This window comes from Thermodesulfobacteriota bacterium (assembly GCA_034189135.1).
GTDB lineage: Bacteria > Desulfobacterota > Desulfobacteria > Desulfobacterales > JAUWMJ01 > JAUWMJ01.
The window spans coordinates 1-51,435 of the sequence record JAXHVO010000031.1; the positions used below are offsets into that span (position 1 = coordinate 1).

Annotated in this window: 50 protein-coding genes and 1 tRNA gene; 22 read left to right on the plus strand and 29 right to left on the minus strand. The window is 45.3% G+C overall.

Going from position 1 to position 51,435, the window contains the following annotated elements; translation table 11 throughout:
* Positions 1 to 172 precede the first annotated feature (172 nt).
* The 19 genes from SWH54_04390 to SWH54_04480 form a co-directional block, all read right to left on the minus strand.
* The gene (locus SWH54_04390; GenBank protein MDY6790490.1) at positions 173 to 787 is read right to left on the minus strand and encodes a hypothetical protein; all 615 of its coding nucleotides are present in this window, start codon (positions 785 to 787) and stop codon (positions 173 to 175) included.
* A 372-nt stretch (positions 788 to 1,159) separates the two neighbouring features.
* The gene (locus tag SWH54_04395; protein MDY6790491.1) at positions 1,160 to 1,603 is read right to left on the minus strand and encodes a tetratricopeptide repeat protein; all 444 of its coding nucleotides are present in this window, start codon (positions 1,601 to 1,603) and stop codon (positions 1,160 to 1,162) included.
* Between the two features lie 13 nt (positions 1,604 to 1,616).
* On the minus strand, positions 1,617 to 2,714 hold the full coding sequence (locus tag SWH54_04400; GenBank protein ID MDY6790492.1) for a CpaF family protein: 1,098 nt from the start codon (positions 2,712 to 2,714) through the stop codon (positions 1,617 to 1,619).
* A gap of 361 nt (positions 2,715 to 3,075) precedes the next feature.
* Positions 3,076 to 4,683 carry an FHA domain-containing protein gene (locus tag SWH54_04405; protein MDY6790493.1) on the minus strand — a complete coding sequence of 536 codons (1,608 nt, stop codon included), beginning with the start codon at positions 4,681 to 4,683 and terminating at the stop codon, positions 3,076 to 3,078.
* A gap of 64 nt (positions 4,684 to 4,747) precedes the next feature.
* Positions 4,748 to 6,010 (minus strand): FHA domain-containing protein, encoded by a 1,263-nt coding sequence (locus SWH54_04410; GenBank protein ID MDY6790494.1) that lies wholly within the window; start codon positions 6,008 to 6,010, stop codon positions 4,748 to 4,750.
* Between the two features lie 160 nt (positions 6,011 to 6,170).
* The gene (locus SWH54_04415; protein ID MDY6790495.1) at positions 6,171 to 6,542 is read right to left on the minus strand and encodes a DUF192 domain-containing protein; all 372 of its coding nucleotides are present in this window, start codon (positions 6,540 to 6,542) and stop codon (positions 6,171 to 6,173) included.
* Positions 6,542 to 7,408 (minus strand): type II secretion system F family protein, encoded by an 867-nt coding sequence (locus tag SWH54_04420; GenBank protein MDY6790496.1) that lies wholly within the window; start codon positions 7,406 to 7,408, stop codon positions 6,542 to 6,544. The genes SWH54_04415 and SWH54_04420 overlap by 1 nt, the downstream gene beginning before the upstream one ends.
* 3 nt (positions 7,409 to 7,411) lie before the next feature.
* Entirely contained in the window at positions 7,412 to 8,272 is an 861-nt protein-coding gene (locus tag SWH54_04425; GenBank protein MDY6790497.1) for a type II secretion system F family protein, read from the minus strand.
* 255 nt (positions 8,273 to 8,527) lie between these two features.
* Positions 8,528 to 10,165: an ATPase, T2SS/T4P/T4SS family gene (locus SWH54_04430; protein ID MDY6790498.1), complete on the minus strand. Its 1,638-nt coding sequence runs from the start codon at positions 10,163 to 10,165 to the stop codon at positions 8,528 to 8,530.
* A gap of 58 nt (positions 10,166 to 10,223) precedes the next feature.
* Positions 10,224 to 11,663, minus strand: a complete 1,440-nt coding sequence (locus tag SWH54_04435) for a pilus assembly protein N-terminal domain-containing protein (protein MDY6790499.1) — start codon at positions 11,661 to 11,663, stop codon at positions 10,224 to 10,226.
* 152 nt (positions 11,664 to 11,815) lie between these two features.
* Entirely contained in the window at positions 11,816 to 12,616 is an 801-nt protein-coding gene (gene cpaB, locus SWH54_04440; protein MDY6790500.1) for a Flp pilus assembly protein CpaB, read from the minus strand.
* An 18-nt stretch (positions 12,617 to 12,634) separates the two neighbouring features.
* Positions 12,635 to 13,627, minus strand: a complete 993-nt coding sequence (locus SWH54_04445; GenBank protein ID MDY6790501.1) for a hypothetical protein — start codon at positions 13,625 to 13,627, stop codon at positions 12,635 to 12,637.
* A 68-nt stretch (positions 13,628 to 13,695) separates the two neighbouring features.
* Positions 13,696 to 14,295, minus strand: coding sequence for a TadE family protein (locus SWH54_04450; GenBank protein ID MDY6790502.1), 600 nt, complete (start codon positions 14,293 to 14,295; stop codon positions 13,696 to 13,698).
* A 1-nt stretch (position 14,296) separates the two neighbouring features.
* A complete protein-coding gene (locus SWH54_04455) occupies positions 14,297 to 15,043 on the minus strand; it encodes a hypothetical protein (GenBank protein ID MDY6790503.1) in 747 nt (248 codons plus the stop codon).
* Positions 15,044 to 15,886, minus strand: coding sequence for a Tad domain-containing protein (locus tag SWH54_04460; GenBank protein MDY6790504.1), 843 nt, complete (start codon positions 15,884 to 15,886; stop codon positions 15,044 to 15,046).
* Between the two features lie 180 nt (positions 15,887 to 16,066).
* The gene (locus tag SWH54_04465) at positions 16,067 to 16,678 is read right to left on the minus strand and encodes a TadE/TadG family type IV pilus assembly protein (protein MDY6790505.1); all 612 of its coding nucleotides are present in this window, start codon (positions 16,676 to 16,678) and stop codon (positions 16,067 to 16,069) included.
* Positions 16,679 to 16,841: 163 nt separating this feature from the next.
* Positions 16,842 to 17,372, minus strand: a complete 531-nt coding sequence (locus SWH54_04470) for a prepilin peptidase (GenBank protein ID MDY6790506.1) — start codon at positions 17,370 to 17,372, stop codon at positions 16,842 to 16,844.
* A 31-nt stretch (positions 17,373 to 17,403) separates the two neighbouring features.
* The gene (locus SWH54_04475; protein MDY6790507.1) at positions 17,404 to 17,607 is read right to left on the minus strand and encodes a hypothetical protein; all 204 of its coding nucleotides are present in this window, start codon (positions 17,605 to 17,607) and stop codon (positions 17,404 to 17,406) included.
* A gap of 100 nt (positions 17,608 to 17,707) precedes the next feature.
* Positions 17,708 to 17,956 carry a hypothetical protein gene (locus SWH54_04480; GenBank protein MDY6790508.1) on the minus strand — a complete coding sequence of 83 codons (249 nt, stop codon included), beginning with the start codon at positions 17,954 to 17,956 and terminating at the stop codon, positions 17,708 to 17,710.
* Between the two features lie 450 nt (positions 17,957 to 18,406).
* Between SWH54_04480 and SWH54_04485 the strand changes: the two genes are divergently transcribed.
* Positions 18,407 to 18,847, plus strand: coding sequence for a hypothetical protein (locus tag SWH54_04485; protein ID MDY6790509.1), 441 nt, complete (start codon positions 18,407 to 18,409; stop codon positions 18,845 to 18,847).
* Here the strand turns inward: SWH54_04485 and SWH54_04490 are convergent.
* On the minus strand, positions 18,828 to 19,094 hold the full coding sequence (locus tag SWH54_04490) for a hypothetical protein (GenBank protein MDY6790510.1): 267 nt from the start codon (positions 19,092 to 19,094) through the stop codon (positions 18,828 to 18,830). The genes SWH54_04485 and SWH54_04490 overlap by 20 nt on opposite strands.
* Positions 19,095 to 19,224: 130 nt before the next feature.
* Between SWH54_04490 and SWH54_04495 the strand changes: the two genes are divergently transcribed.
* A complete protein-coding gene (locus tag SWH54_04495; GenBank protein MDY6790511.1) occupies positions 19,225 to 20,424 on the plus strand; it encodes a glycosyltransferase family 39 protein in 1,200 nt (399 codons plus the stop codon).
* Here the strand turns inward: SWH54_04495 and glyS are convergent.
* The 9 genes from glyS to mfd form a co-directional block, all read right to left on the minus strand.
* A complete protein-coding gene (gene glyS, locus SWH54_04500) occupies positions 20,315 to 22,426 on the minus strand; it encodes a glycine--tRNA ligase subunit beta (protein ID MDY6790512.1) in 2,112 nt (703 codons plus the stop codon). The genes SWH54_04495 and glyS overlap by 110 nt on opposite strands.
* Before the next feature lie 10 nt (positions 22,427 to 22,436).
* Positions 22,437 to 23,309, minus strand: coding sequence for a glycine--tRNA ligase subunit alpha (glyQ, locus tag SWH54_04505; protein MDY6790513.1), 873 nt, complete (start codon positions 23,307 to 23,309; stop codon positions 22,437 to 22,439).
* A 100-nt stretch (positions 23,310 to 23,409) separates the two neighbouring features.
* Entirely contained in the window at positions 23,410 to 24,546 is a 1,137-nt protein-coding gene (locus tag SWH54_04510) for a galactokinase (GenBank protein ID MDY6790514.1), read from the minus strand.
* Positions 24,547 to 24,707: 161 nt separating this feature from the next.
* The gene (recO, locus tag SWH54_04515; protein ID MDY6790515.1) at positions 24,708 to 25,472 is read right to left on the minus strand and encodes a DNA repair protein RecO; all 765 of its coding nucleotides are present in this window, start codon (positions 25,470 to 25,472) and stop codon (positions 24,708 to 24,710) included.
* 4 nt (positions 25,473 to 25,476) lie between these two features.
* Positions 25,477 to 26,829 (minus strand): magnesium transporter, encoded by a 1,353-nt coding sequence (gene mgtE / locus SWH54_04520; GenBank protein MDY6790516.1) that lies wholly within the window; start codon positions 26,827 to 26,829, stop codon positions 25,477 to 25,479.
* 157 nt (positions 26,830 to 26,986) lie between these two features.
* Complete coding sequence (locus tag SWH54_04525; GenBank protein MDY6790517.1) at positions 26,987 to 27,736, minus strand: DUF4115 domain-containing protein; 750 nt, start codon at positions 27,734 to 27,736, stop codon at positions 26,987 to 26,989.
* Between the two features lie 9 nt (positions 27,737 to 27,745).
* The gene (locus tag SWH54_04530; GenBank protein MDY6790518.1) at positions 27,746 to 28,735 is read right to left on the minus strand and encodes a SurA N-terminal domain-containing protein; all 990 of its coding nucleotides are present in this window, start codon (positions 28,733 to 28,735) and stop codon (positions 27,746 to 27,748) included.
* A gap of 41 nt (positions 28,736 to 28,776) precedes the next feature.
* Positions 28,777 to 29,466, minus strand: coding sequence for a SurA N-terminal domain-containing protein (locus SWH54_04535; protein MDY6790519.1), 690 nt, complete (start codon positions 29,464 to 29,466; stop codon positions 28,777 to 28,779).
* A gap of 35 nt (positions 29,467 to 29,501) precedes the next feature.
* On the minus strand, positions 29,502 to 33,017 hold the full coding sequence (mfd, locus tag SWH54_04540) for a transcription-repair coupling factor (GenBank protein ID MDY6790520.1): 3,516 nt from the start codon (positions 33,015 to 33,017) through the stop codon (positions 29,502 to 29,504).
* A gap of 53 nt (positions 33,018 to 33,070) precedes the next feature.
* On the opposite strand from mfd, the gene SWH54_04545 reads away from it, so the two are divergent.
* The 20 genes from SWH54_04545 to SWH54_04640 form a co-directional block, all read left to right on the plus strand.
* Positions 33,071 to 33,146 (plus strand) — tRNA-Thr (locus SWH54_04545).
* A 496-nt stretch (positions 33,147 to 33,642) separates the two neighbouring features.
* Positions 33,643 to 34,233, plus strand: a complete 591-nt coding sequence (locus SWH54_04550; protein ID MDY6790521.1) for a hypothetical protein — start codon at positions 33,643 to 33,645, stop codon at positions 34,231 to 34,233.
* A 137-nt stretch (positions 34,234 to 34,370) separates the two neighbouring features.
* Positions 34,371 to 34,715: a DUF2493 domain-containing protein gene (locus SWH54_04555; GenBank protein MDY6790522.1), complete on the plus strand. Its 345-nt coding sequence runs from the start codon at positions 34,371 to 34,373 to the stop codon at positions 34,713 to 34,715.
* A complete protein-coding gene (locus tag SWH54_04560) occupies positions 34,690 to 35,670 on the plus strand; it encodes a hypothetical protein (protein MDY6790523.1) in 981 nt (326 codons plus the stop codon). The genes SWH54_04555 and SWH54_04560 overlap by 26 nt, the downstream gene beginning before the upstream one ends.
* On the plus strand, positions 35,660 to 37,552 hold the full coding sequence (locus tag SWH54_04565) for a phage terminase large subunit family protein (GenBank protein ID MDY6790524.1): 1,893 nt from the start codon (positions 35,660 to 35,662) through the stop codon (positions 37,550 to 37,552). Before SWH54_04560 ends, SWH54_04565 begins: the two co-directional genes overlap by 11 nt.
* Before the next feature lies 1 nt (position 37,553).
* Positions 37,554 to 37,766: a hypothetical protein gene (locus tag SWH54_04570; GenBank protein ID MDY6790525.1), complete on the plus strand. Its 213-nt coding sequence runs from the start codon at positions 37,554 to 37,556 to the stop codon at positions 37,764 to 37,766.
* A gap of 295 nt (positions 37,767 to 38,061) precedes the next feature.
* On the plus strand, positions 38,062 to 38,916 hold the full coding sequence (locus tag SWH54_04575; GenBank protein ID MDY6790526.1) for a DUF2971 domain-containing protein: 855 nt from the start codon (positions 38,062 to 38,064) through the stop codon (positions 38,914 to 38,916).
* Between the two features lie 93 nt (positions 38,917 to 39,009).
* A complete protein-coding gene (locus tag SWH54_04580; protein ID MDY6790527.1) occupies positions 39,010 to 39,573 on the plus strand; it encodes a hypothetical protein in 564 nt (187 codons plus the stop codon).
* A 113-nt stretch (positions 39,574 to 39,686) separates the two neighbouring features.
* Complete coding sequence (locus SWH54_04585; protein MDY6790528.1) at positions 39,687 to 40,292, plus strand: hypothetical protein; 606 nt, start codon at positions 39,687 to 39,689, stop codon at positions 40,290 to 40,292.
* Positions 40,293 to 40,657: 365 nt separating this feature from the next.
* A complete protein-coding gene (locus SWH54_04590; GenBank protein MDY6790529.1) occupies positions 40,658 to 41,203 on the plus strand; it encodes a hypothetical protein in 546 nt (181 codons plus the stop codon).
* Positions 41,200 to 42,777 (plus strand): phage portal protein, encoded by a 1,578-nt coding sequence (locus tag SWH54_04595; GenBank protein MDY6790530.1) that lies wholly within the window; start codon positions 41,200 to 41,202, stop codon positions 42,775 to 42,777. The genes SWH54_04590 and SWH54_04595 overlap by 4 nt, the downstream gene beginning before the upstream one ends.
* Complete coding sequence (locus SWH54_04600; protein MDY6790531.1) at positions 42,740 to 44,695, plus strand: phage major capsid protein; 1,956 nt, start codon at positions 42,740 to 42,742, stop codon at positions 44,693 to 44,695. The genes SWH54_04595 and SWH54_04600 overlap by 38 nt, the downstream gene beginning before the upstream one ends.
* A gap of 100 nt (positions 44,696 to 44,795) precedes the next feature.
* The gene (locus tag SWH54_04605; GenBank protein ID MDY6790532.1) at positions 44,796 to 45,068 is read left to right on the plus strand and encodes a hypothetical protein; all 273 of its coding nucleotides are present in this window, start codon (positions 44,796 to 44,798) and stop codon (positions 45,066 to 45,068) included.
* Between the two features lie 86 nt (positions 45,069 to 45,154).
* The gene (locus SWH54_04610; protein MDY6790533.1) at positions 45,155 to 45,457 is read left to right on the plus strand and encodes a head-tail joining protein; all 303 of its coding nucleotides are present in this window, start codon (positions 45,155 to 45,157) and stop codon (positions 45,455 to 45,457) included.
* A 3-nt stretch (positions 45,458 to 45,460) separates the two neighbouring features.
* A complete protein-coding gene (locus tag SWH54_04615; protein ID MDY6790534.1) occupies positions 45,461 to 45,871 on the plus strand; it encodes a hypothetical protein in 411 nt (136 codons plus the stop codon).
* A 10-nt stretch (positions 45,872 to 45,881) separates the two neighbouring features.
* Complete coding sequence (locus tag SWH54_04620) at positions 45,882 to 46,274, plus strand: hypothetical protein (protein ID MDY6790535.1); 393 nt, start codon at positions 45,882 to 45,884, stop codon at positions 46,272 to 46,274.
* Positions 46,274 to 46,609 carry a hypothetical protein gene (locus SWH54_04625; protein MDY6790536.1) on the plus strand — a complete coding sequence of 112 codons (336 nt, stop codon included), beginning with the start codon at positions 46,274 to 46,276 and terminating at the stop codon, positions 46,607 to 46,609. The genes SWH54_04620 and SWH54_04625 overlap by 1 nt, the downstream gene beginning before the upstream one ends.
* A 139-nt stretch (positions 46,610 to 46,748) precedes the next feature.
* Entirely contained in the window at positions 46,749 to 47,972 is a 1,224-nt protein-coding gene (locus SWH54_04630; protein ID MDY6790537.1) for a phage tail length tape measure family protein, read from the plus strand.
* Complete coding sequence (locus tag SWH54_04635; GenBank protein MDY6790538.1) at positions 47,973 to 48,716, plus strand: hypothetical protein; 744 nt, start codon at positions 47,973 to 47,975, stop codon at positions 48,714 to 48,716.
* The coding region (locus SWH54_04640; GenBank protein MDY6790539.1) for a hypothetical protein at positions 48,713 to 51,435 on the plus strand (2,723 nt) is incomplete at its 3' end. The genes SWH54_04635 and SWH54_04640, both read left to right, overlap by 4 nt.

The following is a 51,435-nucleotide window of genomic DNA, read 5'->3' on the forward strand; positions in this document are numbered from 1 at the left end:
TTTTATCAATAATCCCTCATTCATTATCTTCATCTGATAATCGAGTGGAAACGCATAGGATAAACTTGTAACCTGAGATCCGTCTACGCCGGGACTATGGATAAAACTCTAAATAGATATCTGCAGAGCAATCTATTTAGTCAAAACCCCGCTTTGAAATTTGAAAATCTGATTAGTCTGATACATGAAATTCAGTTTCACCATGGGTTCTAATGAGTTTGCCAAAATATAGACAAAAGAGTTCATGACTGCCATCCAGATAAAGGCTTTCACGCTCATACTTTGAAAGACCTTTAAATTCTCGAATGTCAATATATGGGGGTAGAACAATTGCAATATTTTTTGTTAACTCAAAAACTTTACTTAGTAGGGTGTCTGCTGGGGGACGAGTGTTTGAATTTATGAACCGATATTCATGGTCAGGCCCACTTACCGCCCAATCCGGATCAATGAATGCAGCATCCACAGAAGGAAGATTGCCCAGTAAGCTTTGGTCTAAAATGTCCCCATGAATAAATGATACATGGTTTAAAAGTTCTGCTTTTTGCACATTATTCAGTGCTTGTTGCTGAATAGATTTATCTACTTCTACTGTAAATACATGCGTTGCAGTTTTTGCGAGAGACATCGTAGCAAAACCAGCTCCGGTACAGGTTTCTAAAACTTTGAGATCTTTAAAGCGTTCAGCAAAATGGGATGTGAAGCGCTGATCACTGCCCATGATGTAAGTGCGTTCGTCGGCTACGAAATCGCCACCAAATTTTCTGCGGATTGCATTCAGGTCCATTTATTTTTCAACCGATTGGCAACATTTGATGGAGAGTATCCATACATCTTACAAAATACAGATATCACAATTTACACTTGTCAAATCGAGTAAATCTTTATTTTGATTATTGTAAAAACAACTTTATCCAACGATACGTTAATATGAAAATTCACTACTGTCCCATTAAAATTGACGTAAAATGGCGCAAATGCAGCAATAACAAGGGTTTTCAGAGAATTTGAGTAGGTATCGATTTCAATTTGGACAAAATTTTGCTACTAATGATATCAGCAGGTTAGAACGTGAAAACCCTTGTTTTAGAGCTTAACGGGACACTACTGATGAAAATTTATTCGATTTCTAAAGCCACATCCTTTGGTGCTGAATGCTTTACTTTGTTCCGTATTTTGAAAGCCAGAGTTCTATTTTATCTCTGCGGCTGCTTGCCGGTTCCAGTTCCAGGTATTTTTTAAAGCCGAATGTCGCTTTCCTGGCATCAAAATAAGGGCCTGGGGAAGAAAATATGGTGGCAAGGTTGTAATACGCCTTGCTGTATTTCGGATCAATCCGGGTGACTTCGACGAATTCTAAAAGGCTTTTTTCGATCAGCCCTTTGTTGTAATAAATCACTCCCATTTTGAAATGGGCGTCAGGGTCCTTGGGATCATGTTTGAGAACTTTTTTATACTCTGCTTCCGCCTTTTCATAGGCTTTGTTCTTGTAATATACATCCCCTGTTTTCCGGGAAAAAGAAACATCCTGGGAACATCCGCAGAAAAAAAACATTAGAATGGCTATCGTTACAAAAGTGAATGCGTGGCTTATTTTCCCCAACCTCTTCACCTGGTTACTTTTTCCCACCAAACATGGTTTTGTTGAGGTTGTATCCGGCCTGTTCAATTTCATCCAAAAAACCCGGTAACAGTCCGGTGGCTTTGAGGGATCCTTCAATGCGACCGGTTGGCTTGATATTGGTCTGTTTAAAAATGAAAATGTCCTGAGTCCTGTACTCTCCTCGATCATCCAAAGGCAACACTTCGGAAATATGGGAGATTTTTCTGGACCCGTCATGGTAGCGGGAGGTCTGGACCACCAGGTGAATGGCTGAGGTCACCTGGGCACGGATCACCCGAAGCGGAAGTTCCACCCCGGAAAATAGAGACAGGGTTTCCAGACGCGACAGTGAATCAACCGGCGAGTTGGCATGGATGGTACCCATGGATCCCCCGTGGCCGGTGTTCATTGCCTGCAGAAGATCCAGGGCCTCCCCGCCCCGTATCTCACCGACAATGATTCTGTCCGGCCTTAATCGCAGCGATGATTTGAGCAGTTCTCGAATGGGGACTTCTCCCTTTCCCTTTTTATCGGGTGGCTTTGACTCAAGAGGCAAAACATGATCCTGCTGGAGCTGTAACTCGGCCGAGTCTTCAATGGTAATAATTCGTTCTTCATTGGGGACCAGTGAAGAAATGGCGTTCAGCAATGAGGTCTTGCCCGAACCGGTCCCCCCGGAAACAATAATATTCATCTTACCGTAAACACAGGCTTTAATAAACTCTACCGCATCCGGTGTGATGGAACCGAATGATACCAGTTTTTCCATGGTAAGGGTTTCGGCGGAAAACTTTCTTATATCCAGGCAAAGCCCCTTACGTGCGCAAGGCGGTAGAATAGCATGGATACGAGAACCATCAGGAAGACGCGCATCCATGGTGGGGTTCTCCTCGTCGATTCGTCTTTTGACAAATTGCGAAATGTTGTTTATGGCACTCCGTAAAGCATCTTCGGATTCAAACTTGGAATCCGAGCGCTGTAGCTTACCTGATTTTTCAATCCAGATCTCATCCGGACTGTTTACCATAATCTCGGTGACCTCAGGATCATCAAGGTACTGAATGATCGGTTTGAGAAAGCTTCTGACAGTGACTGAGAATTGATCGCTCATTGGGTTTTCCCTGGTTTTTATTATATCAAATTAAACCTGGCCATGTGACCCAGGTCAGATACAAACGGCGACGAATATTCCGAATCGTTTACGCCCTGTTACGAGTTGCGGGTTTCGAGTTACGAGTGATAGAAATGAATTCTATCTTAATTGAATATTGAATTTACCCGGATAAAATTCAATATTTTGCTCAATAATGATTGGAATAAAATATGGTATAGAATAATCAACAATATTTCATATAAAAAAACAGGACGCTGTTTGGAACCCGTAACCCGTAACTCGCAACCCGAAACGAGTGGTGTTTATGATGCAGCACATCACAGGGGCAATCAAAGCCGAGTCCCTTGGATTCGGATATTTACTGCTCATACTTGGCAATACGTTCTTTTGCCTTTTTATGATATTCATTTGCCGGCAAACTGGTTTGGACCAGCTGTTTCCATTTTTCAATGGCCTTAGCGGGGCTCACCGATTCAAGCACATAACCTTCCTGATACAATTTCTTTGCCCTGAGTAAAAGCCGACTATTCAAGTCTTTAGCACCACGGTGCTGCGGATTACCCCTTAATACCTTGGCGCATTCCTTACTTGCATTTAAGAAATTGCTTTGGGAGTAATACTTTTTAGCTCGCTTATAATACGTATCGGCAAAATTGGCGTATATTGTGCTGGAATAATGGGTGCTTCGTCCCCCGGCAATTTTCCGGTCAAGACGGATCACCTTTTCACAAGTGGCAAAGGATTTATTAAATTGACGGTTTTTATATTGATCCATTCCCTTGTTAAACAGTAAGCGGGTATTCTCTATGGTTTTGGCCAGTTTTGAGGCCCGTAAAGTCAAATAGCTGTTTGATGGCAAACCCAACCCTGAAACAGCATCCAGCTTCCTAATGGCCGGGTTGATTTTACCCCCAGCATAATTAGCAATCGCCTGCCTGATCAAGGTTTTTCCCTTCTCTCGGGTGATGTCCGCCTTGCTGGCCGGTTTGGAATCTCCTTTTGAGCCGGTTTTATATTTTAAAGCATCCCGGGCAAAGGTGATTTCCAGCAACGCTCTCATAAAATACACGCTGTCTTGAGGAATTTTTACCAGCAGGTTTATTCCTTGTTGATACTGGTATTTTTGGGTAAATGACAAACCCTTTTCCAAAAGTTCGCGGTTGTTCAGCTCCTCTTTGGCTTTTGCTAATCGTTTACCGGCATCGGGGTGTTCGGGATCAAAGGCAAGTAACCGTTGATATTTTTCCGCAGCTTCTTCCCAGAGATGCTTTTCCATAAATTCATTGGCCGCTTTAAAATAAATAGTGGCTGCCTTGTCGGCCACTTCATCTTCAGTGCTGGGAGGTTTAACCAGATACACTGCTTTATCCTGGCGCACTTTGGAGGCATCATCTCCTTCTCGGGAAATAACGGAAACAATATAGGCGATGAAAACCAGCAGGATACCCCCGATGATCCATCTTCTATTCCTCCTGATCACATTTTGAATTCTGATCATGGTTAGATAGCCTATACTTTTCTTTTCCGAAAGGGTATCTGCGATAACCAGTTCCCGGGCGTCGAGCACCTGCGTTTCAGATAGGCTTTTGACTGTTTCCCGCATTTCATTCACGTCGGATTCCCATGTGTCGTTTAACCCGCCCTTTTCTTTTTCCAGCATCTTGTCAATGTCGGACTCTTTAATTTCCATTTCGATTTTTATGCGGCCCAGTTTAATCTCATCCCCTTGAACCAGTTCGGTATCGGTTTCAATGATCGAATCATTCACCGTCACAACCGACTCTTCGCTCAGCGCTTTAATAATAAAATTTCTTTTCCGAAAAAATAATTTGGCATGCCGGTCGGAAACCTTGTCATCTTTCAGCACAATGTCGCATTTTTTACCGCTGCCCAAAACATATTCCTTTGATTCCAGCTGAAAATCTCTTGCATCCTGTCCTGGCTCTTTAATAATTAATTTCAACATTTCATTATATCCCAATCATACCTTTTTTAGTCTCCAAGAATCCTTTCGCACCTTAAAAAGCGTACTACTTGGCTTCTCGAAGCGCCTGGTTTAATCTGTTGAGAATATCTTTTGCATCAATGTGCCTCAGGTTCTTTTTATCCGGTATCAGCCGCAATATCTCTTCTAAAACTTCCTTGGTTTTAAAATAGTTTTTCAGTCTAAGAGATTTTTTATAGGCAAACATCAGGTCTTTGTATCTCGATTCCAACTCCTTTTGCGCTTTGGCAAGCTGTTTTTCGGCTTTCATTAAAAAGTCCGGCCTGGGCCTGCACTCTTCACTGAACGCAACGGCTTCCTTAAAATACTGGCATGCCAGATAAATATTGACGTCGCTCACTGTTTTTTCATTAAACAGCTCTTCGCCCATACTGAAAAGGCGTTTGCCTTCATCCTCATTGCATTTTTCCGGCGTTAAAAACTCGATACGCAGATTCCTTACCGCCCATTTTTCCTTTGCAGGGGGATTTTTAGTGTGTTTAAACACCAGTGTATTTTCTCCGTTTTTAACCAGTAGTTTTCTGGGCAGATGCAGCACCTGCTCATCGGACCAGCTTTTAATGGCCAGGGGTGCGTTGGCAATTTTGCTTCCATTTAAGATGATGCTTATTTCACCGTCATAATCCACCCCACCGACCTCATATAAGAGATCGATCCTTTCTGATTTGGCGGTAAATTTGAAAATCGCCATGTGCGGGCGTGTGGGAATAGATTTTGTATACCCATAAACATCGGGAGCCGGAAGAAAGAGCGGTTTTTTAGACAGATTTGGCGGCCCAACAATAATTTCAGGTTCGGAAAATATTTTAAGCCCCAATATGACAGCGAAAAATATGATAAAAATAATCAGACTGATTCGTACCGCCTTTCTTTGTAAAAGGGACATCACGCCCTTTCCGGCAACCTTTTTATCTTTATCCTTCGGGGTTGGAATTCCATCGGGAGCCACATCACGGTCGGCTGAATCGGTTTCCGCATCTTTTAATTCCAAATATTCCAGCACCACTTTTCCCAGGCTGAATTCATCCCGATGTTCCAGCCGTACCTTTTCACCGATCTGAAGGGCAGCTCCATTATAATAGGTTCCGTTGGTACTCTTAAGGTCCTGAAGATACACCCGACCCCTTTCCACTGTAATGCGGGCATGTTTTCCGGTGATGGATCGGTCATTTAATACCAGATCATTCTCAGCTGCGGTACGACCTATACTGACGATACTCTGGTCAAATGAATAGGTCTCGCCGACACTCGGCCCCTTGACGATAACGATTGAAAATCTAGCAGACATAATTTTATGACTCCTTCCTTGGGGCTCGCACAAAAATAACTTCACATTTTAAGCGCCGATACATCCCACCTGGCAGCGTTGCGAAAGCTCGGAATATGCTTTATATTCCTGTTCTTTCGCGCCTTGCCAGCCAAGCGCCTCAACACTTAAAATTGCGAATTTATTTCTGCGCGAACCCTCTGGGTATAAAGGAAATTTTATCTCCTGCAACGCAGTGGTTTTCTTTTAACGCGCCGGCACAAAGTTCCAGCACTCCGGCAGTATTTCGCGGACCAAAAGCAATGCGAAACTGCTTCAGCGATGGTACCGTTCGGGTAACCCTGTTACCGTGGTCCATAAATACCACATCGATCGCAAACCTCATAAATAATGTATGGATCGATCGGCATGCCGGGATATACAACCCTTCGCCTTTTTTTATTTCTTTTCGCCCCAGCAGTCCCCGGGTCCTTTGATAAAATGTGGTCGCTTGCATGATCCACTGCCCGAGCTCCTTTTGGGTGGTTGTGTTTACCGCTGAAAAAACAGGCATCACATTCCTTCGGCCATGAACTTGAGCATAATCGGCACCAAAATAATGATAAAGACCGCCGGAAATATGAATAAAATCAAAGGAAACAGCATCTTAACCGGCGACTCCTGGGCCAGTTTTTCAGCCTTTTGGAACCGTTCCCGGCGACGTATTTCAGACTGTATACGAAGAACGTCTCCAAGGGGAGTTCCCATCTTATCCGCCTGTATCAATGCAGAGGTAAACGACCTGATTTCATAAAGATCGGTACGGTCTGCCAATCCCTCGAGTGCGTCCCTTAATGAAACACCGAGGCGCAAATCCTGAAGGAATTTTTCAAACTCATCCCGCATCGGTCCGCTTTCTCCTGTCTTAACCACCCGATCCATGGCAAGAATGAAAGTTAAGCCCGCCTCTACCGCAAGTGTCAGCAGGTCCATGTGAAACGGAAGTGAATGCGAAAGGGCTATCTTTCGTCTGTTGATCATATCGTTCAGCCAGAGGTTTGGCAGATAATAGCCGATGAGGCCAAAGATAAGAGGCGCGATGGGATGGATGTTCAGACCCATTACCAGAACAATCCCAAAAAGGGCACCGGCGATGGCGGCAATCTGCTTGACCGCCAGAAATTCAACCTGTATGAAATGAAAAGGATTTCCTGAAAGAATCAGTTTCTGTTTATATTTCCGGTCAAGCTTTTCAATATTCAGTTTCTGGTTGAAAACGGCTAAAAATTTAATCAGCGGTCGTATCGTTCGGATCAGGGCGGTTTGGTACTGATCTCCCCGGTAATACATCTTCTCCATTTTTTCCGGCTGCAGCCAGTAGACACCCAAAATCAATAAGGTCACAGCCGCTCCGCTGGTAATATATATGAGTAGAACCAAGATTTACACCCTTATGGTGGTAATTTTTTTAAGTATGAAAAAACCGGTGATCTGCAACCCAAGCATGACACCAATGCTGATAATACCAATGGCTGAGGTAAACATGCGCTGCATGGCCGCAGGATCCATGACATACATGATGACGCCGATTACCGTGGGCATGAGCCCGACGATAATCCCCTGGAGTTTTCCCTGGGAGGTCAGGGCGTCTGTTTTTCCTTTCAGCTTATTGCGCTCCCTGATCACGTCTGCCATGGAGTCAAAGATTTCCATAAGATTCCCGCCCATTCCATGGACAATATTGATTGAAGTTACCAACAGGCTTAAATCTTCGCTGGGTATCCTTTTGGCAAGATTCTCCAATGCTTCTTCAATATTAACCCCCAGCCTGTTTTCCCGTATAACCAGTCCGAACTCTTGCGAAATCGGTGCCTCCATCTCACGTTCAAGTGTCTCAATGGCCTGGACCAGGTTCATTCCTGAACGAAGCGCATTGGAAAGTACCAACAGACCGTCAACCAACTGAGCTTCAAACTGCTGGTAACGTTTTTTTCTCAAATGCGATATGAAAAATCTGGGGGTAAAAAAACCGAATACGCCGAACAAAAGACCGACAAAAAAACTTCTGGACACAACAAGGCCGACCAAAAAGAAAAACCCGGTAATCGCCATGTTCAGTAAAAATATTTTCCTGGCGTCCTGGAAAATATACATTTCGCTTAACGCCTTGGAGGCCCTGTTCATGTAAGTTTTTCCGTATCCTTCAACCCCCTCCATGAACAGCCTGGAAGCCGCCCAGATAAAAAAACTGACGGAAACAAATATAAGACAGTATATGAGTGTTTTTTGAAGCAGATAGGACATTTTTTTATTCTACCAAATAAAACCCGGTACTATAAACCAGATTAAAGACAAACGGCTATACCGAATTAATTAAGCTATTTTACGAGTTACGGGTTACGAGTTTCGAGTTGTTAATCGGAAATTATCCCTTTTTTATAACCCGTACCGCGGAACACGCAACTGGTGACTTTTATGCCGGGCCCTCTTACAGGATTATTCAAGGCCGAGCCTTTTAGGCTCGAATATTTACTCTCCATATAAATCCGATTTAGCTGTTTAGTTGTGAAAAATACTCATATCAACATCAATACCTCTGTTCAAAAGGTCCTGAAGGAAATCAGGGATCCAGCCGGTGGCAATGAACTGTCCCCTGGTTTTTCCCGAGGCATCAAATCCTTCCTGTTTGAAATAAAAAATATCCTGAAGTATAATTTTATCGTCCTCAATGCCCGTCACCTCGGATACATAGGTAATCTTTCTGGAGCCGCATGTCAGTCTGGTCTGCTGGACGACGATATCCACTGCTGCAGCAATCTGCTCCCGAATCGCCCGACTGGGAAGGTCTTCGCCTGACATCATGACCATGGTTTCCAATCTCGATAGCATATCGATGGGGGAATTGGCATGAGCGGTGGTAAGGGAACCGTCATGACCGGTGTTCATCGCCTGCAGCATATCGAGAGTCTCCCCTCCCCGGCACTCTCCCACTACAATGCGGTCCGGTCTCATTCTCAACGCATTCTTAACCAGATGTCGGATTTTAATTTCGCCTTTCCCTTCAATATTCGGCGGGCGTGACTCAAGCCTGACCACATGATCCTGGGACAGTTGCAGTTCGGCTGCATCCTCTATGGTCACAATTCGCTCGTCTTCAGGAATAAAGGAACTTAAAATATTTAAGGTGGTGGTTTTACCCGACCCTGTCCCTCCTGAAATCACCACGTTTTTTCTGTTTTCCACACAAACCTTGAGGAATTCGGCAATGGACCGGTTGATGGTGTTAAATTCCACCAGGTTGTCAACCGTAAAAGGGTCCTTGGAAAACTTACGGATGGTAATACAAGGCCCATTCAAAGCCATGGGAGGAATAACTGCATTGACCCTGGAACCGTCTTTCAGCCTGGCATCCACCATGGGTGAGCTTTCATCGATGCGCCGTCCGATGGGGCTGACTATCCGGGAAATGATCCCCAGCAATGACATATCACTGTTAAAGATTTTGGGAGACAGGATTATCTTTCCGTTTTTTTCCACATAGATCTGGTCTTTACGGTTTACCATAATTTCGGTTACCGCCACATCTTCCATCAGATCTTCCAGGGGACCCAGTGCCAGTGCCTCATCCAGTATGTCCTTAATCAGTATTTCCTGGTCAATTTCCCAGAGCACATCCGCTTCCGTTTCGTCCAGAATCTCCCGGACCATTTCATCACACTGCCGACGTAGTTCTATATCATTGATCTTTTTTACATCCAGTCGTCTCAAATCTATGATGTCCAACAGTTGGTTGTGAACGATGGTCTTAAGCTCAATAACCCTCGGATCTCTGTAATATTCAAGCTCTTCTTCAGGGGTCAGTTCACTTATTTTTCTTTTTTGTTTATCCTCATCAACGATGCCTTCCTTCACCTTAAGGAAATATTCGCCGATACTGATGATATCATCGACCTGAACAGGCACGGATTTGAGCGCGGGTATTTTTCTTTCATTCACAAACGTCCCGTGTTTGCTGTTCAGATCGGCAATATAATAACTGTTGGAACGTCTATATATTTCGGCGTGGTTGGTTGATACACCCGTCCGATCAAGAATCACATCATTTCCTGATGCCCTTCCGACTTTAAGCACGGACCTGGGAACGGACTCTAGTTTGGCTTTTCCTTTCAGGTTCCTGTATATGGCAATTGCGATCATAGTATACGCCTGTGTGGTTTTGCACTAATTTGAATGAGATTGGATTTGATCATTTCTCCTAATCAAGGATGCTGAATTTAAGCTCTCTGTCTTCTTCCTGATACCTTTCCTGCATATTGTCTATCAGCTCCTTATTTTTTGCATCCTCAGGAGTAATGACCTGAGGGGTAACAAAAATAACCAGCTCGCTTTCGTCTCGCCTGAAATTTCTTGACTTGAAAAGTTCGCCCAAGATAGGGATGCTGCCAATCCCCGGTAGTTTATCAACCGATTTTGAATGGGTATTGCTTACCAGACCGGATAAGGCAATGGTCTGGCCGTTGGAAATATTAATGGACGTTTTGACACGGCTGGTTTGGAAATTGGGTATTCCATTGACAAAATCGGCGATATTGCTGTTTTCCACCTCGATTGCGGTTGCAATATTATCATAGTTATCGATAAAAGGTGAAATATTCAGGATAAGACCGTATTTTTTATATTCAACGGTGGATGAATTTGCCGTGACGATCGGAAGGGCGATTTCGCCGCCGGCCAGAAACTCGGCTTTTTCACCGCTCCTGCATAGAAGCTTCGGTTGGGCCAGGATGCGGCTTCGCTGATTGTTCTTAAGCAGATTGATATTCAACCCATAATTTCCGGTTATAGTGTAAGCACCCACTAACGATTTTGCTTTGCCTCCTATGAATGTACTCTCAGCCTCCAACTCCGCACCAAAGCTCATCAGGTTGCCCCATTTTATGCCCACGTCGGTCAGAGCCCCTTTATCGATTTCGATAAAATCAACGTTCACCAAAATCATTTTTTTCAGGGCGATCCCCACCTTTAAAAAATTCAACACATCTTTGGTAAAGGCACCCGCGATGACTTTGGCCTGTTTTTTAGCGTTTTCATCCGGTACATCACCGGTCAGAATGACCCGGTTACCCACCCGGACTGCCTTGGCAGACGACAGTCCTGCGTTTTTAAGCTCATTATTGGCCAGCTCAATATTGGTGTCCAGAACAGTCGGGCTCAAGGTGGCCATAATAATGACCTGAGGATAAAATTTTGAAATTTTTAAAATTTTCGTCATATCCTCCTCTCGAAGGACCATTCCATCAATAATAACACGCATTCCCACCGGTTTAACATCTATTCCTTCAACTCCGGTGAGAAGCCGTTTTAACTCTCCGGTCACCTCCCATGGATCCCTGGCGGAAACACGTATCAGTATGGTTCGCTCCCGGTCACCTTCATCCCATACAATCAGATTGGTTTCGCCCACACCCATAGCGGTTATCAGCACCTGGTTCGATTTTTCAAGCACCTTAACATCCGCAACGCCGGGGTTTCCCACCGCTATTCTACTTATGCTGGGAGTGCTTATGGTTTTTTGTTCGCCAAGGGTTAAATTCAATCTTTCTCTAGCCGCCGAAGATGTATAGAATACCACTGACATAAGTCCGACCAGCGCTAAAATCCATGCAACTTGAATCCTTTTATGGGATCGGTTCATCTTTCCCCCTGTTTATTCAATGATTAAAAACCACGCCCTTTACTGTTTAACGGCATTTTCGACGGATGTGGATGCTTATCTTTTTTCTTCTGCTCTCAACCTTCTGATTTTTGCCTCTGTGCCTTCTGCCTTTCTGTTCTGTTGCCTTCCTTTTACTTAGTGTCCACCTTCCCCCTTTTTATAACCTGAATACGGTCTCTCTTTTCCTGAATATTCCGCCGGAATTCCGCTTTCATAATATCGGTAAAATCCATCTTGGGGATTTCTTTGTGGGTTTCAATGTCCTCCGGGTTTCTCAGTACTGACGCGAGCTTACCTTTTTGCTGGGCAAAAACCACCAGTTCCGCTTCTTCCAAAGTCACCAATACGGTGATGGTGCTGTAGCTGTCACGGAAACCCCTTTCACCGGCTAGTGTGGTTCCGGTAGCAAGAATGGTAATGTTTTGCAGAAGGGTAAGGGTGGCTTCCTCTCCTGTTTCCTGGTTTCGAACCGTACAAAGAATATCAATGTGATCGCCGGGTTTGAGATGCCCTGCCACGCCGCTTACCTGGTCCACCGGAACAGTGAGGGCTCGTTCTCCCAAAGTAATGGTTCCGGCCAATCCCTTATGGCGCAATTGTTTGATCTCCTCTTCCTGCCCCAGATCGGTCCAGAGGAGCGTGTCCCCCCGCTTTAAAGGAAAATTGAGTATCTGACCGGTAATTAGCTTGACATCCTTGGGATGTATCGCGTTTCCATGAACATATTTTTCCGGCACATCCCGTTTAGCGACCATTCCCATTTCGAGCACAGTATTTGCCGATACATCCTGGGCCATGACCAGCACAGGCACCATGTTCATGCCCTTATACAGCCTCTTTTCCTGCCTTTTGATATAAAAATTGACCAGAAGTACCGCAATGACTCCGCATGCAATAGAACCGACGATAATCATCAATGCTTTCTTGTTCATATTGACTTCCTTTTCAAATCAACTGTTTTTCATTTCCCGGTTTGTTATGGTGGTAATGATTTTTCCGGTGTATTCATCTTCCTGGATATAAATGGTGCATTCCCTTCCTTTGCGGGTATAAAACATTGTATTCTGCATCGACTGTTCTTCCATCACCCTTTCAAATACCGGGTCTGTGTTCCATCCTTTCATTCTTGAATGATAAAAAAGGATTGTCCCGACAACTCCACCTCCTCCTTCGTATGAAACTAACCTGTCCATGGAAAGCGTATTTTCCTGCTCAATGGAAAATATCCTCCGGCTGCCGGGATATCGCGGGACATCAGGGATGTCTTTTCCGGCTGTATCTCCATTGGTGTCCGGGAAAAAGTTGTTAAGATCAAAATCCCGATCCGTCCACATGTTGATAATTCGGGTATCTTGAGTGCCGGGATTTTTCAAGGCAATGACGATTCTGCCGGTACCTATTGTGCCGAATTTGCCGGTTTCAGCCACCTTTTCAAATGTTTTGAGTATTTTTTCATCTCCCAGTAGCATGTCCGGATCATGAAACTCCAAAATGCCCAATAGACCCAAATCATCCCTTTCCACGCGAAAATGCTGATTGGATCTTAAGCAATCGAGTAATTTATTGATTTGAATCGCGCACGTCTTTAACTCCTTATCTCCAATTTTTTTTATTATACCCGCATCAATCTTTTTAACAGGTTGTGGCGGAAATTGTTTGGCATAAAAATCCAGGATTTTTGAAATATCATCTTTACTTTTTCCCAAGGTCATATATGAAGTACTTCCGTTTACAATTATTTTCCTGGGTTCTGAGGTGTTCTGGTCATCAAACAGGTAACCCGGTATTGACCGGGTGTAAGATATAATACGTTCAAATACCTTGGCTTCAGCATTGTTTTCACCGGGCCCGTATGTCAGGCCGAACCAGATTACGACAAGGCTGATCACAAGGATAATTAAAACCTTTACCGGTCTGCAGGATGATATTTTTATAAGTTTCAATTTCATTCCAGTGCAAATTATTACATCATTATTGCATCAGGGATCCGGATTGTCCTAATTCTCAACTTTTAGCTTATCAAGTGCTTGAAAATTCCAAAAATATTCTTTACCATCTGCCATATCATGCCGAACATGTCATGCACCTTTGAATTACAGCCGTCCCATCCGTTTGCGGTGACATAATGGGACGATTCTATTTTATAATTGGCCGCATGCATATCACTTAAATCCAATGCCCCCAGTTGGGGGGCCACCTCATATTGAATTTTCAAGGAGGATATATTGGCTTTTTGGTCTGTCATTACCATGTTGATAATATCGAGCCCTTTACCAACGATTGTTTTCACCGCACCCCCGACGTTGCTAAAATCAGAAGGTATTTTCTGGGAGGTCACATACAGACCGGAAGATTTGTTATCAAAAAAATGTTTTGCGATCTTGCTTTTAGCCTGCGCGGTGGTCTGTTCTCCCCTGGCAAAATTCCACGTACCGTACCTTGCCGCGGCAAGTGTTTTGTGTTTGATAAGATATATATTGCCGATATACATACCCGCCCAGAGAAGGAGAACCACTGTAGGAAGAGCCACGACAAATTCGACCATGGATTGCCCATGGCTATTTTTGATAAGCAACGATATACGGCTTTTTAATGTTTTATAAATATCCATATTAATGAACCAGCCCCTGCCCGATACCCTTATCGAGTAATTTCTTAACGCTCGACGGAAGAATATTTGAAACCTTAACGCTAAAAAAACTGATGTTCAAATCATCGAGTTTGCACGGCTTCAAACGCACATGCCAGTCCTGGTTAAACATATCCGCCTTGGTGGGGTTATAAATTTCCGCCTGGGCAACCGTCCATGTACGATCACCCAGAATAGTGCTGGTTCCGAACGACTCGCTACCCTTTCTAAACTGTCCCAGGGGAAGCTTGTCTGGTGTGTTCTTGGAAACGATGACCGTAAATTTGGTATCCTTTTCCCAATCATCCCCGAGTATATAGGGGACGGCCTTTTTGGACGTATCCTCCTGCTCTACGTTCTTTTTTTTGCCCTTGTATGTACAACCTTGAAGGACCCACTTGGTTTCATAGCATTTGCCGTTTATTTTATCATAACAAGTAACCCTGCACGGTTTTTTATTGAATATAGATGTGTCTCTAATTGAAGGAGATCTGCAGGGATACCTGCCTGCAGGTGCTTTTCCTGGATCAAACGCTGAGCCGATTTTTTCGTATACCTTTTTGCAGTTGTATTCTATTCGTGATCCACTCCAGGTGGGTTTACCTTTATTTTCATTACATTCCCTGCAGCTGGTGGTCAATTCTGTGGAGGCATGTTTTCCTCCTCCGCATAACTCCATTTTGCTTAACTCTACCATACCTTCCCAGACTCCACCCGGGGGTGGTATCACTCATGGACCCCCAACCGTCCAGAATGTTGTAAATGCGTGTCGAACTTTAATTCCGATCAGTGGGATTTTCATGCCCAAGGCACTGTCCCAGCATAAAAAGTTTTTATATCCAGGACCTCCCTTTGTGGTGGGCGGACATAGATCTTTAAAAACACCCTTCTTTACCGGCAGACCACTGACCGGATCGGTGGGAAAAAAAATCGCGGTATAAGAGAAACCTGCCACATCCACCAGGGGATTTGCCCCGTTTAACTCCGCAATGCGGTTGGCTTCGTAAGCACCAAAAATAGGAGTAGAATGTTTGACAACTCTTTCAGACTGTTGAAGAACCTTCATGACTTTCCATAAGCCACTGTTCTTTTTGGTCAGTTTTTTCATTAATTTATTCATAGGTTTGGCGAGATTCTTCATGAATTGTTCACTATACTTCAAACAAGCCTTCCATACTTCACCGGCAGCAGCTATAATCGGACCGACATATGGAATACCTTTCATAGCGATCATGGCTTCGGCCGCCGCCAAGTTTACTTTTATGGCTGTTTCTGTGGCGATGTAGGTTTTGTTAAAAGCTTTGAAAAATATAATAAATCCCAGGCATTCGGTCATCCCCACATTCAGGATACTGATCATATTCATGCCCCGTGCATTCCAGATTCCACCCGCCATCACAGCGGCATCCGCTGCATTCTGCATTTCAACCTTTGATGTGACACGATCACCCACATTAATTACCAGTGCAAAAAAACAGACCAGGGCAAACATGACAATGGCGAGAAAAACCAAAGTCTGACCCCCCTGGTCCTCATGGCCTGATTGTAATCGCTGGTAAATGAGTCTCATCATATCGGGTTACGAGTTACGGGTTACGGGTTGCGGGTTGCGGGTTATAAATAAGAATTATTTCCTATTAAAAACTCGCAACACGTAACGCGTAACCCGTCACCCGGAACAATTACGTAATCACCAAACGAACAAGTTTAAAAAATGTAGTATGCTTGGTGATCAATATGGTTTTAAGATTTATTAGCAACATTTTTTGGTTTTTACCTTACCTGCAGCCGGAAGTGTACAGCTGGCTTTAAAGGTAAATGTGTATAACTTACCTTTTTTTTTGCAATCGCGCTTCCACATTTCATAAAAAATTCTGTTTGCCAGCGGAATCCCCATGACATAGTGATATGTCACTTCAGCGGTCACATCCTGGTGAGGAGTCTTGGCATTAAGTTTAGCGGGTTTTAGTTCCACCGACACATTTGAACGGGCCATATTATACCGCCGGGCCAGCTCAAAATCTATTCCGGTAGCACCTTCTACCATGTCTTCAATCGGCTTGATAAATTTCTCAGCCGATCCAAAATCCTTCATGGGTGAAATCGACCAGCAGGCGATGATGGCGGCACGCTCCGCCTTTTTTTTTGCCACGGAATTGCCGCTATCCGGTAGGAAAACAATGGCACTTCTCGCCGCACAATAAGCCGCATAGTTAACCACCTGCCTGGCGGACAGGAGCAAAAAAGTCTGCATAATGACCAGGCAGAGCAAAAAAACCACGGGAAAAACAACGACAAACTCTACCATTGCCTGCCCGCTTTCATCTTTTCTCAGCTTTTTCCCTGACATTGCAATCAGTATCACTTAATTTCGACGAACTCCCAAAAAATCTGATATGGACGGTTTCGTAAAAAGTTCAAATTCAAGGCGTAGCGGTTTTTCAGGGATGAGACTATACTTATAGTATGTCGAGTTCCTGAAAAACCGCTACAACGCAGAAGTTGGACTTTTTACGAAACCGTCACGTTTATACCATACAAAGGGCCCATACACTTCCTAACGAAATGGCCACCCCATACGGCAGGTATATGCGTTCTTCCGGTTTCTGCATCCTGTGTGCTTTCAAAGGATGCCGTAACAACGTAACCATATTCTTAAAGGTGGCAAGCAGCCTTCCTTTCCAGATCAATAGGGCAAATGCCATCATTCCGCCGATTAACCCGGTGTAAAACATGGTCCACAACACGAATACGGTTCCTTTAAGCGCACCGATTGCCCCTAACAGCTTTACATCTCCCGCCCCCATCCCACCGGTTAAAAAGATAATAAACAACAGCGCCAGACCGGTAAAAAGACCGGCCAAACTCATAAGGATTCCATGTCCCGCTCCGCCTGCATAGCCAAGGATCAAACCCAGAGCCATTGAAGGGTACGTCTGGATATTATAGATTTTTTTTTTGGTGATATCAGTGAGAAATGAAGTAAGAACAAGTAAAATAAGAATAACGTTGCTGGCCAAAGTTATGCTCGAGACGTGCAATAAATGATCCGGCGACATAGGATTATCCTGTCGAACTGGTTTTTAATCGTTACGGAATTGGAAGGCTTACCATGTTCGCTATCAGCGAATAATAATCATTTAGCTTTGAAATAATTTCTTGGTTAAAATAGAGAGCCACGGCCACAATCATGGCAGAAAGGATGGCATATTCTGCCATGGCCTGCCCTTTGTTCTGCCCGATCAGCTTAAAAATGGCGGCCGATATCAGCGTTTTTACTGACCTGAATTTCATGTATGGCAATCCGCTAAGTTCAGGTGTTTTTAAATTAAGATATTAGCAGTCTGGCATACCTGCTGAGATATTCATAATTCTTTTGATTTATCCACACCTATCAGTTTTCAAAATCCTTAACCGTAATATCTTTGCCCCTTTGTTTGGATGTATCTATGGTTTCCGCGCTCTTTTTGGTTTCTCCTCCCAGCTGGCCGCTGATAGCGCCAACGACTTCACGGATCTGCTTGCCGAACAGGGTATAAATACCGATTGCCGCGATGGCAATAAGGGCAACAATAATAATATATTCAGTCATTCCCTGCCCGTTTTTCCCCTTGACCAGCCTGGCTAATCTTTGCATTACCATTTGTTTTCCCTCCTTGCAAATCCTTCGCTTTTAAGCGAAAATTGAAATAGCGTTTTTGTATCGACGATTGACTTTATCTTTGATAGTATGAAAATATAAAAATATCATATAATTAACAGGCGTATTTGTCAAGGTTTAAGTTGACATGTTTTTAGCCGTTCACTATTTGAAACTTGAGATTATAGAGCAGAAATTCGGGAGGGATGACCCATGCTTTGCCTCTGGCTTCGCAGGGCAAGACCCGGGCACAACCGTGAACTGTGAATCGACAACTTTGAACGGCTACAAGGCATGAAGGTCAAACTGCCAATTTCTATTTTCTATTTTCAACATTTCATAAACCCTTACATTAATAAAATGACAGAAAATTTTCAAATGCAACATCCGGCGAGGTAAGACAAGTTTAAAAATACTGCGTCGGCTTTATTATGGCTTGAATCAAAAAAGCTTATGAAACAGCTACTGATCAACAAGATGGTCAAAAATATAATTCTAAAAAAAATCAGAGTATATGTCATTCCGGTCATGGTAATGCTGATAGCCGTCACAGCCGGTGTTGACAACTGTCTTAAGGAAATTAAAATCCTGCAATTAATCGGAGGGACCGATGATATTACCCTGTTTGAAAATAATTTTAAGCATGTCAGACGCATACTGCCACCCTTTAGCGTCATCGGATATTATTCAGATAAAAAATACGATCCAAGGACGTTTTTTATGACCATATATACTCTGTCACCCAGGATAGTTGTTCGGGAAATTGAGCATCCTTTTGTAATAGGCAGTTTCAGCAGGTTTACAAATCCTGATGAATTTGCAAAAGCCAACAACCTGTCAATTATGGAAACGTTTGATAAGAGTATTGTGCTGTTCAAAAAAAGGAGAGAGTGATGATGCTCTTGATATCGTTGGCCGTACCGATTGCAGCGGCCTTTTTTATAGTAAGCATGGTGTGGCCGGAAAAAGACTTTTTTAAGTCGGATTTTGCGGTCAAAATCTGCCTGTCCATCGGTCTGGGGTTGGGACTTGCATCCTGGCTTTTCTTCATCTGCCTTGTACTTTTCGGATCTGTGACAAAATATTTTATCGTGTTTGATTTTATATTACTTACAGCCTCTTTCATTATTTTTTCATACAAAAAAAAGAACCTCTTTCATTCTAAGCTGAAATTCGAGTTCGTATCACCAGACAGGAAATATTTTCATTATTTTTTGTATGCCGGTTTTATTATCCTATCCTTAATTACCATTATTTCATTTATTCTCCGGGTGTTAAACGCCCCTCATGGGAGCTGGGATGCCTGGAACATATATAACCTGGGAGCCAGGTTCATATTCCGGGGAGCTGCCGAATGGACATCGGCATTTTCGAACCAATATAGCTGGACTTTACCTGATCATCCTTTATTAATTTCAGTAGGTGTTGCAAGAGTCTGGAACTATGTGGGCAATGAAACCCTTATTGCTCCAATCTTGCAGGCATTTCTGTTTACATCTGCCACGGTCATGCTGATGGTTTTTTCACTTTCAAGGCTGCAGAACAAAAATCAGGGGTTGATTGCAGGCATGGTATTGCTTGGGACACCGTTTTTTAGTTATAATGGTTCATCCTTGATTGCAGACGTACCTGTTAGCTTTTATATTCTTGCAACACTTGTCCTGTATTGTCTTATAGACGAAAGGTATAAGAAAAAATCGGGGCTTGTTTTATTATGCGGGACTGTGGCTGGATTTGCTGCGTGGACAAAAGATGAGGGGCTTCTTTTGATAGCATCAATTTTTATTGCCCGCTTTATTGTTGTTACACTGCAAAAGGGCCTTGGGGCTTTTTTAAAAGAGGCAGTAATATTTTCAGCAGGGTTGACTCCTGTCCTGATAATTATTGCTTATTTTAAATTCCTGCTTGTTTCCCAAAACATCGTGTATCTGAAAGATCAACTAGCACCAGCGACAATGCATATTTTCAATCAGGACTTTAATACCCTTTTTAATAGTCTGACCGATATTTCAAAATATATAATTATAGGCAAGACATTTCTCGTCAAGTTTTATGATCTTGAAAAATGGATGCTGATTGTATTCCCTGTATTTATCCTGCTTATGGGGCGATCAGATAAAAAACGGAACAATCCGGTCATATATACTTCCCTGTTGATATTAATGATTATGTTATGTGGCTATTTTACCGTTTATCTGGTTTATCCTCTCGATAATTTGGAATGGCTTTTAGAGGTAACAACTAAACGACTTTTGCTTCAAATACTGCCGGGTTCAATATTTGTTTTTTTCTTATCATCGCCGCATCCGGAGAAACGACGTAGGAAGGTTCCAGGCTGCTACCGTTTGTCCGCTATCTGTTCTATGTTGAAATTTTTGAAAAATCGGCAAATTTTCCGAAAAGCGCTGCAATGCAGCCCAGAAGTGCCAGCCGGTTGTGTTGAATTTTCTTGTTTTCAGCCATTACCATAACCCCGTCGAAAAAATCATCCACCACGCCACGCAGTGACGCAATATCAAGCAGGGCCTGATCAAAAAATCCCTGATTCATCTTTTCTGTCACACTGTTTTCAACCTTCTTATAGGCGGATAAAAGCGCAGACTCGCTTTCATGTTCGAACAGATTTTGCTTCACTTCTCCTGCTTTGGGCGGTGTTTTGATATTACCCGATTTTTTAATAATATTTACCACCCGTTTAAATGTGATTGCCAGGGGCTCAAAATCTTCCTCGGCCTTCAGTCTTTCCAGTACGACTGCTCTGTTGTAAACATCCGGCACATTATCTGCTGAAGCACTGATCACAGCGGCGATTACATCTTTTGAATATCCTTTTTCAGCCAGTAGATGAGCCATGCGGTTTTTCAGGAATGTGTATACCTTTTCAGCCACATTGTCTTTTACCTTTATCCCTTTCGCGCTCAACAGGTTCAAACTTTGGTCAATGAGACTTTTTATGGAAAATAAAAATCCTTTATCGTTTATGATCTGAATTATGCCTATGCCCTGACGCCTCAAAGCATACGGATCTGAAGCACCGGTGGGAATAAGGCCCACACTGAAACAACCGCAAATGGAATCGATTTTATCGGCAATGCTCAACACAGCGCCTGTCATTGTTTCCGGAAGCACCCCTCCCGAACGGGTGGGTCTGTAATGTTCCTCAATGGCGGCACAAACTGTAGGAAGTTCTCCGGCAATTTCTGCATAAACCCGCCCCATCACACCCTGCAGTTTGGGAAATTCAACCACCACATTGCTCACCAGATCCGATTTGCACAGTGTGGCCGCTCTGGCAGCCTGCATCTTTAAATCTGAATCGCCTTTTTTTAAATTAAGGCCGGAATCCACATTTTCGGCGACAAACTCCGCAATCCCGCGTACCCGCATAATCTTTTCATACATAGATCCCAGCTTTGCCTGAAAAAGAACCCCGTTTAATTTTTCCACCCGTTTTTCATTGGGCACTTCTATATCGCTGTCATAAAAGAATTGAGCATCTGCAAGGCGTGCTCGGATTACCCTTTCATGCCCGGTGGCAACCAGACCCATATCATTGGTAATGGTATTATTCACCGCGATGAAACAGGGCATGAGCTTCCCCTTTTTATCAATGACCGCAAAATATTTTTGATGCTCTCTCATAGCGGTAATCAAAATTTCATCGGGAAGACCGAGGAATTTTGTTTCAAACTTTCCCAGTACCGGCACAGGATATTCAACCAGGTTGGTCACGATGTCCAGCAGTTCTTCATCTTCCAGAACCTTGCCCCCCGCACTGCGGGCAACTTTTATAATTTCACCTTCAATGAACTTTCTGCGCTGCTGTATATCTACCAATACATTAACACTGCGCATGGTTTCAACATAGTCTTCAGCGCCGTTGATTTTGACGCGGGCCGGGTTCATAAAGCTGTGACCGTATGTGTATCGTCCGCTTTTAATGTTCTCTAAAGCAAAGGAAATGATCTTGTTTCCGTAAAGGGCAACGATTGAATGAATCGGTCGTGCAAAGGAAATGGAAAGGTCCGCCCACCGCATGGTCTTGGGAAACGGGGTTGAAAGGATCACTTCCGGTAGAATACTGCTGAGAAGCTTACGTGAGGAAACACCCCTTTCCGCCTTTTTGGCGCACAGGTAGCTCCCTTTTTTCGTCTCCTTGATGGTAATCCTGTTTATTGGTACCCCCACCTTTTCGGCAAATTTTTTGGCAGCCAATGTCGGCTTGCCAGTTTTATCAAATCCCACCCGGCTTGGAGGCCCCGTCATTTCCGTTTTTATTGATTTTTGTCTGGCAGCAACATTTTCTACCTCTAGGGCAAGCCTTCTGGGAGTCCCATATAATTTTATATTCCCGTAATCGATACGGGCCTGGCTCATTTTCTGTTGAAGAGCTGAAGAAAGCGCTTTCAGAGCCGGTTCAATATATCCGGCCGGAATCTCCTCTGCTCCTATTTCAAGTAGTAGATTGTCCATGTTTACCTCATTATCCTTTTTTCGACAAAGGAAACCCGAAAGCTTCTCTCTGCTTTAGATATTCTTCTGCACACCTTCTGGCAAGGTTTCTTATTCTGGCGATATAACCGGTCCTCTCTGTCACACTGATTGCCCCACGGGCATCAAGAAGGTTAAAAGTATGCGAACATTTCAGGCAATACTCATAGGCCGGAAGAACCAGCGCATCTTCTATTATACGCAGGGATTCTGCTTCATACTTATTAAAAAGATCCAAAAGTGTGGCCACATCCGCCTTTTCAAAATTATAAGTGGATTGTTCAACTTCCTGCTGATGATGCACATCCCCGTAAGTCACTTCTTCGTTCCACTTCAGATCATATACATTATCTATCCCCTGCAGATACATGGTAATACGCTCCAATCCATATGTCAGCTCCACAGAGATCGGATTGAGCTCAATACTACCGGCCAACTGAAAATAGGTAAATTGAGTGATTTCCATGCCGTCCAGCCACACTTCCCAACCCAGTCCGGATGCCCCCAGAGTGGGAGACTCCCAGTCATCCTCAACGAATCTTATATCATGATCAAGCGGGTCAATCCCCAAAACTTTCAGGCTCTGAAGATACTGCTTTTGCACATCAAAAGGAGACGGTTTCAGTATGACTTGATACTGGTAGTAATGTTGAAGCCGGTTCGGGTTATCACCATAACGTCCATCCGTTGGTCTCCTAGATGGCTGAACATAAGCCACATTCCATGGTTCAGGACCGAGGGCTTTTAAAAGTGTGGTCGGATGAAACGTTCCGGCTCCTACCTCTAAATCGTAGGGCTGAACCATCACACATCCCTTGCGTGCCCAAAACTTGTGAAGCGATAGTATCACATCTTGAAAATACATTATCATTACTCCTGTTTATTCGATTTTGGTTCTTGTCAATTTAGTTGGAGAAAAGGGCCAGGATTCAAGGGTTTGTTTTCTAAAGACTTTATCATTGCTTTTAGCATTCTTTCGCTTTCCGCGATGTCTTGGAGCCTTCTGCCTGCCTCAAGGTTTCCGATGACAAAGACGGGTACCTTCCGTTTTCTATCCTTAGCCCGGTAGAATCTATTTTTGCATCAAGTAGACTGGCTCCTTTTCGGGTTGCAATCAATTCTTTCCATATTGTGTTTAATTTGTCAATGTTATCTATTTCACCCAGGGCCCATATGCAACCGCCACCCCCCGCTCCGGTAAATCTGGCGCCACAATTATTGTTAACGGCCGTATCAACAAGCTTTTTCCCCATGTCGTCAAGCACATCAGGTGTCATTTTATTTCTGATGGCCATTTCTTTATTCATTGCCGCCGCCGCTTTTGTATAATTTTTTACGCCAACAGCGTCAATAAACTTTTTCGTATTAGTCACAATTTCTGACCAAAGCCTGCGGTACCTGCCGGAAAGAAACTGGCTGATCCAGATTCCATTAATATTTTTTGACTCATGGGGCTTACCACAATAGGCCAATAGCAGATGTTTTTCCAATTTTTTAAAATATGATGTATTTACCACTGCCTCTTTCTTAAAGACAGACCCGATACTACCGGTCTGCCAGTGCCATGCATTCACGCCTCCGAAAGCAGCGGCAAGCTGGTCCTGTCGGCCGCAAGGCACTCCGGCGACACTTTCCTCTAACGCATGTGCGAGTAAAGCGACTTTTTTTTTGAATTTCCATGAAATGGCTTTCTTTTGTAAAACCTCTAAAAATGCGGCAACCAGAGCCACTGCAGCCGACGATGATCCCCCCAAAGCACTTCTTGGCGGTGATGAGGAATCAATTACGATATGAACACCTCCAGCTCTGAAATAGGCTGCAATGGCAAACATCAGCCCGAGCGGATGGTTAAACGGTGCCCGGTCAATAGCATAATCCGCACTTTTAAAACCTGTTGATGTCACTTTGACCCGGCCTTCTTTATAGGGGAACAGGCGTACATGAGTTCTGAGATCAAGCGCTAGGTTAAAAGTGCATGGCTTAAGATAGCCAAGCGGGTAACTAAAAGTATCGATATCGAGGGAACCGCCCATATCAATCCTGCAAGGGGCCGAAACTTCCACCGGCTGTATTTCAAGTTTTTTTCCTAAAGCGAAAAGCATGATCGCACTTAAAAACATCCTATAGACAATTTGTCATCGTTTCCAGCCAGCACATTGGTTTTACGTTGAATAATGATGATACGGGTTGCGAGTTGCGAGTTGCTGATGGGAAATAATCATTTTATACACCGTATCTCGCAACCCGTAGCGCGTAACTCACCCTAAACCCTTATCTGGCGAAGGAATTTCAGGCTCCTGGGTTCTTTACCCAAATGATAAGGAACGAAAGCTTCCAGAAACTTGAGCCCTTCCATAGAAGCTTGAGGAGTAAATCTGATCCTTTTGGCTTTGATTAAATCTTGTTTTTCAATCCAGAGAAGCTGTTTAATGGTCCCTTTGGAAAGGGCAATCCTGCCCGAAAAATTTTGCGAACAATTATGGCAAACAAGCCCACCCCTTGCAAGATCAAAGATAATTTTTGCCTTTTTTATTCCCTCCAATGGCGTCTTGCATACACTGCACTGCCTTAAATTTGGGCTGTGACCCGAAATAGACATAAATCTCATCTGAAACAGGATACTCAATACGGCTTCTGGTGTATGGTCGAAATCGAGTTCACCCAGTACATACTTCAACAGGTGGTAAAGCTTGATTTGTTTTTCACCTTTCTCCATCCATTCATTGATAAGCTCTGCCCAGTAGCTCGCATATGCTGTTTTCTTTATATCCGCCCTGATTTTTAAAAAGGGCTGTTTTAGCATGGCTTCCTTAAGTACCGGAAGTCCTTTACCACGGGCTGAGCCGTATACAATATCCAAAACAGAAAAAAGTTCAAGAATGCCTGAAAACCGTTTGGTACTTTTTTTGGCGGATTTTGCAATAACGGAAACTTTACCCTGGTTTAAGGTAAAAAAAGTAATGATAATATCATAGTCGCCAAACTCGATGCGTCGAAGCATAATGGCGGGGGTAGAAAAAGTCGGCATGTGTTTATATACCGAGAAGAGCGGTGGCTATAATAAAATAAAAAGAAACACTGATTACGTCTATTGATGTGGTAACAAACGGGCCGGTGGCAACGGCAGGGTCAATATTTATCTTTGCAAAGGCCATGGGGACTACCGACCCCACCAGTGCGGCTACAGCCATGGAAGAAACAACGGCAAGGCCTACTGATACTGCGAAGGCCAACGTAGTGTAACGAACCTGGGCAACGGTAGCAATCAAAAAACCATAGACCAGCCCAAGAATACAGCCCACAGTCAGTTCTTTTAATACAACCAGCCAGATATCTCTTATGTGAATACGACCGGTGGCAAGTCCGCGAACCACAATGGTGGAAGACTGAGTGCCGATGTTGCCCCCCATTCCCATGATAACGGGAATAAAAGCCGCCAGGTAAGCATATCTGGTTAAGCTCTCTTCAAAATAGCTGATCACAAAAAAAGCGATCATGCCACCGATGCAGCTGGCAAAAAGCCATGGCAGGCGGATTCTGGTGCTTTTTAAAACTGATTTGGTTTCAACAAACCCTTCGCCCACACCTGCCATTTTCAGTATATCTTCGGTCGCTTCCTGCCTGAAAATGTCAATCACATCATCTACAGTGACAATACCCACCAGCCTGTTTGTCTCGTCAACCACAGGTACGGCCAGGATATCATAACGGGCGACAATTTTGGCCACTTCCTCCTGGTCCATGTCCGTCTGAACAGAAAAAACGTCCGTCGCCATGAAATCTTTCAGTGGTCTTTCGGGGGGAACAACAACAAGTTGCCTTAATGAACTGACGCCGGTAAGTTTTCCGTATTCATCGACTACATATAGATAAAAGGGCATTTCAACATCCTGGTGCTCTTTTTGCAGCGATTCGATTGCCTCCTTTGCCGTTGTATCCTCTTTTAAAGCGATAAAATCAGGAATCATGATACCCCCTGCGGTATCATCATCATACCGAAGGAGGCCTTCAACCTCATCAGATCCCTCTTTTTTCATTTTTTCCAGGATGGTATCGGACATTTCATCGGGCAAACGCCCGATCAGGTCCGCCACATCGTCTGTGGGCATGCTTTCCAGGATTTCGACAATCTCGTCCAGCTCCACCCCTTCAATAAAATTTAAAAAAATATCTTCTTCGAGTTCACTGAAAAGGATACCCTTTTGTTCTGTATCCTTTATCATGTCGAAAAGCCGGTGCTGGTCGGAAAGGGATAAAGACGGGAATACTCCCGACAGATCGGCTGCATGTGTTTTGTCTACAATATTGAGAAGATGGGAGGTGGCTCCACGTCTAAGCAACCGCTTTATGCTGTCTAAAAGTATTTTGTTTCTGTCACCTTGCATGGTTTTCTGTCTAAATCGAACTTTTTACAAGTTCATCATCTGTTATGGAATTTTGTATGCGTTCACGGAATATTGAAATTAGAAAATATAAATTGGAAATTGGTTTCATCTCTTCCGATTTTATAGTTTCCAATTTCAAATTTCAAGCCGTGAACGGTTACGGAATCTTTAAATTAACAACCTGCCCGCTTTTTCCCGGCACCTCTATGGATTCGTTATTCAACAGCAATCGAATTCCACCTGCGTTTCCTATAAAAAGACTATACCCCAAAGTTGCTTTCAGCTCTACCTGATCACCCGGATTTAGATAATACTCATTGGGTTTTTGGTCATCAATGACAATCTTCATCCAAGTTTCTTCAATTGCCATTATCTTTAGAATTAACTTTTCCGGTTTATTAGTAATCTGAATGTTTGCAGGTTCCGTATCATATTGAGGCTCAAAGGTCGCATTCCCCTCATTCTCAATACCGGCTGCTTGGTCCGTATTGCTTTCCACCAGCTCGGTTGATGAAGATTTATTTTTAAAATAAGATACAGCGAAAACGGAAAGAAATATAAGACTTAGCAATGCCACCACACAAAATAATAAGCGTCGCCAGAACTTTCCGCTGGGCATCTCCAAATCGGCCTCTGACTTCGCAAGTTTTTGAATGACCTTAAGCCGCATCTGGTAACGCCGGACAGCTTCATCCCCATCCGCATCGATTGCTTTTGCATAGGCACGTAAAAACCCTTTTACAAAAACCTTATCAGGCAGCTTGTCATGATTTTCCTGCTCGATAAGGACAAGGTTATCTATCCTGATTCGGGTCTCTTCTGCTATGGTTTCAAGGCTGATACCCTTTAAAAGCCGAATATCCTGAAGGTAGCGCCCAAATGAAAGCGATTTCTTGTCTGTTGTCATGTGGTTAATTTATCTTATAATTTTAATATGAGACCGGCTTTTTAAATCCTTAAGCCATGAGGCATATTTCCGGTTTACATTATCTTGGTAAAGTTTCTGCGAAATCTCAGAGTTGGCTTCCTCAAGGGTTTTCCCGGGAAATTTTTGGATTTTCTGAATATAAAGAATTTGATACCCCTGGTCCGTATCGAGCACAGGAGTATAGTCACCTTCCTCAAGTAGTTTTATGGCCTCCTGCAACTGGGGTGAAAGATCTTTAATCTCGAACAGGCCTAAATCCCCTCCTTCAGAAGCCACCGGTGAATCAGAGTAAATTCTTGCCAGTTTATCAAAAGGTTCTCCCTGTTTCAGCTTATCCAAAACAGCTTCAATTTTTTTTAAGATTCTACTTTTTTCAGCCTCATCTGCATCCCCCGGAACTTTCATAATAATATTTCTTAAGTGATATTTCTTTTTGCCGGAGTATTCATCCTGGTGATTCTGGTAGTACGCCTGTATATCCTCCGATGTAATGACTATTTTTGATTTTACTTCACGGCTTATCAGTTTTTCCCTGAGAATCTGTTCTTTAATTTGGTTACGATACTTCTCTAATGTAAGCCCCCGTCTGCTTAGTTCCCGGCGTAATTCTTCGTCTGTAATCAACCTTGTTTTCTTCATCCTCTCAATGGCATTGTTTATTTCCTGGGGACTCACGGATATTTTGTACCTCTTTATTTCCTGATCGGCAAGTTTCCTTTCGATCAGCATGTTCAAGGCATCCTCCCGTATTTTAAAGAGCATCTGTCGCTCCTTTTCATATGAGTAATTGGATGTCTTAATGCGATCAACATAGGGTTTAATGGTCTGGTCCAAATCATAAAGCAGCACAATTTCATCATTTACTGTGGCTACAATTCGATCAACGACTTCAGCCCCCCAAGCCTTTTGCATATCTAAAAAACAACCGCAACACAATAAAACCGCACCGGCAGCAAACAACACCAGCTGCTTTAACATGTTCGAGTCTGTCACCAAAAATCCGTTATTACTTCTGTATGTTATGAAGAAAGAATTTTTTCCCACTGCTTCTCATTAATTTCAATATAGAATCTTTTATGTATTTTTTCTATCCAGGATTTATAAATTTCTTCTATCTTTTTTCTGCGCAAATGTTTGACTATTTTTTCGTTCAAATCCTTCGATTTGTTTGCCAAATCCGGCTTAAAATTGGATGCCTTATAATTTTCTTCATAATACCTTGCAATATCATCTGCGGTAATCACGATCTGATCTGATAGCTCTTTTTCTATCAGTTTTTCTATCAACATTCGCGTTTTTAACCCTTTTTTCCAGGATTCATAGGAAACTGCATATTCTAGTAATATCTCTTCAAAAACGCCTTCAGGATAATCGCTTTTTATGGCTGCGACTGTTTTTTCAATTTCTGATTGCGGAATAGAAACACCCAATTCTTTGGCGCGTTCCAGCAGAACCATCTCTTCAGTCATCTGATTTAAAAGCCTCTTTTTAGCTTCTTTTAATGCAGATGCATCCTGCAAGGTGTTATGCGGAAAAGCGGCCTCGGCGATTTCAAAAGCTTTATTGTAGTCAAACACGGTTACCACTCTTTGATTAATCCGAATCAAGTATTCATCCTGATCTTTGGATTCCGGTTTCTCACATGATGTGAAAAGGCAAGCCGTGAACAATAAAACGGTCGCCGCGATTATTTTCTGTATGTATTTCATTGCTGAATGATAATCTCCTGCTTTTTACTAAACTTTTAATTGTTAACACGCTGTGCAATTTCTTTCAAGATTTTTCTCACTTGAGCCACCAGACCGTTAAAGCTGCTGTTGGAAAGCCTGGCTTTAAAAATATGATCCGGCGAGAGCTCATAAAGCCTTTTATTGGACACAACCACATCAACAATACCCGGTGGATTTTTTTGGTGCACCGCTGAAAAATGAAGCATCAGCATTCCCCCTCTCAGGTCAAGCCGCTTTACCCCGGCCTTTACAGATAATACTTTCAGTATGATTTTTAACAGTAGATTGGCCGCTTCCCGCGGTAAAGCCCCAAAACGGTCCATTATTTCAGCTTTGAAATCCGCAATTTCACTCAACTCAGCCATTTTGGTCAAACGGCGATAAGCTGAAAGTCGCTGATCAATATCAGGAATATAGGACTCAGGGATATAAGCAGATATGGTAATATTAATTTCCGGCTCCAGGGATTCTATGACCGGTTTTCCCTTCAGTTGGGATACTGCGTTTTCCATAAGCTTTAAATACATGTCATACCCTACTGCGGCAATGTGACCGGACTGGGAAGCCCCCAGAATAGTTCCTCCCCCCCTGATCTTCAAATCACTCATGGCTATTTGGAAGCCAGCACCCAGGTCGCTGTGTTCCATCAGCACCTTAAGGCGTTTTACCGCATCTTTTCCCAAGCTAGTTTCATCTGGAATAAAAAGGTATGCATAGGCCTGTTCATCGGCGCGACCCACACGGCCGCGTAACTGATACATCTGGGCCAGGCCAAACCTGTCCGCCCGATTAACGATGATGGTATTGGCTGAAGGAATATCAAGTCCCGATTCTATTATGGTAGTGCACACCAGCATGTCAATTTCCTTATTCATAAACTTCAGCATCACCCGTTCTAATTCATCTTCATTCATCCGGCCGTGGGCAACTTCCAGCCGGACTTCCGGTATCAGTTTTTTTAATTTTCCTGCCATTTTCCAGATACTGTGAATATTGTTATGAACAAAATAAACCTGCCCTCCCCTTCCCAATTCCCTTCTTACCGCTTCAGACACGATGGCATCATCGATTTCAGAAATATAGGTAATGATCGCCCGGCGATACTCTGGAGGAGTTGAGATAACACTTATGTCGCGTATTCCCATAAGAGACAGATGAAGTGTTCGGGGTATCGGAGTGGCGGTCAGGGCCAGAACATCGACATTATGTCTTATTTTTTTTAATTTCTCTTTGTGCTTCACGCCGAAACGCTGCTCTTCATCAAGCACTAACAGGCCGAGATCCTTAAATATGACATCTTTAGAAAGTAGGCGGTGGGTGCCTATCACAATATCGACTTTGCCGATTTTTAAATCGTTGATGATTGCCCGCTGCTCTTTGGGAGAACGGAATCTACTCAAACAAGCCACCTTTATGGGATATCTTTCAAATCTTGAGGAAAATGTTTCAAAATGCTGCTGCGCAAGCACCGTGGTCGGAACGAGTACGGCAACCTGTTTCCCGTTAAAAACCGCCATAAATGATGCGCGAAGAGCGACTTCTGTTTTCCCATATCCGACATCACCGCATATGAGCCGGTCCATCGGGGTTGGCTTTTCCATATCGGAAAGCACATCATCTATGGCATTCAGCTGATCTTGGGTTTCTTCATAGGAAAAACCCGCTTCAAAATCATGGAGAGAACTGTCAATGGCCTCAAAAGCAAATCCTTGTTCAACTTTGCGTGCCGCATAGATTTTGAGAAGCTCTCCGGCTATCTTTTCTGCTGTCCGTTTGACACTATTTTTCACCCGTTCCCATGATTTTCCGCCCATTTTGTCAAGGACCGGGTCAATGCCATCCACCCCCATGTACTTTTGTATCATATTCATACGATCCACAGGGAGGTACAGTTTATCCGAATCTTTATAGATAATTAGGAGAAAATCGTTGGTCGATCCGTCTATCTTTAATTTGACCAGATCCTCATACCGGCCGATTCCATGCTCAACATGCACAATAAGATCTTCTTTTTTCAAATCTTCAAATGCCAGGAGTTTTGCATGAACACTTTGCTTGGGTTTCAACTTTTTGCGGTGTTTTGCACCGAATATTTCATTTTGCGTGATCACTGCAAGTGATTCGTCCGGCCAGACAAATCCTGATGAAATCCGGCCCAGGCAGATAAATTCAAAACCTTTACCCTGGGTGATATCTGAAAACCGGGCCATGGTTTTTGGCTCAACAGGATATGGGGCAAGAAGTGATATCAGCCGATCTGCCTGCGGTGTTGAATGACAGACAATAATGGTTTTCAATCCGGCTTGTGTATTATTTTTAATCCATTGGGCAAGGGGTAAAAGAAGTCTTTCTTTTTCCATGTGAGTTTTTAACGCCAGACTCAAATCTGAATGATCATGCGTGGAAAGGGTATACTGCAGTGGACCTTGATCTTTATCATTTTGTTCCCTTAAAATGGGAAGTATTCTTAAGATCAAAGGTTTTTTCTTTAAAAACGTATCGGTGATATCTTCCCATTTTAAATACAGGCTTTCAGGCCTGACACACAGCCGCTTTTCACTTCGCGCCAGTTCAAAATTTTTAAATATCCGTGTTTCAAGTTCAGTGGCCGCTTTTTCCAGCTCTTCGGGTTCTGTATTAATAAAAAGGGTATCGCTCGGCAGGTAATCAAACAGGGTATCAAGCTTGGTATAAACCAGCGGAATCAGACTCTCCAATCCAGGAAATAGACCCTCATGCCTAATACGACTGATAATCTTTCTGGTCCTGGATACCGGCATATCAAGGCGGGACGCCCGCTGCCGTATCCGGCTTATGATTAGAGGAATACGTTTTTTAACTAAAACAGCCTCCTTGGCTGGAAGTATAACGGCTTCCTTAAGGTCTCTAATTTTTCTCTGGCTTGCGGCGGAAAAAGATCTGATGGAATCCACCGTGTCGCCAAAAAATTCGACTCTCAGCGGATCAGGATACATGGGAGAAAAAATATCCAAAATCCCTCCTCTGATGGAAAAATCGCCCGGTTCCTCTACAATAGAGGTTTCCTCATATCCACCGAAAATCATTTTCTCGATCAAAGCATCACGTTCAATCTCTTCATTCACCATTATCAGATCAGCAAAGTGGATGATTTCTTTTCGCGGAATCATTTTCTGCAGCATCGCTTCCACTGTGGTCACCACAATGGACGGCCCATTATTTTCAATCAACTTATATAGTGTCCGAATTCGTCTGGCTGCGGTTTCGTTGTGATAAGAGAGAAATTTAAATGGTGAAATATGATAAGGAGGAAAATATAGCAGTGCGGATGCATCATTTCCTAAAAAAAAATTCAGATCTTCCAGAAGCCTTTCCGCATATTTTGGGGAAGGGGTCAGCAGAAAAATGGAATTCTTCTGCTTTTGGTATGCCCTTGAAATTAAATAGGCTTTTGCTGATTCTTCCAGCCCTGTGCATTCAATGGTCTGTTCTCTTGCAGATATTTTATCAATCAGGGTTTCAACTGAAATTTTTTCTTGATTTGGATTCATAAACAAAGTAGTTGTTTCTCATTTGTGGGTAGTTAATGCATAATACATCTTTAGCCGGCGTAGCTCAGTTGGTAGAGCAGCTGATTCGTAATCAGCAGGCAGGCGGTTCGACTCCGCCCGTCGGCTCCAAACATTAAAAGGGATTACGGCCACTTAGGTCGAAATCCCTTTTTTATACTAAAACATAAAACTCGGCAAATCAAGGCAAAATACGGCAATTTTGCGCCCCTTTTTGTCCCCCTTTTTATTTTCATTTTTATCGGTGGAACACTTTCCGGCTGTGCATCACTCGATATCCATCCTGACCCCTGGACCAAAGATCAAAAAATAATGCAAGGCACAGTCACGCTGCTAAATATTATTGACTGGGGCCAGACACTCGACATTGTAGATAAGCCAGACCAATATTACGAAATCAATCCATATCTCGGTAAGCATCCAAGTCGGGGAAAAGTTAATAAATATTTTTTCTGCACCATACCAGCAAAAATCCTTATAACTCACATATTGCCATCAGGTTGGCGTAAATGGTGGCTCGGCGTAAATATTTCGATTTCTGGCTATCTTGTGGGCCATAATTGGCATGTAGGATTGAGGGCAAACTATTAACAACGAGAGGTTTGATATGATTTCAATAAACGTAAAATCAAATGTTAAACAATTTACCCGGCATTTAACCAGGATTGAAAAGAAACAGGTGCCCTTTGCCACCGCCAGGGCCTTGACCTGGACCGCCCAGGACGTGCAAAAATGGTTGATCAAAAAAATTCCCTCAATCTTCAACGTGACTAAAAAGTGGTGGCTCAAACAGCAGCCGACCGGAATTAAGATCAAACCGGCAAAAAAGAATTATCTGGTCTCATCGATCTATACCAAAGCATATTTTGCCAACCTCCAGGAAGAAGGCGGAACCAAGCGGCCAACCAGAAGCAAGAATCTTGTCATACCGACAAAAAAAGTTCCAAAGTCCAGGCGTAAAGCCGGCGGTGCAGCGGTCATGTTAAAGGGCAAAAAAGTGTTTTCAACCGCCCGGGGTATTTATCGCAGAAAGGGCGGAAAGAAGAGCAGGACCATTGAACTGCTATTTCATAAAGAGCGGTCCGCAAATATCAAGCCCCGGTTTAACTTTAGACAAACAGCGCACAGCATTGCCACTCGAATGTTTAAAAGAAATTTTTTACGATCGCTGGCCGGTGCGCTAAAGACCAGGAGATAATACAAAAGGGGGGATAAAAATACCCCCCACCTCAACATATTGATATTATAGCGGGTCCTTCTGGTTAACATACTGCGGGTAACGCGCAGAGGGCGATACATTTTTAGTTCCAGGATTTTTCCCAGGGAGTTCGTTTCATGAAAATTGCAATCGTCGGATCCAGAAGCTTTCAAGATTATGGATTGTTGATGAAAACTATGGCCAAACATAAACCAAGCGCAATCGTTTCCGGGGGCGCCAAAGGCGCGGACACCCTGGCGGAAAGATATGCCGGAGAAATCGGCGTTGACTGCATTATTTTTAAGCCTGACTGGAAAAGATACGGCCGGGCAGCCGGGCCAAAGCGGAACAAGCAAATCGTCGAAGCGGCGGACCGGATCATCGCATTTTGGAACGGAAAAAGCCGCGGGACATTCTCAACGATAACGCTGGCAATGAAGGCGAGGAAACCGGTTGATGTTGTACGATTTGTGGAAAAGTAGAAAAACCGGAATTCATTTTTTATTCGACTATACGCCAAAATCTCAATTTATGAAAAAGGGCAATAAAGACGATTTCGACGGAACGACGATTAATTTTAAAATGTATAACACCGGGGCAAAAGAGTTTTCCGAAATCATCCAAGCTTTAAAAGAAATATTTAAAGCCGAGATCTCAATCGGGATCCCGCCGGCGACGGCCGAAGATAACAACATTCAAAGGATTTGCGATAAAGATATTTATTTTGAAGCCACCAAAGAAAGAAAAAAGCGCCACAAAACAACCATAAAACTGAACGTCAAAAAAGAAACCGATCGATTAAAGATCAAGCGAACCCGGAAAAAAATAAACCGGGCTATTTTGTGTGATGATATTGCCACCACCGGGCACACCATGAACATTTACTCAAAAATTGCCATCAATTCCGGCGTGGGCGAAGTAATACCCTTTGCGATCGCACACAAAAAGGCAGCCAAAACATATCAACATGGAATTTATTTAACCGAAAAGCAGGACATTTACGATCTTAAACGTATAGCGGAACTTTTGAGCCTTTCACAAAGGCGCGTCCAACAATTAGTTAAAGATCGGGTTTTGCCCAGGCCGAACAAAAGGGAATTCGACATGGCCGGCTGTGTTTTTGGCTATGTTAAATTTTTACGGGACCGCGCCGGCGGCAATGGCGATTTATCGTTGAACGAAGAGCGCGCAAGGTTGGCAGCGGCACAAGCAAATTTGCAGGAATTAAAGATTGCCCAATTAAAAGGCGAATTAATCCCGGCCGATAAAATAGCCGAAACCTGGAGCCGAATTATCACCGCTGCAAAGATGCAGTTTTTAGCCTTGCCAGATCGGTTGGCTCAAATGCTTGAAACTGCATCCACAGCCAATGCCCGCCGGATCGTAATTGATGCAGAAATTAAAAACATTCTGGAAGCTTTAGCAGATGGAAAATAATATACAAACGATTGATGCAACACAAAACCTTGATTTCTTAGCGGCCCGAATGCTTAACACCTGGCGTCCGGCCAAACCCATCACCGGCACCAAATGGGCTGAATCCAACCGAGTTTTGTCCAAAGAAAACTGCCCGCTTCCCGGGCCTTACCGGGTGGCGGTCACGCCGTATATTGAAGAGATCCTAAATTGCGTGATGGATCCGATGATTGAGAAAGTGGTCTGTCAGAAATCGGCCCAGGTGGCCTGGACGGATGGAGTGGTAAATAACTGTGTGGGTTATTATGTGGATCATGAGCCATCGCCGATGCTGATCCTTTTCCCTACCAGCAAAATGGCGGAAAGATACAGCAAGGAAAAACTGGCGCCAATGATCCGGGATTGTATAGCATTGCGGGGAAAAATTGCCGAACCGAAATCAAGAGATTCGGGCAATACCATTTTATCAAAAAATTTTACCGGCGGGCATCTTGAACTGATAGGCTCGAACGCTCCGGCCAATCTTTCCATGTCACCGATACGGATCGTTATTGTCGAGGAACCGGACCGGTGCGCGGCCAATGCAGGCGGTGAGGGGAATTCGCTTAAAATCGCTTTTGAGCGCACCAAGGCTTTTCATAATCGCAAGATTATTCTAGGCGGATCTCCGACAATCAAGGGGCTATCTGAAATCGAGCGCGAAATGAAATTGACCGATCAGAGAAGGTTTTTAATACCCTGCCCGATATGCGGGGAATACCAGGAACTAAAATGGTCGTCAGTGGTATGGGACAAAAAACCCGGGCGGAATCATCTCGTTTATGATGACTATTTGCCTGAATCGGCCATGCTGCGCTGTATTAGCTGTGAAAAGGAATTCAGCAACGCGGAGAAAAACGAACAGCTTTCCAGGGGAATATGGCACCCGACCGCAGAATTCACCGGGGCAGCCGGATTTTATTTATCTGAACTGTTGTCCCCTCTTCCAAATTCCAAGCTTTCTGACATCGCTAAAAAATTTCTTGAAGCGAGAAAAGAATTAAAAGCCGGAAATGAACTTTTAATGATCACTTTTATAAATACTGCCCTGGGCGAAACATGGGAAGAAAAAGGCGAAGGCATTGAACAGCGGGACATTATCGAACGCGTGGAAACCTACCGCAAAAACGCCATCGATCCCGGGATATTGGCCATTACTTCTGCGGTTGATGTCCAGGACGATCGCCTTGAATGCGAAATTGTTGGTTGGGGAATGGGGGAAGAATCCTGGTCCCTGGACTATTTAATAATCGAAGGGGATCCGGAACAACCCGGAGTATGGAAAAAACTTGATAAAGTTTTAGAGCGCACGTTCAAGCGATCCGGCGCCTTGCTCAAAATAGCCTGTATGTGCGTTGACTCCGGAGCGCACACCAACGCCGTTTATAAATATGTTTTACCGCGCCAGGTCCGCAGGGTTTATGCCATAAAAGGTAAAAGCACCGAGGGGGATCCCATTGTCGGCAGACCATCAAGGCGATCGATCATGAAGGGTTTAAAACTTTATCCGGTCGGCACAGATACAGCCAAAACCGCTGTTTATGGTCGATTAAAGGTTGAAAAGCCCGGCCCCGGGTATTGCCATTTTCCGGATCACTATCCGGATGAATATTTTAAACAGCTTACCGCAGAAGAACTTGTTACCCGATATGTTAGAGGCGTCACCAAACGGGTATGGAAGAAAAAGCGGCCACGAAATGAGGCTCTTGATTTAAGGGTTTACAACCTGGCAGCGCTCAATATCTTAAATCCCAATTTCAAAGTTCTACAAGCCAAGGCAGAAAAGGTCAAGAAAGAGAAACCGAAAGATTCCATGCGGGCACCCAGGCCCCGCAGACGAAAAAACTTTGTAACCAATTATTGACATGCCAACAAATAAAAAAATTCTAATCGGCCAAAATGAAATAATGGATTATATTGGCATAAAATCAGTTGAACTGTTTGTAAATTTTATCAGATCCGGAATGCCTGCAAAAAAAATCAATGACCGCTGGTATGCCCACGGTGAAAATCTGGATGAATATTTTAAACGTCTTACAAAAGTAAGGAATAAATCAGTCCCGTCAGCGACAAAATAGTTTTCGTTAGACGGAGATGATTGTACAACAATCAACATTAAGATTTACTTGACTAACCACCCACCAATAATGATATCTTTATTTGAGGCCAAGTCTGGATATTCTCAATATATCTGTAGTCTCGTTTTTTTTGTTTCAAGAATTTGTCACCAATTTAATGGTTGATAGAAATTGACTATTTTTTTTGTCCCAATTAGGGTATTAACGAGACGTCTATTTAACATGCCCATATGGAACATAAACGAGATGTTTATTGAATAACAATGTTAGGAATTGCCTTAGGCTAACCATGCTGATGACACCAAAATTAGAGGCACATTTAAGCGTTGCACCACCAGCCAAGCTGTACCACTACACCTCAACGGAAGCATTTCGTTGCATTGTGGAACATAAAAAGATTTGGGCAACCGACGCATTTTATATGAATGACAACCAAGAGATTCTGCATGCGTTAAACTTGTTTCAAGAGACATGCAGATCTCTTGCCAAAAGTAAAGTCGATCATGAGCTTGCCTTTTTAGAAAAGCTACTTGGCGAGTTGAATTTTCAGAAAACAGATCAGCCACATATCTTTACAGTGAGCTTCTCAGCAAGCCGGGACCAGCTAAGTCAATGGCGCGCATATACGAGAAATGGCGGATACGCACTTGCATTTAATGGGGATGCCTTGTCGCATGTCGCAGACACTCAGGGGTATCGACTTGTTAAGTGTGTATATCAACAGAAAGAAAAAATTCAGCTCATTGAAGAATACTTAGATGCAAAGTTAAGCGTATCCGCGGTGGATCCAGATATATTAGCAGTAACTACAGCAATTGATTTTCTGGAAATAGCTGCAATGATGAAGCATCAAGGGTTTGCTGAAGAGAATGAGTGGAGGTTGATATCAACAAGTAGCCGCCTAAAGGTTGAGAACATAGAGTATCGCAGCGCATTGAGATACCTAATTCCCTATCTGGAGGTCGATATCGGCACTACTAATATCCCGCAGCTTAACGACCCAAGAGATTACATCGGAATCAACGAGGTGCTTGTAGGACCAGTCCCAGAGCCAGAGTTGTCATGGCGATCCTGTATGCAATTACTTCAAGATCGCATGATTTTTTTTGAACAAATCACCCCTTCAAGCACCCCCTTTAGGGCGAGCTAGTTGTAAGATCTATGGACGTAAGCAATAGCATTCCTTACCTCGAACGTTAGCTGCTAAACTATACGCCATAAAAAATTATTCATGGGAAATTTTATGAACTTTCTTGCAGGCATATTTGGAAATAGCAAAAAACAGCTTGGAAAAGTAGCAGCTCATCTCATACCAAGGCTACAGGAAGTTAGAGAAAGGTGGACAGAATACTGTGTGGCACTATTAAATGAAATGGGAGTTTCACCAGCAAGAACCATACTCTCAGAAGATGGTTTAGCTTGTGTTGCTGCCTTTCAGTATTTCATGTTCACCCAACTTGCCCATGAAAAAAAATATATCAAAACTGCAAAAAGAGAAGAATTTTTCAATCTAATTGCTAACATGATAATCCATGAGAATAATATTGCCAGAGACGCCTTCATATCCAAGCTCAAGTCCTTCGACGAAACAACCGAAACATCACAGCTTATTTTTATTTTAGCAGAGTGCGTAGCTAAGGATCTTGTTGGGAAGGAAGCTGTCTTAGGTGAGTCAGTGGCACTATCATCTAATGTAAATCTCCTTATTGTCATGACCAAAATGATTTCAGCTGAATCATTCAGGGATTTTAAAACTGCAAAGGAATTCGAGAACATATATGACACCATGTTTAACCCTAACACGTAAACCCAAAAATACAGCTAACAAAGCCATCTCAGAGTTACTGGCAGGGCAATGTGGCTTTGACTTTTCGATTTACCTTAACGTTAGGCATCGAATATCGGATCGGAGATTCTCTCATGTTCAGAAAACTAAGGAGTCTATTTTCATCAAGTAAAGATGTCCCAACACCTCAAGAGAAAGCAAAAGCTGTATACTTTGTTTTAATTTCACAAGGAAGAGCTATAATCCGAGATATTCTTTACTCCGCCCCAGATCAATTTAAGGATTCTGAAGACTATAAGGCTTTTCTGGGAAACGAAATTGGCGTAATAATGTGTTTACACTCTACGCATGAAGGCTATGAACGTTTTTTCGCAGATAGGCAGGAAAGTAAATTATTTGTTGCCACTCTATCTTCGTTATTTAAACATCATCTGAAAATATCTTGGGAGGTCTTTGAACTTTACGTCAGTCTCGGGGAAAATCATGAAAAGCCTGACAAAATATTTATGGACATCTTTACTAGTCGTATAGTTGCTTTTCTTAACCAAGACGATGAGGCCTTTACCAAAAAAGAAAAAACTTTATTTTACGCGCGGCATCCGGAATCATTAATCTATGCGGAATACTATGTTGCGATCTTTGAATCGGTTTGCCGAATTCTGAATGAATATGCTGAGGAATCCGCAAATATTAGAAAAATACGTGAAATGGCAAATGAGCTAGATGAATGTCTCAAATGATGTCTTTCATTATTCAAACTTTATATTAAAGAGCTTTCTGTGGCTAACAACAGCTGCAACCTGAACTGGCTTTTCCTTTGGCGTTCCTAAACCAGCCGGTTAAGCTGAAATTTAGAATCTCCCACATATACAAACTTTCGGAGACTCCTCAAAAGTTGTGATATTTTATTGTCAATTGAAGTTTTAACTTAATTTCCAATTCTGTCAAATCAAGTATAGGCCAAGGCAAATAGGCCTTATCCCAAAAACCCTGTCAATTCATTTAAGCACCGGTTTCTTACCGGTTTCGTACCGGTTTCGTACCGGTTTTACCTTTTTAGCAAAAACCCCGTGTTATGTTTTCCCAAAATTTCACGGGGTTTTTTATGACCGATATTCCAACCAAAGAACCATTGTCATTTCGCGCGGGCGATACCGTCAAGTGGAAAAAATCACTTGACGATTACCCGGCCACGTCCTGGACGCTCAAATATTTCCTGGTTATTCAATCCGATCAAAAAATTATTACCGCATCACCCGACGGGACTGATTTTCTAATCACCATCACCGCCGCGGCATCTGCCGGCTACGTGGTCGGGCGCTATTCTTACCAGGCGCGTGTTGAGAATGTCGGCGGAGATAAAACCACGGTCGGAGATGGCATCGTTAAAGTCAAACCGAATTTAGAGTTGGCGACCGCCGGTGCGGATTACAGATCCCACGTCAAAGCCGTTTTAGATGCGTTGGAAGCGACTATTTTGGGAAAAGCTTCCAGCGACCAGCTTTCATACTCGATTGCCGGCCGATCACTGTCAAAATTATCTCCGGAAGAACTGATTGCCTGGCGGGATCATTACCGGGCGGAATATCTCAGGGAAGAACGAAAGGCCGGACGTGGCCGCCCGCAAAAAATAAAGGTTCAGTTTCCATGAATATGTTTCAAGGAAAAACAGTAGGTGAACATCTGGACAGCTTCAACCGGATCATATCGGCAGTTCGTAAATATGCGACAAAAGCCAATCAGTCATTGACGTTCAGGAAATTAAGGCCGGAACTGCGACGAAATCGACACCGGAGAAACTATACGGCAGCCGAAAACCATCGGTTGTTAAAAGATTGGCCCACCACTGGCGGTACCGCTGATGCTGAAATTTACTCAGCACTCAGGCCGCTTAGAATCCGCAGCCGGCACCTGGCCAAAAACAACGATTATGCCAAACGCTTTTTTAATTTGCTGAAAACCAACGTGGTCGGACCCAAGGGCATCGGACTGCAGGCCCGCGCCAAAAACGACCGCGGCGAGCTGGATGAATCCGACAACAATCACCTGGAAAACGAATGGCGAAACTGGGGCAAAAAAGGCGTTTGCACCGTGGACGGCAAGCTTTCCCTGGTCGACTGCCAGAAACTGTTTATGGAAACCGTGGCCCGGGACGGCGAGGCGGTTGTGCGTAAAATAAGAAACTGGCCGGGAAACCGCTTTAAGTTCGCCCTGCAGTTTATCGAGCCGGACTTTCTGGATCACGAATTAAATAAAACGCTGCCCAACGGAAACACCATTCGCCTGGGCGTCGAATTCAACCAATGGCGTCAGCCGGTGGCGTATCATTTCAAAAAACAATCGGCGGCGTTAAATATCTTCAGCGAAAGCGCAAATGTTTACGACCGTCACGAACGGATCCCTGCCGGTGATATCATCCATGAATTTATTGTGGATCGCATCGGTCAGAGCCGCGGCGTCCCCTGGCTGCATACCGCCGGTAAGCGCCTGCACATGCTGGGGGGCTATGAAGAGGCCGAAGTTGTTGCCGCTCGTACCGCAGCGGCAAAGATGGGTTTTTTCAAGTCGGATACCGGAGAAGAGTATGTCGGCGACGAAGAGGATCCCGAGGATACCACCCAGGCCCCGGTGATGAATGCCGAGCCGGGTACCTTTGAAGAACTGCCGGCGGGTATGGATTTTGTCAAATGGGATCCGGACCATCCCACCAGCGCTTTTGAAGCCTTTGTGCTGGCGATTTTACGCGGCGCGGCAGCCGGGTTGAACGTGTCTTATGTCAGCCTGGCCAATGATTTACGCGGCGTTTCCTACAGTTCCATCCGCCAGGGCGCACTGGACGAACGGGACGGCTGGCGCACCCTTCAGGGATGGCTGGTCGAGCATTTTTTGGCCGATATCTGGGAAAATTGGCTCACCATGGGGTTGACCTCCGGAGCGTTGAACCTGCCGCCGCGAAAATTCGATAAATTCAACTCGGTGATCTGGCAACCGCGGGGCTGGCAATGGGTAGATCCCAAAAAAGACGGTGACGCCAACGAACGCGACGTGGTGAACGGTTTTCGCTCGCCGCAGATTATCGCCGGCGAACAGGGCCATGACCTGATCGAAGTATATGAGCAGATCGCAGCAGCCAAGGAACTGGCTGAAAAATACGGTTTGCAATTAGGTATATTCAACGGGGGCAAAAATGAGCAAAAAATCATCGCAGAAATCGACCACGATTAAAACCGGCATTTTTTACCGCATGACCGACGGCGGCGTGGATGTTCGCGGCATCGATGAAGAGAAACGAACGGTGAAGCTGTCCTTTTCATCCGAAGCGCCGGTGGATCGGTATTTCGGGCAGGAAATTTTAAACCATGACCAAAAAAGTGTCAATTTGACATTTTTAAACAGCGGTCGCGCGCCGCTGTTGAAAGATCATTTTTCGTTTGAACAGACAGGGGTGGTTGAATCCGCCAGGATCGGGACTGACCGTATGGGCCGGGCAGTGGTGCGATTTGGAAAGTCGCAGCTTGCCGATGACGAATTCAACGACGTGGTGGACGGCATTCGGTCGAACGTGTCGGTCGGATACCGCATAAACAAGATGGTTCTTGAGGAACAAAGCGAGGAAAACGGGGACGTTTACCGCGTGGTCGATTGGGAACCATTGGAAATCAGTATCGTTTCGATCCCCGCGGATCAGAGCGTCGGCGTTGGACGCGCCGCCAGAGATTCCCGGGAGTTTGAAACCATGGTTATTAGCGAAAGGAGTGTAAACAAAATGCCTGATCAAATAGTTAAACAACCCGATGCCGTCGTTACCCGGTCGGATCCGCCCACAGCGGCCGCACCCAAAGCACCGGAAATCGATGTGGACCAGATTCGACGCGAAACCGCCCAAGCCGAACAGAGACGGGCGGCGGATATTATCGCGCTGGGTGAAATGCACGGCTATCGCGACGATGCCATCCAGGCCATCAAGGACGGAAAAACCGTGGATCAGTTCCGCCAGTTCGTTTTGGACAAGCTGGCCGAAAAGGGCCTCACGCCGGTGGAGGATCCGGATCCGGCCATCGGGTTATCCGGGAACGAACAGCGCCAGTTTTCCTTTATCCGCCTGATTCGTGCCCTGGCCGATCCTAAAGATGCCAAGCTGGCCGAGGAGGCCGGGTTCGAGCTCGAATGCAGCCGGGCGGTGGCAGATAAAATCAAAAAGGCGCCGCGCGGTGCGTTTATTCCGTGGGACGTCATGCTGCACGGTCAACGAGATCTGAACACCACCGATGACGCCGCGCTGGTGGCGACCAACCTGCTGGCCGGATCGTTTATCGACGTGTTGCGAAATAAGATGGTGGTCAAGCTGGCCGGCGCACGCATCCTGGACGGTCTGATCGGTAACGTGGCCATTCCCAAAAAGACCGCAGGTGCTTCCGTGTACTGGGTGGCCGAGGGTATCACGGAAAACCCGACCGAAAGCGAAGCGAGCTACGGAACGGTTTCCCTGAGCCCGAAAACCGTGGGCACTTACACCGAAATTACCCGGCAAATGCTGTTGCAGTCCACCCCGGCCATAGAGATGCTGACCCGCGACGATCTGGCGGTGGCGGTGGCCCTGGGCATCGATCTTGCCGCACTCCACGGCACCGGGGTAAGCAATCAGCCCACCGGGATCGCGGCCACGTCCGGCATCGGCAGTGTGGCCGGCGGCGCCAACGGACTGGCACCCACCGATGATCACATTATCGACCTGGAAACCGAGGTTGCCATCGACAACGCCGATCTGGGCGCTCTGGCCTATATCACCAACGCCAAGGTTCGCGGCAAGCTGAAAAAGACCGATATCGGCACCGATACCGGCCAGAGGGTATGGGATCGTCAAAGCCCCAAATCACCGCTGAACGGATACCCGGCCCATGTGACCAACCAGGTGAAAAGCGACCTGGACAAGGGAACATCCACCGGCGTTTGCAGTGCCATCTTTTTCGGCAACTGGTCCGATCTGTTAATCGGCATGTGGGGTGCTCTGGATATCCTGGTCGATCCTTACACCTACAGCAAATCCGGCGGTCTTCTGGTCCGGGCGCTGCAGGATGTCGATACCGCGGTCCGCCATGCCGAAAGCTTTTCGGCCATGCTGGACGCGTTAACCACACCTTAACCGGGAAAGATATAAGGGTTGACGAATGGTTTTAGCAACCACCAACGCGGGCGCGCTCATATCCGGGCGCGTCCGCTCAACTACCAACAAGGGGGTTATTATGCCCGAAATCAAGCAAATTACCATTGCCCGCAACACGGTTGCGGGAGGAAAAGCGGTGGAAGTGGGTGACGTGTTAACCGTGGGAGAAGACATCAGCGAAAACGACGCCCTGTTTTTAACCCAGATCAAAAAAGCGGTTTCTGATGTTGATGTAGAGAAAGACATGGAAATCGATCCGTCAAAAATGACGGGGCCGGATCCGGAAAACCGTGAAACCGAGCAGGAAAAGACAATCGCCAAACGCGGGGCGAATAAAAAAGGCAGAAGGTAAAAGGCTGAAGACTGAAGGAAAAAGCGTTCAATCACCCTTCAGCCTTCTACCTTAAACCTATTACCTGAAAACATGGAGTGTTTTTAATGGCCTTTACCGAAGACATCGACACTTTTTTCAACACCGATGATTTTGCCGTGGCGGCGACCTATACCCCGCTTGTCGGCCTGCCTTCCACCGTAAACGGCATATTCGACGATGAGTATTTTGACGAGGTCGGCGGCTCGGTGGGCATTGAAGGATCGCAGCCGAGATTTACCTGCAAACTGGAAGATATTGCCGCCGTTGAACAGGGTGACGCTTTGACCGTTTCCGGTGTATCATACGAGATCGTTAATGTGCAAAAGGACGGCACCGGCATTGTGGTTTTGGTATTAGAGGAACAGTAACACATGGCTCATAAAAGAAAACAGATCCGGGACCAGGTCAAAACGGTTTTAACCGGCCTGGTCACCACCGGAAACAGGGTGTTTGTCAGCCGTGTGTATCCGCTGAAAACCTCTCAGCTTCCGGGACTGCTCATCTATACCGTGGAGGAAGAAAGCGAGCCTGGCGGAAGCCGGGCAATCGATCGCATGCTTACCCTGGCCGTTGAAGGCTATGTCAAAGCCATCGGCGGGGCCATCGATGACACCCTGGATCTGATTGCCGAAGAGGTTGAAGGCGCCATCGATGCGGACCGCAGTTTAAACGGCCTGGCGGTGTATGCCCATATCGCATCAACCGAAATCGAATTTGACGCCGAAAGCGACAAACCGGTGGGCATTATTGTGATGAAATTTTCCATCAATTACCGAACATAAGGAGTCAATCATGGCAGTACAACATGGAAATGACGGCATTGTAAAAGTGGCCACCAACGCCGTCGCCGAGGTTCAGAAATGGACCTATGAGGAAGAAGATGTCGCCCTGGCGCCGATCACGTCCATGGGGGACACGGAAGAAACCTATTTGCCATCGGGATGCAAAAGAGGCGGCGGCAGCATTGAATGTTTGTTCGACGATGCGGACCCCAACGGACAGGATCTACTGGTGATCGGATCTTCCGTTTCGCTCAAACTTTACCCGGCCAACGATTCAAGCGGGGACGTGGAATATTCCGGGGACGTATATGTCGAAAAGCGCTCCGTCGAGATCAGCAAAGAGGATCCCAACGCCATCAAGTTTGATTTTAAAGGCGTCCTTGCGAAAGGAACGGTGGTTTAATGGATATCATCGAAAACGCAAAGCAGCATTTCCAGCAAAAGGAAACCAAACATATCGAAGTGCCGGAATGGGGCGACGAAAACGGGCCGCTGATTATCTATGCCGAACCATTGACGTTGAACGATAAACAGCGGGTTTACAAAAAAGCAAAAGAAGGTGAATTGTTATCTCTTGCATGGGTGCTGATCTGGTTTGCCAGGGACAAAAACGGTGAAAATCTTTTTACCATTGAACATAAACACGCCCTGATTCATGCGGTTGATCCGGCTGTTTTATCTAAAATTGCAAACGAGATAATGGAAGCGCCCACGGTGGAAGAGCTTGAAAAAAAATAGCAAGCGATCCGGACCTCTATAACGAATACCGAATTGCAGCGGCTTTGCGTAAAACGCTCGCCGAAATCCGGCAAATTTCGGTGGAAGAATACAACGGCTGGATCGCTTTTTTTAATTTAATGGAAAAGCAAGGTTAAATATGGCCAAAGATGTTAAATTTGACATTCGGGGACAGGACAAATCCGCCGCGGCGTTTAACTCGGTTAAAAGAAATCTTAGCGGAATTACCAAATCCCTGGGAGGCCTGAAAACCATGGCCGTGGGTATGGCGGCGGGTGTGGCCGGCATTTATGCCCTGGGTAAAGGCATCGAAACCGTCACCCAGGCGGCCATGACCCAGCGGGACGCCGAGGCAAAGCTCGGAGCGGTTTTACAATCCACCGGCCACGCCGCCGGCTTTACCCTGGACCAGCTAAAAAACATGGCCGCCGGTTTGCAGCAAGTCACCACTTTCGGGGACGAAACGGTGTTGTCCGGCATGGCCATTCTGGCCACCTTTAAAAATATTCGGGGCGAAGGTTTTGAACGCACCGCCAAGGCCGCCCTGGACATGTCCACCGTCATGGGCACCGATTTAAAATCTTCTATGGTCATGCTGGGTAAAGCGCTGAACGATCCAATAGCCAACTTAAGCGCCCTTTCCCGGTCAGGCGTCCAGTTCAACGTGCAACAGAAAGAAATGATCAAGGATCTGGTTGAATCCGGCGACCTGATGACCGCCCAGGGCATTATTCTACAGGAGCTCGAATCACAGTTCGGCGGTGCGGCCGAGGCCGCGGGCGGCCCCTTCAATAAGGCCCTGGGGCAGTTGAAAAACGCCTGGGGGGATCTGCTGGAGGAAATCGGCTTTGCCATTGTGGACAACGAGGCTTTTATGGCCATCCTGGATGAAGTCAAAAACATCATACAGGAGATGATCCCTTATGTGGGGGATCTGGTGGACGATTTTGCGGCATGGATCGGTCCGGCGGATCAGCTCCGGGCCAAACTGGACATGTTTTTAGCAACGGTAAACGCAATGATCTGGCCGTTAAAGCAGCTGTGGAAACTGATGAACCTAGTCGGCAAGGGAATCGGTACCGGCGCGGCCATGGCCTATACCGCCGGTGAAAAGGTACTCGGTTATCAGACCGGGACCGGTCCGGCCGGCCTTCCTTCGGACGGTCTTTTTTACGGCCATAAAAAAGAAATCGTTTTAAATCAGGCGGAATCAGAGGCGATGCGCAGCGGCGCCGGCGGCGGTGAAAAGCATTACCATTTTCACCTGGAAACCCTGGCCGCCGATCCAACCACCCTGCGCAATGCGGCGCAAATTTTCAAAAGAGAAATGGACGCCTTAGATCATCGATGGGGGGAAGCTTAAATGGCCTGGACGGTGACATTTTACCCGTACAATATTCTGGAATCCGGCACAGTCGATGTGACCGGGGATCCGGACACCGGATTTCCCGAAAGCCGGCTGTACGACCGGGCGGTTTCGCTGTTCTGGAAAGATACGGTGGCAGAGGCCAAAAATTTCACCGCAGACCAAGGCGCATCCGGCAACCTGGGAGTCGATTTTCTCGCCATTCCCAAGCATAACTTTTCCGGCATCGCCATGCAGTGGCAGTACAGCAATGACAACTTTGTGGCCGATATTCATGATGCCGTCATTGACTGGAACCAGGGAGACAACAGCCAGATCATTAAAACCCTGGCAAGCCCGGTCACACAGCGTTACTGGAGGGTGACTCTGGCATCCATGACCAATCCCAAATGCAGCGAAATTTTCATGTCAAAGGGTTATTCGTTCAATGCGCTGCGTGAAGGCAATCCCACCGGGCGCGATATCGATAAGGTCCGCTGGCAGGAAACGGTCGGCGGCGTGGAACGATCGACCAAAATCGGCAACAAACGCAAAGCCCGCACCTATAATTTCTGGATGTCGGCTGCGGAATATGCCAGCTTACTAACCATTAAAAATTATCTGAATGATTATGCAAAACCATTCTATTTCAAGGATCATAAAGATAATTATTATATGGCCAGATTTGATGGCATGCCGGCAGAAAATTTTGATCACAATACACATACCCGCGTGATGGTTAATATCAAAGAGATGATTTGAAAACTTTATCCGCCTTTACAGAAGCCGCCATCGATAATCCCCATGTCGATGTCATCCGGCTGGTTGAAATTACCATCGGCAGCATTACCCTTTATCTGTGCGACCGGGTTTTCGGTGATGACGGCCTTTGTGAGTTCAACGGTCAGCTTTACGAGCCGATGGTTTTATCCTGGGGCACGATTAAGGCCGGACGCATCGATCCGGTCACCTATCAAACCGAACCGGGAGAGGCCGGCTTTACCATTGACAATTCAAAACCGGTGGGCGGAGCCGCTTCTTTTACCGCCCTTTTTATAGATAACGACCCGCAATACTGCTCAGTCATCATTTCCCGGATCCACGCCGGCGCGACTGCGGCCGCTGACAGGGAAAACCTTTTTGTGGGCCACATGGAAGATATCGCCGAAATGACCGTTGACCGTACCACGGTGATTTGCAGCGGGTTTGAGCTTAGTATCATCAACAAATTTTCTCACACCATCGTGGACCATACCACCTACCCCGGTGCCGATCCCGACGATATCGGCAAGATGGTTCCCGCCATTTATGGCCGGCCCAAAAGAATCCCTTGCATTGCAGTCGATGCCGGCGGAAAAACCACCATCGCCCAGGATATGACCGAAACATCGCCGGGCAACAGCGGCACCCTGGAGGTTTCCGACGCGACCGCCCTGCCCTCTTCCGGCGCTTTCACCATCCAGATCGACAGCGAGCAGATCCGCATCGCGTCCCGATCGGGAAACACCCTGACCCTGGCCGCATCCGGCGCCCGGGGCTATAATTCCACCACTGCGGTGGCCCATGACAAGGGCGCCGCCATGGCCGAAATACAGACGGCCTATGTGTACCTGGTGGCCGACCATCCGGTCAATTCCATCGATGCGGTCTATGTGGATAATATTCGGCAAACATCCGGGTTTACGACGTACACCGGCCAGACCGGTGACGAATATACCGGCTATGAAGGAAAGGCGGTGATCGTTTTTACCGTGTTGCCCGAATATAAAAAACAGGTCAACATCGAGGCTGATTCATCATCCCTGGACGGCAACGACAGCGGCCACTCTCACTCATCGGCCCAGCAAACCATTGAGTGGTATTTTGACGATGCCGTGGTCACCGATCCGGTGATCAGTAATCCGGACAATATCTGCGATCAGAATTTAACCAATTATGCCACTTTTGAATATGACTCACAATGCCGGCTGGATAAGATCACCGACGAACAGTATTCCGGCCCACCCCAGGAATACCGCATCGCCATGAGGGTGGGAACCATACAAAGCGGGCTTACAATTACCGGGACTTTTTACGGCCTCACCGGACTTTACGGGGCCATAGCCACGTCGGCTCACAACGGGACAACAAAATACAGTCCCTGGACCACTGTGGACGGAAATACAAATACGTGGACCAAACTCAGGACTCAAACGCTGGTGCCGATGTATGTCACCTCATCGGGAGTGAATTCGGGCACCATCGCCGAGGTTTGGCTGGAAGTCAAATACACGCCCCAGGCGACTGTTTCCGGATATGCAAATGTATCGATTACCGGCGCTGTGACCCTGACCGGAAATTCCACCGCCGAAACCGTGATCGGCAAACTGATTGCCGCCGATTTACAGGGCCAGCCGGATGACGCATCCGGGACCTATACCGACACAGCCAACGCCCTGATCGAGCGGCCGGATCATATCTTAAAGCATATCCTGCTCAGCCGCTGCGGGCTGTCCGGTGTGATCCATGCCGTGTCCTATGCGGCGGCCAGCACCTGGTTTGCAGCAAATAGTTTCCGCCTGGCCGCTCCCATTTTACAGCCGCCAAACGTGCGCAAGCTGATTAACGATATCGCCATCCAGGCCAGGTCCCTGGAGTTCTGGGAAGCAGGGGAACATCACCTGGTCCACATCCCCGACAGCTTTTTAGAAGATGAATTATCGGTTTTACTGTTACACATGGACGGCACTGACGGGTCCACCCTTTTTACCGATGACGGTGTGACCGGTCACACGGTCACACCCTATGGCAACGCCCAAATTGATACGGCCTATAAAAAGTTCGGTACCGGATCCGGGCTGTTCGACGGAGACGGAGACTATTTAAGCATCCTGGATCATGCCGACTTTAACATGTCATCCGGACGGGTGGACATCGATGTGTGGCACCGGTTTCAAAGCGCGAATCAGACCGTCGTTATTTACAGCCAGTTTGTGGACAACACCCATTTTGTGAAACTGGTCGTTCATTATAACCTGATCAGTTTCCAGATCCGAAACGGCAATGATGTGGTCAATTTTTCCCGGGTTTATACCGGTGGATTTACCGCAGGCGTCCAGTATCATTTCGCTTTGATCCGGGGATGGAATAACAGCATCGGCACCTGGGCGATCACCGTCAACGGCCAGATCATGGGAGATGTTTTTTTAAACGACTGGGGTAAGATTACCGATCCAACCGTATTACCGGCCAGCACCGCCAACGGTGTCGCCTTTAAACACGATGGCTCATTGATGGCAGTGGCGCACGCTACTTCTCCCTATATCACCATTTATAACACATCTGACTGGAGCAAGATTACCGATCCGACCACCTTACCAGCCGGTACCGGTCAAAATGTCGCCTTTAATCACGACGGTTCGCTAATGGCGGTGGCACATAGCACCTCTCCTTATATTACCATTTATAACACCAGCGATTGGAGCAAGGTTACCGATCCTGC

Excerpts from the sequence above, each read along its gene's own strand:
- SWH54_04390 (MDY6790490.1), bottom strand. The coding sequence starts at position 787 with ATGGACCTGAATGCAATCCGCAGAAAATTTGGTGGCGATTTCGTAGCC.
- SWH54_04400 (MDY6790492.1), bottom strand. The coding sequence starts at position 2,714 with ATGAGCGATCAATTCTCAGTCACTGTCAGAAGCTTTCTCAAACCGATC.
- SWH54_04405 (MDY6790493.1), bottom strand. The coding sequence starts at position 4,683 with ATGTTGAAATTAATTATTAAAGAGCCAGGACAGGATGCAAGAGATTTT.
- SWH54_04410 (MDY6790494.1), bottom strand. The coding sequence starts at position 6,010 with ATGTCTGCTAGATTTTCAATCGTTATCGTCAAGGGGCCGAGTGTCGGC.
- SWH54_04415 (MDY6790495.1), bottom strand. The coding sequence starts at position 6,542 with ATGCCTGTTTTTTCAGCGGTAAACACAACCACCCAAAAGGAGCTCGGG.
- SWH54_04425 (MDY6790497.1), bottom strand. The coding sequence starts at position 8,272 with ATGTCCTATCTGCTTCAAAAAACACTCATATACTGTCTTATATTTGTT.
- SWH54_04430 (MDY6790498.1), bottom strand. The coding sequence starts at position 10,165 with ATGATCGCAATTGCCATATACAGGAACCTGAAAGGAAAAGCCAAACTA.
- SWH54_04435 (MDY6790499.1), bottom strand. The coding sequence starts at position 11,663 with ATGAACCGATCCCATAAAAGGATTCAAGTTGCATGGATTTTAGCGCTG.
- cpaB (MDY6790500.1), bottom strand. The coding sequence starts at position 12,616 with ATGAACAAGAAAGCATTGATGATTATCGTCGGTTCTATTGCATGCGGA.
- SWH54_04450 (MDY6790502.1), bottom strand. The coding sequence starts at position 14,295 with ATGGATATTTATAAAACATTAAAAAGCCGTATATCGTTGCTTATCAAA.
- SWH54_04460 (MDY6790504.1), bottom strand. The coding sequence starts at position 15,886 with ATGATGAGACTCATTTACCAGCGATTACAATCAGGCCATGAGGACCAG.
- SWH54_04470 (MDY6790506.1), bottom strand. The coding sequence starts at position 17,372 with ATGTCGCCGGATCATTTATTGCACGTCTCGAGCATAACTTTGGCCAGC.
- SWH54_04475 (MDY6790507.1), bottom strand. The coding sequence starts at position 17,607 with ATGAAATTCAGGTCAGTAAAAACGCTGATATCGGCCGCCATTTTTAAG.
- SWH54_04480 (MDY6790508.1), bottom strand. The coding sequence starts at position 17,956 with ATGGTAATGCAAAGATTAGCCAGGCTGGTCAAGGGGAAAAACGGGCAG.
- SWH54_04485 (MDY6790509.1), top strand. The coding sequence starts at position 18,407 with ATGAAACAGCTACTGATCAACAAGATGGTCAAAAATATAATTCTAAAA.
- glyS (MDY6790512.1), bottom strand. The coding sequence starts at position 22,426 with ATGGACAATCTACTACTTGAAATAGGAGCAGAGGAGATTCCGGCCGGA.
- glyQ (MDY6790513.1), bottom strand. The coding sequence starts at position 23,309 with ATGTATTTTCAAGATGTGATACTATCGCTTCACAAGTTTTGGGCACGC.
- SWH54_04510 (MDY6790514.1), bottom strand. The coding sequence starts at position 24,546 with ATGCTTTTCGCTTTAGGAAAAAAACTTGAAATACAGCCGGTGGAAGTT.
- recO (MDY6790515.1), bottom strand. The coding sequence starts at position 25,472 with ATGCCGACTTTTTCTACCCCCGCCATTATGCTTCGACGCATCGAGTTT.
- mgtE (MDY6790516.1), bottom strand. The coding sequence starts at position 26,829 with ATGCAAGGTGACAGAAACAAAATACTTTTAGACAGCATAAAGCGGTTG.
- SWH54_04525 (MDY6790517.1), bottom strand. The coding sequence starts at position 27,736 with ATGACAACAGACAAGAAATCGCTTTCATTTGGGCGCTACCTTCAGGAT.
- SWH54_04530 (MDY6790518.1), bottom strand. The coding sequence starts at position 28,735 with ATGTTAAAGCAGCTGGTGTTGTTTGCTGCCGGTGCGGTTTTATTGTGT.
- SWH54_04535 (MDY6790519.1), bottom strand. The coding sequence starts at position 29,466 with ATGAAATACATACAGAAAATAATCGCGGCGACCGTTTTATTGTTCACG.
- mfd (MDY6790520.1), bottom strand. The coding sequence starts at position 33,017 with ATGAATCCAAATCAAGAAAAAATTTCAGTTGAAACCCTGATTGATAAA.
- SWH54_04550 (MDY6790521.1), top strand. The coding sequence starts at position 33,643 with ATGATTTCAATAAACGTAAAATCAAATGTTAAACAATTTACCCGGCAT.
- SWH54_04555 (MDY6790522.1), top strand. The coding sequence starts at position 34,371 with ATGAAAATTGCAATCGTCGGATCCAGAAGCTTTCAAGATTATGGATTG.
- SWH54_04560 (MDY6790523.1), top strand. The coding sequence starts at position 34,690 with ATGTTGTACGATTTGTGGAAAAGTAGAAAAACCGGAATTCATTTTTTA.
- SWH54_04565 (MDY6790524.1), top strand. The coding sequence starts at position 35,660 with ATGGAAAATAATATACAAACGATTGATGCAACACAAAACCTTGATTTC.
- SWH54_04570 (MDY6790525.1), top strand. The coding sequence starts at position 37,554 with ATGCCAACAAATAAAAAAATTCTAATCGGCCAAAATGAAATAATGGAT.
- SWH54_04575 (MDY6790526.1), top strand. The coding sequence starts at position 38,062 with ATGACACCAAAATTAGAGGCACATTTAAGCGTTGCACCACCAGCCAAG.
- SWH54_04580 (MDY6790527.1), top strand. The coding sequence starts at position 39,010 with ATGAACTTTCTTGCAGGCATATTTGGAAATAGCAAAAAACAGCTTGGA.
- SWH54_04585 (MDY6790528.1), top strand. The coding sequence starts at position 39,687 with ATGTTCAGAAAACTAAGGAGTCTATTTTCATCAAGTAAAGATGTCCCA.
- SWH54_04590 (MDY6790529.1), top strand. The coding sequence starts at position 40,658 with ATGACCGATATTCCAACCAAAGAACCATTGTCATTTCGCGCGGGCGAT.
- SWH54_04595 (MDY6790530.1), top strand. The coding sequence starts at position 41,200 with ATGAATATGTTTCAAGGAAAAACAGTAGGTGAACATCTGGACAGCTTC.
- SWH54_04600 (MDY6790531.1), top strand. The coding sequence starts at position 42,740 with ATGAGCAAAAAATCATCGCAGAAATCGACCACGATTAAAACCGGCATT.
- SWH54_04605 (MDY6790532.1), top strand. The coding sequence starts at position 44,796 with ATGCCCGAAATCAAGCAAATTACCATTGCCCGCAACACGGTTGCGGGA.
- SWH54_04610 (MDY6790533.1), top strand. The coding sequence starts at position 45,155 with ATGGCCTTTACCGAAGACATCGACACTTTTTTCAACACCGATGATTTT.
- SWH54_04615 (MDY6790534.1), top strand. The coding sequence starts at position 45,461 with ATGGCTCATAAAAGAAAACAGATCCGGGACCAGGTCAAAACGGTTTTA.
- SWH54_04620 (MDY6790535.1), top strand. The coding sequence starts at position 45,882 with ATGGCAGTACAACATGGAAATGACGGCATTGTAAAAGTGGCCACCAAC.
- SWH54_04625 (MDY6790536.1), top strand. The coding sequence starts at position 46,274 with ATGGATATCATCGAAAACGCAAAGCAGCATTTCCAGCAAAAGGAAACC.
- SWH54_04630 (MDY6790537.1), top strand. The coding sequence starts at position 46,749 with ATGGCCAAAGATGTTAAATTTGACATTCGGGGACAGGACAAATCCGCC.
- SWH54_04635 (MDY6790538.1), top strand. The coding sequence starts at position 47,973 with ATGGCCTGGACGGTGACATTTTACCCGTACAATATTCTGGAATCCGGC.